We start from the raw sequence: 51,372 nt of genomic DNA, 5'->3' as shown, positions 1-51,372 counted from the left end.
TGCGCAAGCTGCTCGTCACCATGAACGCCATGCTGCGCAATCACACTATGTGGTCAGCAACTGACATGCCTTAATCAAGACAGTTGCTGACCCCATGGTGGACACGGGCTCGACTGTGGCTTACTTCAGGGTGCGTTCGAAGAGCTGGTAGATGCGGCGGTATTGGTCGTACCAGCTTTCGGGTTGCACAAACGCGTGGCGTTCGAGCGGGTAACTGGCCAGTTCCCAGTGGTCTTTCTTGAGCTCGATCAGGCGCTGGGCGATGCGCACGGAATCCTGGTAGAACACATTGTCGTCCACCATGCCGTGCGAAATCAGCAGGTGGCCGCGCAGGTTTTCGGCGTATTCGATCGGCGAGGATTTTTTGTAGGCTTCGGGGTCGAGTTCGGGCGTGTTCAGGATGTTGGCCGTGTATTCGTGGTTGTAGGTGGTCCAGTCGGTCACGGGACGCAACGCTGCGCCGGCTTTGAACAGGCCGGGTTCGCGCATCAGCGCCATGAAGGTCATGAAGCCGCCGTAGCTGCCGCCGTAGATGCCGACTTTATCCAGGTCGCCCTGGTGGTTGGCGGCCAGCCATTTGGCGCCGTCCACATAGTCGTCCAGTTCGGGATGGCCCATCTGGCGGTAGATGGCGGTGCGCCAGTCGCGGCCATAGCCTTGCGAGGCGCGGTAGTCCATATCGAGCACGATGTAGCCGCGTTCCACCAGCATATTGTGGAACATCTGCTCGCGGAAGTAGTTCGGGTAGCGTTTGCTGACGTTCTGCAGATACCCCGCGCCATGCACGAACATCACGACCGGATACTTCTTGCCCGCTTCCAGCTTGGCCGGACGATACAGCTTGGCCCAGATCGGCGCCGCGCCGTGGGTGGACGGTACGGCCACGAATTGCGGCTGTATCCATTCGCGCGCCCTGAAGGCTTCGGTGCGGGTGTCGGTCAGCTTGGTGACGGCGCCGCCGCTGGTTTGCACGGTGGCCAGCTGCGCCGGCATATAGCTCGACGAGTAATGCACCAGCAGCTTGTGCTGGTCCGGCGACAGGGCGAAGCGTTCCACACCGCCGCCCATATGGGTGACTTCGCGCACTTCGCCGCCTTTGGCCGGCGCGGCGCACACTTCATAATCGCCCGGCGTTTTGCGGTTGCACATCATATAGGCCAGGCTGCCGTCGGCATTCCACTGCACGCGCGTGGCTTCCCAGTTGCCGCTGGTGAGGGCGCGCTGCTTGCCGTCCGCGCCCAGGGTGTAGAGGTGGGAGTAGCCGCTTTCTTCGGACAGGAACCACAGCGTGCTGTTGTCGGGCAGCCAGCCGAATTCGCTGTAGCTGCTGTTGACCCATGCCATATCGCTGACGCGGTGCAGCGGCTTGGCGCTGGCGTTAGCCAGGTCGATGCCGGCGATCCAGCGGTCCTTGTTGTCCACGGCACGCAGCATGACGGCGACCTGGCTGCCATTGCCGCTCCAGGCCATGCTGTCGCCTTCGTCGTCCAGGCGCACGGCGCGCTGGCCTTTTTGCGCGGGCAGCTTTTGCGTTTCGCGCAGCGCGGCCAGCGGGTCGGTGTCGATGCCGGGCAGCTTGTCGAGCGTGACATCGCTGACCTTGCGCGTGCTCAGCTCCACCAGTTTCAAGGTTTGCGCCTGCGGCATATTGCGCCCGACGCGGGTGCGCTGGTCGTCGAATTCTTCGTAGCCCGATTCGGTCACATAGCGCGGCATCTTGCCGATGCGGCCATTCTCGCTGCCCTTGGGCGACACGGCCAGCACCAGCCAGCGGCCGTCCGGCGACAGCGCGCTGGCGTCGATCTTGATCTTCTCGCCCAGGTAGATGGGGGCGGGCGCGCGCGTGGCGTCGGCCTGGCGTTCGGCTTCGCCGCGTTCGCGCAGGGCGTCGCGCTCGTCCTTTTGGCGCTTGAGGGTGGAGATCAGGCGCAGTTGCATGGCGCGCAGATAATCCTCGTCCGGCGCGACAGCCGGGTTTTTCTCGGCGCGCGGCAGGGCCAGCGGCGAGACCAGGCGCTCGGCGCGGTTCCAGCTGAACCAGTCGTGGCCGACGCGGAATTGCACGCTGCGGCCATCGGCCGCGTATTGCGGCGCGGCGGCGGCCGTGGTATTGCGGCTGATCTGGGTCAGCACGCCGGTTTTCATGTCGCGCTCGAACAGGTCGCCGTGGCGCAGCAGGATGGCGCGGCTGCGGTCGCGGTTGTAGATCACCGTGCCGATATCCTGGTTGGCCAGTTCGGCGTCGCCGATCAGGCGCGGCTTGGCGCCGGCCTGGTAGGTGTCGCGCAGCGGCGAACCGGGGCGCTTTTGCTTATAGAAGATCTGCTTGCCGTCCCAGCTCCACCATGCCGCTTCCACGGGCGGGCCGATCCAGTCCGGATGGCTCATGGCCTGGTCGAGGGTGATGGGGGTGTAGGCATGGACCGGCGCCGCGAGGGCGGCGGCCAGCAAGGGGAGGGCCAGTATGCGCATTGCTGAGTGTCTCGAATAAGGGTAGGGTGGTCCGCCAAAATGCGAGCAGGCATTCTAGCGTAAGTTGCAGCATGAAAACTGCTGATGCTTGGTTGTCTATGCTTGTGAACCTGCCGTCAGCAAGCTTGGCGATTCTTGCGTATGATTGCCAAATCAATAAATTTCCATTTCGCAACAATGACCGTTCTGACTGATGACCAGCGCCATCCCGGCGCTGGCGTGCTGCTGACCTTGTGCTGCGCGCTGACCTTTACGGCCCAGCTTGGCACCTCGCTCTTTCTGCCGTCCTTGCCGGTGCTGGCCGACGAGCATGGTTTGAGCGCGGGCAGTTCCGGCCTGATCGTGGTGATGCTGGCGCTCGGAGCGGCGCTGCCGCTGCCCTTTTTCGGCGCGGCGGCCGACCGCTATGGCCGCAAGCGCCTGCTGATCGGCTCGCTGCTGCTGTTCATCGCCGCCAGCCTGCTGCTGACGGTGGCGGCGCAGGGCGAGCTGTTTTTGCTGATGCGCTTTTTGCAGGGCGTGGGCGCGGGCGGCGCCGCCGTCACCAGCCGCATCCTGATCCGCGACGTGTCGGACAGCCGGGTGCTGGCCAAGAATCTGTCGTACCTCTCCTTCGCCTTCATCTTTTCGCTGGGCAGCGGACAGTTCGTGGGCGGCCTGATCCAGCAGCATTTCAGCTGGCGCGTGACGGCGTATCTGCTGTGTCTGGTCGGCGTCGCTTTGCTGGTCCTGGCGCTGAGCCTGCGCTTTCCTCCCGAACCGCCGCGCTCCACCGGCTCGGCCTTTGGCGATTATCCTGCGCTGCTGAGCAATAGTCGCTTTCTGCGGCCCTTGCTGGTGGGCGCGCTCGGCTATGGCGCGCTGCTGCTGATGCAGCAGTCGGCGCCGTATCTGTTCCAGAAGCAGCTTGGATTGAGTCCGGCGCAGTACGGCAATCTGGGCGTGGCAATCAGCTTGGCGTATCTGGCGGGCGCGCTGCTGGTCAACCGCATCAGCGTGCGTGCCGGCGCGCGGCGGCTCATGCTGATGGGACTGGCGGTGATGTTGGGCGCTTCCTGCTTGTTGCTGTTCTTGAGCCGCGACAGTCTGCTGCATCCGGGCTTGCTGTTGGTACTGGGCTTGTTTGTGCTGGCCTATTGCGCGGTGTCGTTCGGCCAGGCGCTGATCTTCCCCAACAGCATGGCGAGCGCCCTGGCTTCGGCCAGCCGTGGCAGTGGACAGGCGACCGCCTTGTGCGCCTTCCTGCAGCAGATCGTTGGCGCCGGCATTGCCTTCCTGCCAGCCCTGCTGAGCCACCACATCAGCCTGGTTGCCGGCGCGGTGCTGCTGCTGTCCATTGGCGGGGTGCTGCTGGTGGGACCGGCGCGTCAGCAAAGTTGACAGCGGCGCACCGCCGGCCCGGCGGCGCATAGTGGCATCCAGCGCGGCACGATAAATGCTCGATGGCGGTATCCCCGTTTCGGCGGGGATCACTCATCCCTCGCATTTTTCGTAAAGGACTTGCCATGCGCTACGCTAAGCTATGGCGCCATTGCGCCCGCTGCCTGCCGGCCTTGTTCGTGCTGTTGCTGACCTTCAGCATCGCGCCGCCCGGCCAGGCTTTCTGTCCCAAGAATGGCCTGCTGTGTTTTGTGACGGCCACTTCCTCGGGCAGCCTGACCCACCAGGACATCACCCAGCGCGGCATCGAGACGCTGGACAAGACCTACTTCGGCGTGCCGAAGCTGACCAAGTCCATGCAGAAGGCGTTGGACGAAATCATCGAAGCCAATGCCAAGGTCGATGACGACCAGGTCACCTCGGCCAAGCACTTCGACGGCGAAAACGCCGTAGGCGCCCAGTTGCGCCTTGCCACGCTCAAGCAAAACGTGATCGACGCGCTCAACGCGACGCCGATGAACACGGCCGGCGCGCGCCAGAACCTGGGCAGCGCCCTGCACACCATCCAGGACTTCTACTCGCATAGCAATTGGGTCGAACTGGGCAACACCGGTGCCAATCCCGGCGTGGGCCGCCCCGGTCCCCTGGCCTTTGCCGGGCCGGGCGTAACCGCCTGTTCGGGCTTCACCAATACCGGCCTGACCTGCGCCAACTCTTCCAACCTCGCCACCTCGCTGCTCACCAGCGGCTATTACGGCGGCGAGGACCGCGTCAAGCCGGGCGCCTTCAAATGCAGCCATGGCGGGCCGCTGGATAAAAGCTCGCCGTCCAGCGACATCCTCGGCTACTTCCGCGAAGGCATCAACAAGGACACGCGCTACTGCGACATCTCGCCGCACAGCACCTTCCACAATGCCGCCGCCACGGCCGCCATCGCCGGCACGCAGCAATTCGTGGAGGACATCAAGGCCGTCATCACCTTCACCCAGCTCAAGGCCTTGCTTGGCGCCGGTCCCACGCTGGCCTTCGCCATCGATACCACGGGCAGCATGGGCGGCATCATCGCCGGCGTGCGCGCCTCGGCCACGGCCATCGTCAACTCGCGCCTGGATACGGATGAAGAGCCGCTGCAGTATGTGCTGGCCCCTTTCAACGATCCGTTTACGGGACCGAATGTCTCCACCAGCGACGCCACCTCGTTCAAGAACTCGATCGCAGGTTTGTTCGCCAGCGGCGGCGGCGATTGCCCGGAGCTGGCCTTCTCGGGCATCTATAACGGCCTGTCCCTGTCCAACCCCAGCGGCAGCCTGTTCATGTATACCGATGCTTCGGCCAAAGATCCGGCACTGGCGGGCGCGGTGATCGGTCTGGCCAAGGCCAAGGAAATCAAGCTCTACGCCATCCTGTTCGGCAGCTGTTCGCCCCTGGAACCGGGCTATCTGCAGGCCGCCACGGAAACCGGCGGCCAGGCCTTCTTCCTGTCCGGCGGCGAAGCGGAAAGCGTGACGCAGCTGGCCGACCTGGTGGGCCGCAACAATGCCGTGCAGTTGCTGTCGGTTGTCGATGCCTTTGCCACGCCGCGCGCCTACGATCTACCGGTGGACAGCAGCATGACCCAGTTGACGGTATCTGTCAGCGCCACCAATTTCGTCACGCCCGGCGTGACCTTGACGCGGCCCGACGGCACGGTGGTCACGCCCGCCATGGCCGATACCTATATGACCCTGACCGGCGGCGTCATCATCTCCGTCAAGGCGCCGGCGCGCGGGCTGTGGAAGCTGAGCGTTCAGGATTCCACCGGACCGACCTATGTGAATGTCAGCGGCACCAGCGACTTGAGTTTCACCTCCTTCCGCCTGGCGCGCTTTGCCGGACAGCCGCCGCACCAGGGCTTGTTCGCGATCGACGGCGAACCCTTGCCGGGACAGTCGCTGTATGCGCTGGCGGCGCTGACGCCGGGCGCCAGCACCGCCCAGTTCAAGCTTCGGCGCAAGGACTTTTCCGCCATCTCCGACCTGCCGCTGAACCAGGATGAAACCGATAGCGGCAAGTACTTCGGCCCGATGACCGTTCCGGCCGAATCCTTCCTGGCCTATGTGACAGGCACCGATAGCGGCGGCAATGCCTACCAGCGTGTGGTGAGCCTGATGCTGTCGCCGCAGACCGTGTCGATCACCGCGCCTGCGCCGCAGGATTTGCGCGCCGGCGTCAGCACCAGCTTCATTTACCAGGTACGCAATGCCGGTCCTTCCGACACCTTCACGCTGGCGGCAGCCGACGACCTGCACTTCATCACCTCGGTCAGCCCAGGCGCGGTGACGCTGGGCACGGGCGAGTCGGCCAATGTGGTGGTGCAGCTTACGCCTCCCGCCGGCACCAGCGCGGGCAGCGCCGATACCGTCACCGCCACCGTACAAAGCGCCAGCAATGCGCTGCTGCGCAACAGCGCCTCGCTCACCAGCTTTGTGACTGGCGCGCTGGAGACGCCGGGACGGCCGGACTTCGTCGCCACCATCGTCGGACAGGAAGCAGTGGTGCCGGGCGTGACCAGCATCGATGTGCGGCTGACCAATAGCGGCGTCGGCACGGCCCGTTCCATGAGCCTGAACTCGCTGCAACTGCGCACGCTGGCGGGCACCGGCACCGCCACCATCAATACCGCGCTTTCGCCCAGTCTGCCCTTTGTAACGCCGAATATCGATGTCGGCAGTTTTATCACCGTGCGCCTGACAATCAATACGCCGGCCGGCCTGCAGCGCTTCAGCATCACCGAGAACGGCACTGTGTCCGACACCGAGGGCCGCAGCTACAGCTTCTCGCAGGCGCAAGCTGTGATTCCCTGAATAGGAGAACATCATGAAAGCGAAACGATTCTGCGCCATGCTGGGACTGGCGGCGGCCCTGCTGTCGCCCGGCCTTGCTGCGGCGCTTCCCTTTACCTTCACCTTCGGCACCTTGCCGTCCAGCGGGATGGTGAGCGGCCAGCCGGGGCAACTGGTGGGTTGGGGCTATAGCCTGAGCAATACGGACAGCGTCAACTGGTTCGTGCCGACTTTGCTGAGCGCTTCGTCCAGTTCCCTTGGAACGCTGGATGCCAGCTACTTCGACTTCCCCATCCTGGCGCCGGGCATCAGCGCGTCCCAGGCTTTTGATGATGTGCTGGTGCGTGGGCTGTACGGCCTGCATCTGTTCAATACCGCACTGCCGGGGCAGAGCGAGAGCGGCAACTTCGCGCTGTCCGGCGAATGGTGGAGTGGCGATCCGCTGGCGGGCGGCGTCTTCCTGCAAACCAGCGATCAGCTGCTCAGCCCATTCACGGTGCAGATCGTGCCGGGCGCTGTGCCTGTGCCAGGCAGTCTGGCCCTGCTGGCGCCGGGGCTGATGCTGTTATGGCGGGGATGGTCTAAGCGCCGCGGCAAGAAAGGCTTCCAGGTCGGCGCCAGCCTGGCTTGACGGCGCGATGGGCTGGATCTCATGATAGTAACCGGGACCAGTCCGGCCCAGCAGATGAAACTTCCGGCCATAATGCGCCGTGGGGTGGGCTTGCGCAACGCTCAAGGCACTACCCATCCCGCGCTGTTCCAGATGCACGATGAACAGCGTCGTGTATTCGACGCCGTCCTGATGCCAGAAGTAGTCCACGTCGGGCGTGATCAGCACATCGTGGGCGCGCCGCGCCGCAGGTAGACGCAGCCAGGACTCGATACCCACGTTCGCTGGCTCGCCAGGCTGCGGCAACAGATCCGCATCCGCCGGGAAGAGGGGGGCGCCATACGCCAGCGCCAACCGGTAACGGCGCCGCTGCGGCGATTGTGGCGGCAGTTCCGCAATAGCGCGCAGGATGGCCGCTTGCGCGGCAGCGGGCGGCTGTGCCAGCGCCACCTCGTCGGCATGGACGGGCAGCATGCAAGCCAAAAACAGCGTGATAAGAACGGAAAACCGCATGGCGTTCTGCCAAAGTTGGAAAACAGGTTTATGCTAGCGCACTTGAGAAGATTAACGGAGGGGTTGTGGCAGCATCGGATTTGGACAAAGAACGCGCGCAGCAGTTGCACGCGGAGGCAATGCAACTCGATAGCGAGGGCAAGTGCCAGGAGGCGCTTGATAAATACGCCGAAGCCATCGCCCTGCATCCGGAAAAGTCCGAAAGCCACTACAACTCGGGCCTGATCCTCAAATATGCGGGCGACTGGGAGAAGTCCTTCGCTTTCAATAAGACCGCCCATGACCTAGCGCCCGGCGACGAGGCCGCGCGCTGGAACCTGGGCATTGCCGCCACCGCCCTGCGCGACTGGCGCACCGCGCGCCGCATGTGGAGCGGCGTTGGCCTGCAGCTCGACATCGAGCTGGACGAGCCGATTGAATTGAATATGGGCCTGACTCCCGTGCGCCTGAATCCCGATGAAGGCGCGGAGGTGGTGTGGGCGCGCCGCATCGATCCGGTCCGCGCGCGCATCGAAAGCATTCCGTTGCCGGAATCGGGCTATTGCCATGGCGATATCGTCCTGCACGACGGCGCCGCAGTCGGCTACCGCATGAACGGGGACAAGAAATGCCCGGTCTTCAATGTGCTGGAGCTGTTCGAGCAATCCGCCTTCAGCACTTTCAGTCTGACGATAGACGCCACCAGCCAGGAAAGCGCGGCGGAGCTGTTGCAGCTGCTGTCCGGCGAGGATATGCATGCCGAGGACTGGAGTGAAAATATACGCACCTTGTGCAAGGCGTGCAGCGAGGGCGAGCCGCATGAGGAACATGACCACGACGCGGAAGACGACGGCACATGGAAGCCGCAGCGCAGCTTCGGCGTGGCCGCGCTGTCGCTGGAAGCCGTGCAGCAGGCTAGTGCCGCCTGGACCGGCGGCACGATCAGCGAAATCGAGTGCACCTTGTCCGCCGAAGGCGACGAGGATGACGAGTAAGCCCTAGCCATGTGCGTCAACTACATCACCATCCCCCGCCAAGTCTGCTTCGACTGGTTCCGCACGCCGATCGAAGCAGGGGAGGACTGGCGCGAGGAAATCTATCAGGATTACCAGGCGCCCTTCATCATCCATAACGAGCGCGGCGAGCGCCAAGGCTTGCTGGGCAACTACGGTTTCGTCCCCAAGCGTCATATGCCGCCTGGCCGCAGCATGACCACCATGAACGCCCGCAGCGAAACCGTGGGCGAGCTGTGGACCTACAAGCGCGCCTGGGCCGAATCGAAACTCTGCCTGGTGCCGGCCATGGCCATCTTCGAGCCGAACTGGGAGCAGCAGAAGCACGAACGCTGGGCTATCGGTATGGCCGACAAGTCGCCCTATGCGGTAGCCGGCATCTGGCGCTCATGGGACGAGGCGGACGGCGGCAAAAGCCACGCCTTCACCCAGCTCACCGTCAACGCCGATGAGCATGGCATGATGCGCCGCTTCCACCGTCCAGACGATGAGAAGCGCTCGGTCGTCATCATCCGTCCCGAGGATTACGATGATTGGCTGGGCTGCAAGAATCCAGAAATGGCGCGCGCCTTCCTGCAGCTTTATCCGGCCGAACTGCTGCACGCCTACGCCGCGGCCCGGCAAACCATCGTGAAGATGGACGCGCCAGCGGCGCCGCCGGCGCAAGGCTCGCTGTTCTAAGGCGCTTAACTGGCCCCGACCGCGTAGCTCAGGCAGACCAGGTTGGCGCCCGCCGGCCGGCTGTCGAGCAGCGTCAGGGCATGCCGCTCGCGCACGCCGCTGAACAGCGCCTTGCCTGCGCCGAGAATGACGGGGCGGACGACGAGTCGCAGCTCATCGACCAAATCCCGGTTCATCAAGCTCGCCACCAGGCAGGCGCCGCCGACGGCATGCATGTCCTTGCCCGGCAATTGTTTCAGCATGTGGATGTCGGCGATATCGCGCACGATGCGTGTATTGCTCCACGCCGCCCGCTCCAGAGTTTTCGACAAGACGATATGCGGCGTGCGCGCGGCGAAACGCGCATACTCGGCTTCCCCCGCTCCCGCCGCATTGTCCTCGTTGGCCAGAATCGCGCTCCAGTACTGCTCATAGCCGGGATACATGCCGCCACCGAGAATGCAGGTATCGATTTGCGGCATCAGCCCGAAGCTGTCGTCCCAGGTATCGATCCAATCCAGCTCCCCATCCACTCCCTCAATGAAACCATCGAGCGAGACCTGTAGTGCCGCGATGATCTTCCTCATGATCCTTCTCCGGTTGTTGACGACTCTTTGAATAGACGGATCAGCCAGGAGCGGATCGACACCAGCCCCGGATTTTTTTGGAGCGCTAAACGGCTTGAACCGAACAGTATATGGCCGGCATTGTGTATTATGGAAAACACAATAGAAGCGCGTCATCGTCATCGGCTTGGGCGCGCGGTTCCGCAACCGTATGCCCAGAGAAAATCATGAAAGAAAACCAGAAACAAGCGGCGTCCCCGGTTGGCCTGACGCTGGCCGGCGAAATCAATCAATTGCTGGAAAACGCCTTCCGCGCCTGCGGCCTGCCGACCAGCCATGCGCGCGCGGCCCGGGCTAGCCGGCCCGAATGGGGCGAGCTGCAATGCAATGGCGCTTTGCCGCTCGCCAAAAGCTTGGGCCGTCCGCCGCGCGAGATCGCGGCGGCGGTGGCGGAACAGCTGCGCGCCGGCGGCGGCTTCGATGTAGTCGAAGTGGCCGGCGCCGGCTTCGTCAATCTGAAGCTGTCGGCCGCGCTGCTGGCGCGCCACGCCCAGGCCCAGCTGGACGACCCGGCCTGCGGCATCGTGCAGGAGACGCGGCAGCGCATCATGCTCGACTACGGCGGACCGAATGTGGCCAAGCCGCTGCATGTGGGCCACCTGCGCTCGCTGGTGATCGGCGAGAGCCTGCGCCGCATCCTGCGCGCCCAGGGCCACGATACCGTCTCCGACGTGCACCTGGGCGACTGGGGACTGCAGATGGGCATGCTGATCGCCCAGATCCGCCGCGATTTCCCATCGCTGTCCTGCTTCGCGCCGCAGCCGGAATTGGCTGCCGCCAGCCTGGATGAGGCCAGCCTGGGCTTCGGCATGCAGGACTTGCAGCGCCTGTATCCGTTGGCGGCGGCGGCCTGCAAGGACGATCCGGCGCGGATGGCCGAGGCGCGTGAGTTGACGGCGGCCCTGCAGGCCGGCCACTCCGGCTATATCGCGCTGTGGCGGGCCATTCGCGCCATTTCCCTGCAGGTGCAGCAGCAGGACTTTGCCGCGCTCGACGTGCATTTTGACCTGCTGCTGGGCGAAAGCGATGTGCAAGCCCTGATCCCGCCCATGCTGAGCGAGCTGCGCGAGCGTGGCATCGGCATTGAAAGCGAGGGCGCGCTGGTGGTGCAAGTGGCCGAGGAGAACGACGCCCACCCGATGCCGCCGCTGCTGCTGGCCAAGTCGGATGGCGCCGCCCTGTATGCCACGACGGACCTGGCGACGATCCTGAGCCGCGTGCGCGACAGCGACGTGGCGCCGGCGCGCATCATCTACGTGGTCGACCAGCGCCAGGCCCTGCACTTCGAGCAAGTGTTCCGCGCCGCACGGCGGGCCGGTTACGCGCCAGGCGTGGAGCTGGTGCATGCCGGCTTCGGCACCGTGAATGGCGTCGACGGCAAGCCATACAAGACGCGCCAGGGCGGCGTGGCGCAATTGGCCGATCTGCTAAACGGCGCCATCGACAAGGCGCGCGAGCGGCTCGGCGCGTTGGCCGCCGACGCGGCGGAGCAGGGCGCTGGCGTGGACCAGGCGGTGCAGGCGGAGACGCTGGCGCGTCTGGTCGGCATCGCCGCCGTCAAGTTCGCCGACCTGTCGAGCTACCGCATCTCCGGCTACATTTTCGATCCGGAGCGCATGGTGTCCTTCGAAGGCAAGACCGGGCCGTATGTGCAATATGCCTGCGTGCGCATCGGCTCCATCCTGGCGCGCGCCGCCGCGCAGCAGTTGCAGCCGGGACCGATCGAGGTCGCGGCCGAAGCCGAACGCGCGCTGGTGTTCGAATGCGCGCGCTTCCCCGAAGTAGTGGCGTCGGCGGCGACGAATCTGGCGCCGAACGAGATTGCCGACTATGTGTTCAATCTGGCCCAGACCTTCAGCCGCTTTTACCTCGATTGCCCGGTATTGGCCGCCGAAAGCGCGGAGCGGTGCGCCTCGCGGCTGGCGATCAGCACACTGGCGCGGCGAGTGCTGGAACGCGGTTTATACCTGTTAGGCATTGCAGTTCCTGAGAAGATGTAGTTGTTTGACAAAATTTTTGATGGCGATGGGATCAGTGTGCCATCAAAAGCTAATAATAATTATTTTTTTGATACATTTGAATAGATTTTATCCAAATTATGCTATTTACAATAAGGATTCAAGCAACAGTCACCTAGCGGCAGCGCCGCCACGCCTAGGTAAAACGGCGGTGCTGTCTTCTTAAAAGAGCAAAATTGATAGGAGACATTTACCTATGGCCAAGTCCATACCCTCCGATGCTTCATGTAGTTCAGTAGCGGAAACGGAACACACCTACGCCTACCAACGCCAGCTCAGCCCATGCGAAGCGCAAGTCTGCCATTGGCTGCTGGCTGGCAAAAGCCTGCCGGAAGTGGCCATCATTTTAGGAAAGGGAACTGCCACCGTTAAAGAGCAGACCTTGTCTATCTACCGCAAGCTGGGCGTGGCCTCGCGTCCGCAATTGTTCGCAAAATATATATCCGATATGGAGAAAAGCCTCCTGCCAGTCAACTATCGTGTGCCCAAGGCCGAGCAGCGCGTAGGCGGCTAATTCCAAACCGTGGGCAAGTCCAGCCTATCATTTCGGCAGTTTAGTAGCATATTCGTGATGTTTTTACGCGATATTAATGCTGCTATTCTGCTCAAATGAGCAAAATTTGCACAATCCAGATTTTCATCGAGGACCGCTGGCGTGACGCGGCGGCGGTCGACCTCACCGGCGATCAGGCGCGAGGAATCGCTGCGGCTACGTATCTGGCCTATTCGCCGGGCTACGCCCTCGAATATTACGAACGAAACGATGCGGCCGCGTTGTCGGCATACATGCCGGTGAGCATTGTTGGCCAGCCTCTCGATACTTGGCCTCCGTTTCTCGCCGATCTATTACCCCAAGGTTATGGTCGAATGGCCCAAGATTTTGCTTACCCGCGCTCACGACGGATTGTTCTATCTCGATCACACGCTGAAGGACGAAGACGCTGCCGAGCACTTCCTCGTTAGTTTGGGCGGGGGGCCGACCCGCGCCTGGCGGAAATTTTGCGCCTGGAAGAACCCTATATGAACCTTGCCCGACATCTGGGCTTAAGTGTCTATAAGCCGTTGCATCTTGCCGGCCGGGCGCTGTTCATTCCACGTTTTGACCGGGAAGTTAAGGATGGCCAGGTGATTCGCTACGGCCAGGAGAGCGCTGCTTCATTCTGTGGGCTGACGGGATTCGGCAGCGCACCTACGCATAACGAGATGTGCCGCAGGCTTGCGCAGGTAGCCACCGATCCTGTCGCCGAGTTGGCTGAGTATGTACGGCGCGACATGGCCAATGTCGCGTTGGGGAATAAGGACAACCATGGCCGCAACACGGCTGTCCAGCGGCGCCCGGATGGCACCATAGGCCTGACACCCTTGTTCGACTTTGCGCCCATGTGGCTGCACCCGGATGGAATTGCGCGCAAGATGCGCTGGGACCGGGACGATGGCGGCTCCCCTGACTGGAGTAGCGCGATTACTCAAGCGGCGAAAGCGGGACAGGTCGACCGCGATCTTCTCGTTGCGCGCATCCGGCCTATGGCTGCGCCGCTGGCCGACGTCTATACGGCAGCTATTGGTATGGGCATCGATGAACAGCAATACCTGAAGCCGATTGCGCACGCGCTTGACCGGGTCAGGGCGCAAGTGGAGAGGCTCTAATGGACAAGCGTTTCAAGCCTTTGACGCCAGCGGAAGAACTCCAAGCGCGGCGTAGCCTGTCGGAAGAACTGGAAGCCAGTCCCGGGCTCGCCATTCACGTCGTCGTCAAAAAAATCCGCAGCACTCTACGCTTAACGATTGCGGAATACGCGCGCCTGTGCGGCGTGTCGGCGCGTGCGTTGGCCGATATCGAACGCGGCGACGCCAGCCCGACGTTGGTCACGGTGGAAAAGCTGTTAAAGCCGATGGGACTGCGGGTGGGAGTGGTAGCCGCCAGAAAAACAGGAGCATGAGCGCTTGGGTGGTCGTTCGCAATGCGACTGGTAAGCGCTAGTTCATCTATCGAAGTACGGGGCGAAGGCCTCTTGTAGTTCTGCTGGCAGTGATTTGAAGGCGATACATAAGTAGCGTTTGCGAGAGGGCATGATTTTTTGAGCTTTTAGCTCTTCGGCCAAATCGGCCTTAAATCAGGCACAGTTTTTCCAAGCGCAGGAGCGTCAAATAGTCAGCGCCACGGATTTGCCACCGACCGACCTGCAAACAAAAACAGCGGGTTGCATAACCCGCTGTTTTGTAAGGAATTCTGTGGTCGGGGTGAGAGGATTCGAACCTCCGGCCTCTACGTCCCGAACGTAGCGCTCTACCGGGCTAAGCTACACCCCGACGGTGTGGACTTATTAAAGCAGAACTTTAGGTATTTATCAACTATATCAAATAGGAAGTTTGCGGCAGATCAAAACTTGCATCCCCCAACAGCTTTGCCTATTATCCTCGCCACAGAATAAGGGGAGTGCCATGACCATCACCATCTACCACAACAACGCCTGCAGCAACTCGCGCGGCGCCCTGGCCTTGATCCGCGCAGCGGGTGTCGAGCCGGAAATCATCGAATACCTGAAAACCCCGCCCACCCGTGCCGTCCTGGTCGACCTGATCGACCGTGCCGGCCTGACGGCGCGTGGCGCCATGCGCGACAAGGGCGAAATCTACGAACAGCTCGGCCTGGCCGACACCGCCCTGTCGGACGAGCAGTTGGTGGACGCCATGATGGCGCATCCGGAATTGATCAACCGTCCCTTCGTGGTGACGGAGAAGGGCGTGCGCCTGTGCCGTCCGCCCGAGATCGTGAAAGAGATCCTGTAAAAACAAACGGCGCCTGAGGCGCCGTTTTGCTGAGAGCTGAGCTGCTTAGTGCTTGCGGTCGACCGCGAAGCGCGCCAGTTGCAGCAGCGATTGTTTGTACTGGCTGTCCGGCAGGTCGGCGATGGCGTCGATGGCGCGCTGGGCGGCCACCTCGGCTTCGCGGCGCGTGTAATCGAGCGCGCCGCTGCTGGTGACTGCGGCCAGGATGGTGTCGAAGTGCTGCTCGTCGCCGTTCTCGATGCAGGAGCGCACCAGTTCGCGCTGTTCCGACGTGCCGTTTTCCATCAGATAGATCAGCGGCAGGGTCGGTTTGCCTTCGCGCAGGTCGTCGCCCACGTTCTTGCCGATTTCGGCGGCGTCGCCGGCATAGTCCAGCACATCGTCGATCAGCTGGAAGGCGGTGCCCAGCGAGCGGCCGTATTCGCCGGCGGCGGCGATTTGCGCGTCGTTCGCGCCGGCGACCAGGGCGCCCAGTTCGGCCGCCGCTTCGAACAGCTTGGCGGTCTTGGAGCGGATCACCTGCAGATAGCGTTCGCGGCTCACGTCCGGATCGTGCATATTCAGCAGCTGCAGCACTTCGCCCTCGGCGATCACATTGGTGGCGTCCGACAGGATCTGCATCACGCGCATATTATTCAGCGACACCATCATCTGGAAGGAGCGCGAGTACAGGAAGTCGCCCACCAGCACCGAGGCGGCATTGCCGAACAGCGCGTTGGCGGTCTGGCGGCCGCGCCGCATCGAGGACTCGTCCACCACGTCGTCGTGCAGCAGGGTCGCGGTGTGGATGAATTCCACGACCGCCGCCAGCTCGTGGTGCGCCACGCCCTGGTAGGCGTAGGCGTTGGCCACCAGCAGCACCAGGACCGGGCGGATGCGTTTGCCGCCGGCGCTGATGATGTACTCTGCGATCTGGTTGACCAGCGCGACTTCGGAGTGGAGGCGTTGGCGGATCACCGCGTTGACCGCGTCCATATCGGTGGCGATGGTGCTGGTGATGTTGTTCTGGGTGGAGGTTTGGGTAGCGGCGGACAAGGCGAACCTGCGTTGGACGAATATTAGGTGCCGCGATTATACGCCATGCGTTGCCGACATACCACGAGCGGCAGGCTTTGTGAATAGTTTTTGACGGAAAATCCGAAGCCATGTATAATCGTTGGTTCTCCCTTTTCCGCCCAGCTCTGCCGGGTGTTGAGACAGGGCGATTTTCTTAACATTTGATGAGGTTTCAAATCATGTACGCGGTCATAAAAACCGGTGGCAAACAGTACAAAGTTGTCGCTGGCGAAAAACTCAAAGTAGAACAGATACCTGCTGACATTGGTTCCGAACTCACCATCGATCAAGTTCTCGCCGTTGGCGCGGGCGACACCATCAAGTTTGGTGCCCCACTGGTTGAAGGTGCAAAGGTTCTGGTGAAAGTGGTTTCCCAAGGTCGTCACGACAAGGTGAAAATCTTCAAGATGCGTCGTCGTAAGCACTACCAAAAGCATCAAGGTCACCGTCAGAACTACACCGAAATCCAAATCGTTTCGATCAACGGCTAATAGCTGTTTGCCCGAATTTACAGCTATCTAAGGAGTAATTAAATGGCACACAAAAAAGGCGGCGGCACTACCCGCAACGGCCGCGACTCAGAATCAAAACGCCTGGGCGTTAAGGTTTACGGCGGCCAAAAGATCAATGCTGGCGGCATCATCATTCGTCAACGCGGCACCCCAGTGCGCGCTGGCGAAGGCGTAGGCACCGGTAAGGACCACACCCTGTTCGCTCTGGTGGACGGCGTTGTGAAGTTCGTGATCAAAGGCGCTGGCAACCACAAGTTTGTCACCGTCGTAGCAGCTGCTTAAGCGCAGGCTACCACGCACAGTAAGGCGCAAGCCTTCAATCGAAAGGCTCTGCCAGCGGTAGGGCCTTTTTAGTTTTATGGCGGCACATTATGAAGTTTATCGACGAAGCAAGAATTGAAGTCATCGCCGGCAACGGCGGCAATGGCTGCGCCTCTTTTTGCCGTGAAAAATTTAGACCCTTCGGCGGCCCGGACGGCGGCGACGGCGGCAAGGGCGGCACCATCTGGGCCGTAGCCGACCGCAACGTCAACACGCTGGTCGACTACCGCTTTTCGAAGATGCACCGCGCCAAGGATGGCGAATCCGGCCGCGGTTCCGACTGCTATGGCAAGGGTGCCGACGACGTCGTGCTGCGCATGCCGGTCGGCACGCTGATCATCGACGAAGTGTCGGGCGAAATCATCGCCGACATGACCGAGCACGGTCAGACCGAAATGCTGGCCAAGGGCGGCGAGGGCGGCTGGGGCAATATTCACTTCAAGACGTCGACTAACCGTGCGCCGCGTCAAAAGACCGAAGGCAAGGAAGGCGAACGCCGCGAACTGCGCCTGGAGCTGAAGATCCTGGCCGACGTGGGTCTGCTGGGCATGCCGAACGCGGGCAAGTCCACCTTCATCACGGCCGTGTCGAATGCGCGTCCGAAGATTGCCGATTACCCGTTCACCACCCTGCACCCGAACCTGGGCGTGGTCCGCGTGTCGCACGAGAAGAGCTTCGTGATCGCCGACATTCCAGGCCTGATCGAAGGCGCGGCTGAAGGCGCGGGCCTGGGTCACCAGTTCTTGCGCCACCTGTCGCGCACCGGCCTGCTGCTGCATATCGTCGACCTGGCGCCGTTCGAGGCGACGGTCGATCCGGTCAAGGAAGCCAAGGCCCTGGTCAAGGAATTGCAGAAGTACGATCCGGCGCTGGGCGAGAAGCCGCGCTGGCTGGTGCTCAACAAGCTGGACGTGATTCCTGCCGAAGAACGCGCCAAGAAGGTCAAGGACTTCGTCAAGAAGATGGGCTTCAAGGGGCCGGTCTTCGAGATTTCGGCCCTGAGCCACGAAGGCACGCAAGACCTGGTCAACGCGATCTACAAATACCTGGAAGAGAAGCGCCACAGCGAGCAGCGTTCCGAAGAAACGCAGATGACCGAGGAAGCGCGCGGTATCTCGTCCATCGATCCGGATGATCCACGTTTCAAGGTTCTGGACTGATTCTTCGAGCCACCCTCTTCATTTAATTCTTCAGCAACGGCATAATCGATCTCATCGCTTATGCCGTTTGTTTTTCCGGCTGCAGCACATCGCAAGTTTTATCGTCCCCTTTAACGAGAAACGCCGCACATGACATCCCTGATTCAAGAAGCCACCCGCATCATCGTGAAAGTGGGTTCCTCCCTGGTGACCAACGATGGCCGTGGCCTGGACCATGCCGCCATCGCGCGCTGGGCCGCGCAGATTGCCGCGCTGCGCGCCCTGGGCAAGGAAGTGGTGCTGGTCAGCTCGGGCGCGATTGCCGAAGGCATGCTGCGCCTGGGCTTCGAGCAGCGTCCGACCGATATCCACGAATTGCAGGCCTGCGCCGCCGTCGGCCAAATGGGCCTGGCCCAGATTTACGAAACCAGTTTCCGCGCTCACCAGATCGGCACGGCCCAGGTGCTGCTGACGCACGCCGACCTGGCCGACCGCGAACGCTATCTGAACGCGCGCTCCACGCTGACCACCTTGCTGCGCCTGGGCGTGGTCCCCATCATCAACGAGAACGACACCGTCGTCACCGACGAGATCAAGTTCGGCGACAACGATACCCTGGGCGCCCTGGTCGCCAACCTGATCGAAGCCGATGCGCTGATCATCCTGACCGACCAGCGTGGCCTGTTCAGCGCCGACCCGCGCAAAGATCCCGCCGCCACCCTGATCACCAATGGCCGAGCCGGCGATCCCGCGCTGGAAGCGATGGCCGGCGGCGCCGGTTCCAGTCTGGGCCGCGGCGGCATGCTGACCAAGATCCTGGCCGCCAAGCGCGCCGCCAAATCCGGCGCGCACACTGTGATCGCCTTCGGCCGCGAAGCCGAGGTGCTGACCCGTCTCGCCTGCGGCGAGGAGATCGGCACCGAGCTGGCGGCGCAGACCGGCCAGCTCACGGCGCGCAAGCAGTGGATGGCCGATCACCTGCATACCGCCGGCCAGGTGGTGCTGGATGCCGGCGCGGTGCAGAAGCTGAGCAAGGAAGGCAAGTCGCTGCTGCCGATCGGCGTCAGCGACGTGCGCGGCGAATTCGGACGCGGCGCCGTCATCACCTGCGTCGGCGAAGACGGCCAGCCGGTGGCGCGTGGCCTGTCCAACTACACCAGCGCCGAAGCGCGCCGCATCATGCGCAAACCATCCTCCGAGATCGAAGCCATCCTCGGCTTCGTCGAAGGCCAGGAACTGATCCACCGCGACAATCTGGTGCTGCTCTAAGCCGATCCTGCGCCGGCCAGCGGCAGCGCCACGGCGAGCATCAGCGAAGCCAGGGCCAAGCCCCAGGCCAGACGGCGCATGCTGGCGGCCTGGCGCTGGGCGCAGCGCACCGGCGCAGCCAGGTGAGTGTGCTTATCCATGCCTTGGCCTCAATGGGGCAGATGGCCGGGCGCGCTCAATATCAGCGCGTTGGGAAAATGCTGACGCAGGGCGGCATCGATGCCGCCGTCGTCGCCGCGCGTCAAATACAGGCTGGCGCGCATCTGCCCCTCGCCCCAACTTTCGATGCGCATGGACGCCAGACGGCAGCCGCAGATATGGAAGGCCACGCGGCGCAAGGCCGTGATGGATTCGGCGCCGACGATGACAGAAATCAGGCGCGTGCCTTGTGCGGCGGCAGGCTTGCCGGGACGGCGCGCGGCCGGCAGGATGCGTGACAGGGTGCCCATTCATTTTCTCCCTTGGATGGTGAAGAGACAGGAATGAGCTTATCAAGAGCCGCGTAAACGCCGCCTAAAAAGTGCGGGGCGGCGTCTATACGCGGTGTAAAAATCAGGCGTTGGCCGGCGTTGGCGTCTTGCCCTTGAATTCGCACAGATCGGCGATGATGCAGTTCCAGCACTGCGGCTTGCGCGCGACGCAGGTGTAGCGGCCGTGCAGGATCAGCCAATGGTGGGCGTCGAGCAGGAATTCCTTGGGCACGAACTTCATAAGTTTCTCTTCCACGATATCGACGTTCTTGCCGGGCGCGATGCCGGTGCGGTTCGACACGCGGAAGATATGCGTATCGACCGCCATCGCCAGCTCGCCGAAGGCCGTGTTGAGCACCACATTGGCCGTCTTGCGGCCCACGCCGGGCAGCTCCTCCAGTTCCTCGCGCGTGCGCGGCACTTCGCCGCCGTGCTTGTCGAGCAGGATCTGGCAGGTCGCCATCACGTTCTTGGCCTTGGTCTTGTACAGGCCGATGGTCTGGATATAGCTCATCAGCTCATCCACGCCCAGCGCCAGGATTTTGGCCGGCGTGTTCGCCACCGGATACAGGCGGCGCGTGGCCTTGTTCACGCCGACATCAGTGGCCTGCGCCGACAGCAGCACGGAAATCAGCAGCTCAAACGGCGTCGTATATTCCAGTTCGGTCTTGGGGGAGGGATTCGCCTCGCGCAGGCGGCGGAAAATTTCGTAGCGTTTGGCTGCGTTCATTCTTTGTTCTTGTCCTCATTGTCCGCTTGGGTGGCCTTCTCGGCCTTGGCTGCTTCGGCTTTCAGGCGTGCGCGTTCCATGGCGGCGGCGATGATGGCGCGCTTGCGTTCTTTCTCGGCCTGTTCGGCGTCGTTCTCCGGACTCAGACGGTCCACCGCCGCCAGCTTGGCCACGGCTTTGGCGGCCAGGCGCGCATCGTTTTCCTCGCGCTCGCGGCGCAGGCGCGCCGCGCGGAAGTCGTGGCGTTCGCGCGCCGACTCGGCATCGGCCTGGCTCCAGGCGGCCCAGCCGCTGGTTTCCGTCACCGGATACATGACGATGCAGTCGACCGGGCAGGGCGCCACGCACAGATCGCAGCCGGTGCACAGATCGGGCACGATGGTATGCATCTGCTTGGCCGCGCCGACGATGGCGTCCACCGGGCAGGCTTGGATGCACAGCGTGCAGCCGATGCACAGCGACTCGTCGATAAAGGCCACGGCGCGCGGCCGTTCCAGGCCGTTGACGGGATTGATGGGAATGACGGCGCGGCCGGTGATGGACGACAGGCGCTGCACGCCTTCGGCGCCGCCCGGCGGGCATTGATTGATCTCAGCGCTGCCTGCGGCAATGGCTTCGGCGTACGGACGGCAGCCCTGGTAGCCGCATTTGGTGCATTGGGTCTGCGGCAGGGCGTCTTCGATGCGGTCGGCCAGCGATTTGGGTTCGGTCACGATGCAAGGGAATACGGTAAAGCGCCATTATCCGCCATCTGGCGCGCGGCGGCAGCAAAACCCCATGCCGCGTTCAGGGAATCGCCCCTCTGGAAATAGTTGCAAATATACAACTTGGTACTAAACTGCTATTCGTGGGAGCATAGGCTGATACATCCACTATTCGAATGGCGAATCCGGAGTGGCAATGCCCGAACGAGTCAGGCCGCTTGCATTGATGCTATGGCTGCTGCTGCCCAGCGCCTCCGCGCTCGCGGCGCCAGCGGACAACGTGCGCTTTGCCGCCGAAGACTGGCCGCCGTTCATCACGCCGACGCTGCCGGGCCATGGCTTGTCCGGCACCCTGGTCAGCGCCGTCTACGAAAAACTCGGACAAAGCGCGCAGGTCGAATACTTCCCCTGGAAGCGCACCATGGAATTCGGCCTGCACCATCCGCGCTACGCCGGCTTCATGGCCGTGTGGCGCACGCCCGAGCGCGAAAAGCTGTGCCACTTCTCCGCCCCCATCGGCAATACGCAGACTGTGCTGGTCTTCCTGAAAGACGCGGCGCTGCAGGCCGGCAGCCTGGCCGAGCTGACCGGCATGCGCATCGGCACCGTGGCCGGCTATTCGAACGGCGAGCAGTTCGACGGCATGGCGCGGCAAGGTCTGCTGCGCGCGGAAGAGGGCGTGAACGACGAGATCAATCTGCGCAAGCTGCTGTCCAAACGCTTCCCCGCCATCGTGGTGGAGAAGCATGTGCTGCGTCATCTGCTCTACAACAGCGGCCGCTTCAGCAAGGCCGAACGCGAACGCATTACCTTCTCGGAGCAAGCCTTCAAGGAACGCGCGGTGCACATCTGCTTCAAGCGCACGGCCGAAGGGCTGGCGCAGCAGAAAGCCTATAACGACGCCGCGCGCGAGATCGACCTCGCCAAATTCGAGCGCGAATACTGGCGCCGCATCGGCATGGACGGCGCGGCCCCGTCCGAGAATTAATCGTTGAATTCGCATTCACGCATATGAACATGCGAAAGCATTCGTTCTGAAAATTTCCCGAGGCGTTTAGTCTTTTGCAAGCCAGTCGGCCGCCGTGGTGGCGCCGCCGCTTCTGAAAGGACTTGCCCATGTCTGTGCCGCAGCACCGTTTCGGTCTTCCCCGCCGCACCATCCTCGCCCTCTTGCTGATGCAGCCCATGCTGGCGATGGCGCAAGCGGAGGAGGCGCAAACCGTGCTGGTGACGGGCGCGCGCGCCAGCGGCCGCACCGCCGACAATAGCGCAGCGCCGGTCGACATCATCAGCGCCCAGCAACTGCAGGCCAGCGGCAAACTGAATCTGCTGGAAGCGCTGGATACGGCACTGCCCTCATTCAATCTGCCGGCCCGCGTGCAACCCGATCTGGGCAGCATCGTGCGCGCCGGACAGCTGCGCAATCTCGATCCCTCGCATACGCTGATCCTGGTGAACGGCAAGCGCCGTCACAGCACCGCCATCGTCAATGAAGACGGCTTTCCCGGTTCGGTGGCGCCCGATCTGGCCCTGATTCCCACCGGCGCGATTGCGCGCGTGGAAGTGCTGCGCGACGGCGCGTCCGCCATCTATGGATCGGATGCGATCGCGGGCGTCATCAATATCATCCTCAAGAGCGACGATAGCGGCAGCATCTCCGGCCAGACGGGCCGCAGCTACCAGGGCGACGGCAGCAACAGCTATGCGCGCATCGATGGCGGCAGCCGCTTGAATGGGCAAGGCTTCCTGCATGCGAGCGCCGAGTTCAATCACCAGAGTCCAGCCGTGCGCAACTTCGCGCTGAATCCCGGCTACCTGTCTTACCCCGCCGTGCGCAATAGCGATGGGCAGTTGGTGAAGCTGGGGCCGAACAACTCCCTGCCTGCGGGCGCTTCGCCCAATCCGGCGGAGGCCAGACGCAATGGCAATCCATGGCGCAATCTGGGGCTGCCCGAAAGCAGCACCGCCACCTTCGGTCTGAATGCGGGCTACGACTTGAATGACAGCGTGCAGCTGTATGGCTTCGGCACCTATGCGCGGCGCGACGCCGGCTCGGCGCAGAACTTCCGCCTGCCGAATACGATCTTCAACAATAACAAGGGGCTGCTGGCCGTTTATCCCGATGGCTTTACGCCGTTCGAAACCACGCGCGAGCGGGACTTTGCCTTGACCGGCGGCGTGAAAGGGCAGGGCGCGGGCTGGAGCTGGGACTTGAGCGCCAGTTACGGCAAGGACGATATCGATGTGGGCGTCGAGCACTCGGCCAACTACTCGTTGACTTATCCGGGTGCGCAAACCGATTTCTACATCGGCAATCAACGCTATAGCCGCTCGGTGCTGAATGCCGATGCGCGCCGGCCGCTGGCGCTGCCCGGACTGGCGCAGCCGGCGGAACTCAGCGTCGGCCTCGAATATTCGCGCGAACAGCAGCGGCGCTCCGCGGGCGAACCGGCCTCCTATCTGGGCGGCGGCTCCTCGGCGCTGTCGGGCTATCGGCCGGTGGACGCCAGCGACACCGCGCGCCGCAGCCATGCGGCGTATGCGGGGCTGAGCGTGCAGCCGTTGCCCGCGCTGCTGATCGACGCCGCCGCGCGCGCCGAACGCTACTCCGATTTCGGCAACAAGCTCTCCGGCCGCCTCTCCACGCGCTATGAGCTGGCCCCGGCCTGGGCGCTGCGCGCCACCGTCAGCAATGGCTTCCACGCTCCGAGCCTGGTGACGCAGTCCTACTCGAACACTTCCGACCATGCGGGCGTGCCCTATCTGCTGGCCCAGCCGACGTCGGCGGCGGCCCGCGCGCTCGGCGCGCAGGCGCTCAAGCCGGAGCAGGCGCGCAGCATCACGGCCGGTCTGGTCTTCAGTCCCGCCAGCAGTCTGAGGCTGGCGCTGGACCTCTACCAGATCGACGTCGACAACCGCCTCGGCGTCTCCTCCGAAATCGGCATCGACCGCAGCTCCGGCATCGCGCTGGACGGCAGCGGCCAGGCGTTGAGCGCGCAGCAAGCGGCCGCCATCGAAAGCCTGCTGCGCGGCGCCGGCCTCACGCCCGGCAATGGCCTGGTCGCCCACTACTTCGCCAATGTCGGCGACACCCGCACCCGCGGTCTCGATTTCACGGCCGAAGACAGTCTCAAGGTCACCGGCGGCAGGCTGCGCTGGAGCGCCGCGCTGAATCTGAACAAGACCACGCTGACCGGCATCGCCCCCGTGCCCGCCGTCCTGCAAGGCCTGCCCAATATCGACACCCTGAACAAATCGGCCCAATACGAGCTGCTGTACCGCGCCCCGCGCGACAAGGAAATTCTCACGTTGGCCTACGACCAAGGCCCATGGAAAGTGCAGTTCAAGGAAACCCGCTACGGCCGCTTGAAACGCCTGAACAGCAACACCGGCGGCGACTACTACATCCCCGCCGCCTTCGTCACCGACGCCAGCGTCGGCTACGACATCACGCGCCAGCTTAGTCTGACCGTCGGCGCCAACAACCTGTTCAATCGCAAACCGAGCCAGCTCCCGCTGGATGCCCGCAGCTCCGCCAACCTCGCCCAATACAGCGGCGCGGTCGACAACAGCGGCCCCTTAGGCGTCGTCGGCGGCACCTGGTACGCCCGCGCCACGCTGCGCTTCTAAGCTAATGTTTGCGCCAAATCAAACAATGTCCACCCTGGTGTCAGGCACCGCAGTCGGACATTCCTTGAGCAATATCAAACAATGTCCGACCTTGGTGCCTGACACCAGGGTGGGACATTTATTGAGGAAGATCAAATGGAGAGAGGAGGGGGCATGAAGGAGGATCAGGAATGGGCGGACGTGCTGTCGCCGCAGCGGCGCAATTGGCTGCGGCGCGGTGGGCTGGCGGTGGCGGCGGGGACGATTGCGCCTTTGTCGCTGGCGCAGACGGCGCCGGCCAAGAAGCCGGAGCCGGGCAAGAGTCCTTGGGGCTATGAGACTTTCAAGGCGCCGACGCCGCGTCCGCCGAACGTGCGGCCGGGGGAGCAGGCGCTGCCCGCCAAGCCGCGCGCTTATACGGATATCGAGAGCTACCACGCCCATATTTATTTTGATGAGGATAGCTATCAGAAGGCGGCCTTGATCCGTAAGTGGGCGGCGGAGCGCTTTTCGGTGGAGCTGGGGGATTGGAATCTGGAGCCGCGCGGCCCGCACGTGACACCATCGTTCTATTTCGGCTTCACCAACGATCTGCTGCCGGTGATCGTGCCTTGGCTGCAGTTGAACAGCCTGGGCTTGACCATCCTGATCCACCCGAATACGGACGATCCGCGCGCCGACCATTTGTATTACGCGCTCTGGGTCAACCGCTCGCAGCCGGTGAACGGTTACAGCATCCAGAAGCCGGGGCCGGACGAGCCGCGCGTGGAGCAGATTTATCCGAATACGCGGCCAACGGTGAAAATCGAGCGCGCATGAAAAACGCCCCGGCCGCCAAAGCGGTGCGGGGCGTTTTGCTGCAAAAGCGTGTAAGCGCTTAGCCGTGCTTCCGGATGAACTCGCCGATCTTGGGGCAGATCACTTCGCGCCAGCGGCGGCCGGAGAAGATGCCGTAGTGGCCGGCGCCCGGCGCCACGAAGTCTTGCTGCATCTCGGCCGGGATGCCGCTGCACAGCTCGTGCGCGGCCTGGGTCTGGCCGGCGCCGGAGATGTCGTCGAGCTCGCCTTCGACGGTGAACAGGGCCACCGTGGTGATGTCCTGCGGACGCACCAACTGGCCGCCGACCTTCCACGTGCCTTGCGGCAGGCTGAAGTCCTGGAACACGGTCTTGATGGTGTCCAGATAGTATTCGGCCGGCATGTCGAGCACGGCATTGTACTCGTCGTAGAACTTGCGGTGGCTGTCGGCCGGCTCGTCGTCGCCCGTTACCAGGTGCATGTAGAACTCGCGGTGGCTTTGCGCGTGGCGGCCTGGATTCATGGCGATGAAGCCGGCGTGCTGCAGGAAGCCGGGATAGACTTTGCGGCCAAAACCGGGGTAGTTCGGCGGCACCGGATAGATCACGGTGTTTTCGAACCAGGAGAATTTCTTCTCGGTCGCCAGATTGTTGACCTGGGTCGGCGATTTGCGCGGATCGATCGGGCCGCCCATCATGGTCATGGTCTTGGGCAGCTTCGGATCTTTGGCCGAGGCCATCAGCGAAATGGCGGCCAGCACCGGCACCGTCGGCTGGCAGACCGAGATCACGTGGACATCCGGCCCCAGCAGGCGGATGAATTCCTGCACGTAGAAAATGTAGTCGTCCAGGTGGAAGGGGCCTTCCGAGACCGGCACCATGCGCGCATCGGTCCAGTCGGTGATGTAGACGTCGTGTTCCGGCAGCAGGCCGCGTACGGTGTCGCGCAGCAGGGTGGAGTGGTGGCCGGACAGCGGGGCCACCAGCAGCACGGTGGGCTGCTTCAGGGCGCGCATGTCCTTGTCGCTCAAATCCTTGCGAAAGTGGATCAGGCGGCAAAACGGCTTTTGCAGTGCAACATCCTCGATGATGCGCGCATCCTTGGTCTTGCCCTTGACCGGCGTGTAATCGAGGCCGAAAGCGGGCTTCTCATAGTCCTTGCCCAGGCGGTACATCAGCTCGTAGCCGGCCGCGATGCGCTGCGAAAACGGCGTGTGGGCAAGGGGCGACACCGGGTTGCTAAAAAGTTTGGACGACGCTTCCGCCCACTGCATCAGCGGGTTCAGGAAGGAGCGTTGCATTTCGTGGAGTTGGTAAAGCATAGGTAATCCCGGGTCGTGTGCGGTGCAGCAAAAAAAGCGCCGCGGACAAACATGAATCAATTATAGGCCATTTATTCATGCAGTACAGCATTTCACCGTAACCGTCAGAAAGTAGGCGATCCGGCCTGCCTCCAGTGTCCCTTTAGGCACAATAATAGTGCCGCGCCCATAAAAAAAGCAGCGTTCCCGCTGCTTTTTTGTAGGAGTTTTCTTAGACTGTTGTCAGTCGAACACTGGCGTTTCCACGCCCAGCACCTTGTGCAGCTTCGGCGAGGTGGTGGTGTATTGCATATGGATCTTCTTGTCCGGGAAGATGTAAGGCGCCGCGCCGAAGGCCGCCAGGGCCGCCTCGTGGAAGCCGGACAGGATCAGCTTCTTCTTGCCTGGGTAGGTGTTGATGTCGCCCACGGCGAAGATGCCCGGCACATTGGTTTCGAACTTCTCGGTGTTCATCACTTTGAGCTGTTTGCGCTCGATGTCCAGACCCCATTCGGCGATCGGACCCAGCTTCGGCGACAGGCCGTAGAACACCAGCAGCATATCGAGCGGCACGCGGCGGGTCACGCCATCGGCGCCGGTGACCTTGATTTCGGTCAGCAGGCCGTCTTTGCTCTCATGGCCGGTGACCTGGCCGATGATCAGCTGCATTTCGTAGTCTTCGCACAGCGCTTTCATCTTGGCCACGGAAGCGGGCGCGGCGCGGAAGTCTTCGCGGCGGTGCAGCAGCACCACCGATTCGGCCTTGCCGACGAAGTTCAGGGCCCAGTCCAGGGCGGAGTCGCCGCCGCCGCAGATCACCAGGTTCTTGCCTTCGAACAGGGCCGGTTCCTTGACGCGATAGAACAGCTGTTTGTTCTCGAATTCTTCGATGCCGTCCACTTTCAGGGTGCGCGCCTGGAAGGAACCCACGCCGGCGGCGATGAAGATGGTCTTGGTGATGAACTTGGTGCCGATATTGGTTTCGACATTGAAGCGGCCGTCTTCGCGGCGTTCCACCACGGTCACTTCCTGGCCCAGGTGGAAGGTCGGGTCGAACGGGGCGATCTGTTTGAGCAGATTGTCGGTCAGTTCCTGGCCGGTGCAGGAAGGAACGGCGGGAATGTCGTAGATAGGCTTGTCCGGATACAGCTCCACACACTGGCCGCCAACCGCCGCCAGGGAATCGATCACATGGGCCTTGATTTCCAGCAGGCCGAGTTCGAATACCTGGAACAGGCCGACTGGGCCTGCACCGATGATGACGGCGTCAGCTTCAATGACGCTTCCTGGGGTGGTGGCAGTTACGCTATTCATACGCTTTCATTCCTGTTATTTCAAAATTAGCAGGCCGATATGCTACTACGCCGCGCCGGACGGCGCTGCGGACTCCCGATACCGGCTGCAAATCCCGCCTTAGCGCACCAGCAGGTGGGCTTTTTCCTGGACGTCCTTGAACTGCTCGGCTTCAGGCAGGGCTGGCTTGGTCTTCGTGATCGAAGGCCAGTTGCGCGAGAGATCGCTATTGATTTTGATGAATTGCTGCTGATCGGACGGCACGTCTTCTTCAGCGAAAATGGCGTTGACCGGGCATTCGGCCACGCACACGGCGCAATCGATGCACTCGTCGGGGTCAATGGCTAGGAAATTCGGGCCTTCGCGGAAACAATCGACCGGGCACACATCGACGCAGTCCGTGTAGCGGCAGGCGATGCAAGATTCGGTGACAACGTGAGTCATAACAGTCCTATCAATGTTGATGCGCTGAAGCGGCTAGCTATGAATTCGGCAGATTACTTCAGCAAAGCACTGTATTTTAAGGTAATTCGCTCTTTCTCACAATTCAGGCTTAGACACAATACAAATAAGCAAATTCGCGGCCCAAATGATACAAATCCCTTGTCAATACAGGGGCTTATGTGGTTCGCACACTATATTGGCGGCACCACTGCGCCAGCGCCGCGCGTTCCCCGTCCAAAACCCCTTCCAATTCAAAGTATTCGGCGTGATTCATGGTGCCGCAGCAGGCGCGCCGGTCTTGCCGCGCGCCCGGCTCATCCTCCACCAGGGCGATCACGGTCTGCTCTTCGGCCGGCGCCGCACCCACGCCTTCAGCCACCGCCGCGATCACCTCGCGCAGGGCGAAGCGGTTGCGGATGAATTCGCTGTACGCGGGCGGCACCCCATCTTCCCCTGCCAGGCGCAGCAGCTGGCCGGCCACGTCGGCATAGGTGGCCGCCCGCTCGGGCGCGGCCACCAGGGCGCGCAGCAGCAGGCCGCGCAGATAGGCCGCCACGCGGTGCAGCACGGCGGCATCGTCTTCCGCACCGGGATGGCGCTCGAAGCTGAAGATGTCGGCAAGAATATCGTAAATCGCCCCGGTAAAGACCTGGGAGATAGCATGGACTTCGGTGCCGGCCTCGGACAGCTTGAGGTCGTTGTCGGCGTTGCGCAAGCCATTGGGCCGGCCCAGGGCCAGACCGAACTGCTCGGCCATATCGGCCAGGAAGGTCTTGTCGTGCAGGTCGGCGCGGGTCTGGGCGATCACCGCCTCCACCTGGTCGAGCTGGGACAGGGCCAGGAAGATGGCGGTCAGGTCGCCGAAGCTTTCGTGCAGGCCGCCGGTCTGCGGTGGATTGCTGTTGAGCAGCCAGCGCGGTTTCAGGCCGTCGAGTACGGCGTGGCCGGTTTCGTGCGCCACGATGTCGAAGGAGCGGCAGGTGAACACGCGCTCGCTGGCGCCGCTGGGTACGAAGTCGCCGAACTTGAGCGCCTTTTCCTGCCGGCTGTAATAGGCGTTCATCACGTTCGGCAGGCCGTGGGCGTGCACCGTGAGCGCCTCGGTATCGTGTTCGCTGTTCCAGGCCCAGGGCAGGGGCGAGGCGGCGCCATCATGCGCCAGCGCGCGCTGGTACATGGTCAGGGTCTGGCGCACCACGGCGAAGGTGTGCACGGCGTCGAACTGCTCGGTATTGGGCGAGAGGATGAAGTCGCCGAAAGCATTGGGGCTGACCGGGGCGATCTCGGCGCCGCTGGCGATGCGCGCGTCGCGCGGACCGCTCAGCACCACGCCGGGCAGGAAGGTTTTGCGCGTGCCCATCTCGCTCACCGAGGGGTCCTGTTTCCAGATCAGTACGCGCGAACCGGTGGGCAGCGGCGGCGCCGGCGGCGCGGCCGGGTCGAGGCGGGGCCGGCCGGGCTGCACGGTCAGCTGCACCGTCTTGCGGTGCTGGCGGTAGGATGCCGTGGGCGTCGGCACATAGCCGACGGGCAGGGCGGCGCATTCGGTGACGACGGCTTGCAGCGGCACGGTGACTTGGCGGTCCATGATGTTCTCCCGGTGAGCGACGGCGGCGCCGTCCTGGAAAACCATGGTTCTCCCGCGCCGCCGCCTGGCGTTTGATCCCGCACAAAGTACAATCGGAGAAAACAGTAAAACAACAGGGGAGACCGAGTGGCACCGACCAGCATCCAAATCATAGGCGCGGCCTTGTTCGCCATCGCCGTCCTGCATACCTTTTCCACCAAGCTGTTCGAACGCCTGGCCCATGCCCATCCGGCCCACGCCGGCATCTGGCATCTGCTGGGCGAGGTGGAAGTCGTGTTCGGCTTTTGGGCGCTGGTGCTGGTGCTGTGCATTTTCGCGCTCGATGGTTCGCCCGCCGCCACCGCTTACCTGGACAGCCGCAACTACACCGAGCCGCTGTTCGTCTTCACCATCATGGTGATTGCCGCCACGCGCCCGGTGCTGGTGGCGACCCGGGCCGGCGTGCGCCTGCTGGCCAGCGTGGTGCGCCTGCCGGGCAGCATGGGCTTTTACTTCACCGTGCTGGCCGTGGTGCCCTTGCTCGGCTCCTTCATCACGGAACCGGCCGCCATGACCCTGGGCGCCATGATCCTGTCGCACAGCATTTTCGCGCGCGGCCTGTCGGAGCGGCTGAAATACGCGACGCTGGGCGTGCTGTTCGTGAATGTCTCGATCGGCGGCACGCTGACCCCGTTCGCCGCGCCGCCGGTGCTGATGGTGGCCGGCAAATGGCAGTGGGATATGGCTTTCATGCTCAGCCACATCGGCTGGAAGGCGGCGCTGGCCGTGACCGTCAATGCCATGGCCGCGACCTTGCTGTTCGCCGGCGAGTTGTCGGCGCACCGCCCGGCCAGCGAGGCCGAGGAGGCGCACGTGCCCTGGCCTTTGACCTTGGTCCATCTGGCTTTCCTGGCTGGGGTGGTGGTGTTTTCCCACCATCCGGCCGTCTTCCTTGGCCTCTTCCTGTTCTTCCTCGGCGTGGCCCACGCCTATGCGCGCTACCAGGAACGCTTGATCCTGCGCGAAGGCTTGATGGTGGCTTTCTTCCTGGCCGGCCTGGTGGTGCTGGGCGGCCAGCAGCAATGGTGGCTGGAGCGCGTGCTGATGAGCATGAGCAGTTCGGCCGTCTACTACGGCGCCACCGCGCTGACGGCCGTCACCGACAACGCGGCACTGACGTATCTGGGTTCGCTGGTGGAAGGGCTGAGCGACGATTTCAAATATGCGCTGGTGACGGGCGCCGTCACCGGCGGCGGCCTGACGGTGATCGCCAACGCGCCGAATCCGGCCGGCATGGCCATCCTCAAAGGGCATTTCGAGCTGGGCACAGTGAATGCCGCCTACCTGTTTTTGGCGGCCCTGGGGCCGACCATCGTCGCCATCCTGGCTTTCCGCCTGCTCTAGGCTGTGGCATCATTGCGCCTTTTGCTCAGGACGAGGAAGGCGCATGGCCGATATCAACATCACCCAGGAACACAGCCTGGACCCAGCCCAGGCAAGGGCGGCCGCGGAAAAAGTGGCGCAAAAAATGGCCCAGGAATTCGACCTGGCCTGCACGTGGCAAGGCGATGTGCTGCGTTTCGAGCGCAGCGGCGTGGAAGGTTCGCTGACCCTGGCGCCGGAACAGGCGCAGATGAAAATCAAGCTGGGCTTCCTGCTCAGCGCCTTCTCTTCCAGCATCGAAAGCAAGGTGGCCGAGAATATGCGCAAGGTGTTTGCCGGCGCGGCTTGAACCGGCTTCCGGCTTAAAAAACAGCGGGGCGCTCTGAGGCGCCCCGTTTTTTTTGCCTGCGCTTGCTGTATCAAGCGGCTTTCAGTTCTTCGATCAGGTCGACGTACTGCTGCTTGGCTTCTTCCTGCGACGTGCCTTTCAGATTGGCCCAGGCGTCGAATTTGGCGCGGTTGACGAAGTCGGTCATGCCGGGGCGCTCGCCGCTGGCATCGCCCGCCGACGCCTGTTTGAACAGGGCGTAGATTTTCAGCAGGGTCATATTGTCCGGGCGCTCAGGCAGGTTTTTCGAATCCAGCACGGCCTGATCGAATTGCTCTTGCAAACTCATGTCTAATCTCCTCTTGGCGATGGGTAAGGGCCATATCATACAAAGAAGCCCCGCCGCGCAGTGCCGGAAAACTAGAGGGAAGGCTCAAATCGGGCGCCCATGAAAAAACGGCGGTTCAGGACAGGCCGAAGGGACTGCCCTGAACCGCCGTTTCGGCGGGACCGAGAATTACTTCTTCTTGGTTGGGTTCACTGCCGCTTTCAGGGTAGCGCCAGCCGAGAATTTTGGGGTTTTGGACGCGGCGATTTTGATCGCTTCGCCGGTTGCAGGATTGCGGCCTTTGCGTGCAGCGCGTTTGGCGACGGAGAAGGTGCCGAAGCCGGTGATGCCGACCGTATCGCCTTTTTTCAGACGCTCGGTAACGATGGCAATCAGAGTGTTCACTGCGTCATTGGCGGCGGCACCGGACATCTCGGTACGCTTCGCAAATTCTGCAATCAGTTCGCCTTTTTTCATTACTACCTCCTTGGTTAATAGAGCGCGCAGATTAGCACAATAATTGCCAAATGTAATGCTTTCTGTTTGAAGAAACCCTTACAGTGCATGGCTTGCGACAAAACTGCCCAAAAAACAGGCGTAAAACCTGGCTGTCCGCGATGCGCGCCGCCGCTGCACCGCATTGGCGCGGCGGGTGCGCGGTTGATGTGCGCAGCCCTGTCGCTGCCGCGCAAACAGGGCACGAATTAGCGCAGCCCGGTGCTAATATAAGGAATCGGATTCTGAACGGGCGGGGATGGAATCATGAGTTTTTCCGACGATGTCCTGATGGCTTATGCCGACGGGGAACTGGACCAGGCGACCCGCCATGCCATTGAAGAGGCCATGCAGCGCGATGCCGGTCTGGCTGAGCGCGTGGCCCGATTCAAGCTGACACACGCGGGCAGCAGCGAGGCGGCGCAGGGACGGCGGCGCCAGCCGCAGCACCAGGCCATTGTGGTGCAGCTGGCGGCCGTGCGTGCCAGAAAGGAAGCCAGTCAGCAGGCGGCGCGCCGCGCGCGCCATCTGTGGCGCTGGTCCTGGCCGGTGTGGACGGCGCTGCTCGTCACGCTGGTGCTGGGCATGCTGGCGGGACGCTATGGACTGATGTGGTTGCAAACGGATGCCGTCAGCGAAAGCGTGGTCAGCCGCGAGGGCGGCTTGATGGCCCAGGGCAAGCTGGCCACGGCGCTGGAGCGCCAGCTGATGTCGAACGCGGTGGCGGCCGGCGGTGTCCGCATCGGTCTGACCTTCGTGTCGGTGGACGGACTGTTTTGCCGTAGCTTTATCGCCGATGGCAATGTGCAGGATTTGGCGGGATTGGCTTGCAAGAACGGCGGCGAGTGGCGCCTGCCTTTGCTGGTGCAGTATATGCGGCCGGCCTCGCCGGGCGCTTCGCGCCAGGCGGCGGCGGAGATGCCGCAAGTGGTGCAGGATGCGATCGACCAGCGCAGCGGCGCCCAGCCGCTCGATGAGCGCGGCGAGCGCGAAGCCATGCGCAAGGGATGGAAACGCTGAACTTGCTATATTGAGCTTGCTTGGAGGGGGAGGAAAGGCCGGCTGAACGCCGGCCTTCCGCTTCTTATTTCTTCTCGTCGTCGCCGGACCCGGCCACGGCCTTGCCGACCGAGACCACGCCCTTGCCGGCCGCCACGCCCACATCGACGGCGGTGGAGGCCACCGTCACGCCGGCGCCGACCACGGCGCCGGTGACGGCCACGACGGCGCAGCCGCCGAGCGTCGCCGCCAGCAGGCTGGCGCCCAGCACTGCCGGCACTGCCGCCAACAGGGCGCGCGGCATCTTATACGCCCAGCAGTTCGACGTCGAAGATCAGGGTGGCGTTGGGCGGGATCACGCCGCCGGCGCCACGCGCGCCATAGCCCAGCTCAGCCGGGATGGTCAGCTGGCGCAGGCCGCCGATCTTCATGCCTTGCACGCCTTCGTCCCAGCCGCGGATCACCATGCCGGCGCCCAGGGCGAATTCAAACGGATCGTTGCGGTCTTTGCTCGAATCGAATTTCGGGCCTTTGCTGCCGTCGTCGTTGCGCAGCCAGCCGGTGTAATGCACGGTGACGTTCTGGCCCGCCTTGGCTTCGGCGCCGTCGCCGGTGGTGATGTCTTCGTATTGCAGGCCGGATGGGGTGGTGATGATGGACATGGATGCTCCTTGGTTAATCAATAGGGGATTTAGCCCCCGATTGTAGTGCATGGTTTCAGCCCGCGCCATGGCGCTGCGGTATTCATGGCACGAATAAAACTGGCAGCTAGACTTAAGGCGCGCTTTAAATCACCCTTAAATATTGTCGGCAATAACTATATAAACCCCGGTTTCCCTTTAAAATAAGGTTTTGCTTCTCTCAGGCGAGATTTTTCATGTTACGCAGTATCCGTCGTGCCGTTCTGTTCCTCTGCCTGTTCGCCGCCATTCCAGCGGTCCAGGCCAATGTCGTGGTCATCCTCAATTCCCGTGACGCCACCGTGCAACTGCTGGATCAGAATACGAAGAAGAGCCTGTCCACCTTTGCCGTTGGCAAAGAGCCGCACCACCTGATGGCCACGCCGGACAACAAGTCCCTGATCGTCGCCAGCGCCGTCGGCAATGAGCTGATCTTCCTCGATCCGAAAACCGGCCAGATCCAGCGCCACGTCAAAGACATCACCGATCCTTACCAGATCGGCTTTTCGCCGGACCAGAAATGGTTCATCGCCACCGCGCTGCGCCTCGACCATGTGGACGTCTACCGTTACGACGGCAAGAACTTCACGCTGGCCAAGCGCCTGCCCATGCCCAAGCTGCCCAGCCATATCGCTTTCAGCGCCGACAGCAAGACCGCTTTCATCACGCGCCAGGGCAGCGACCAGGTCAGCGCCATCGACTTGACGACGCAGGCCATCAAGTGGACGCTGCCGGTGGGCAAGCTGCCGGCCGGCATCACCGTGACGCCGGACGATAAATACCTGCTGGTCGGCATCATGGGTTCCGATTATGTGGAAGTGATCGACTGGCGCGCCCAGAAGACCGTCAAGCGCATCAAGGCCGGCGCCGGCACGCACAACTTCCGCGCCCATGGCGACAACCGCATGATCTATGTGTCGAACCGCGTCTCGAACACCATCAACATCATCGACCAGAAAACGCTGGAAAACGTCGGCACCATCAATGTGCCGGGCGGTCCGGACTGCATGGAAATCACGGAAGATGGCAAGACCATGTGGGTGACGCTGCGCTGGATCAAGAAAGTGGCGGTAATCGACCTGCCGACGCGCAAGGTCACCAATCTGATTCCGGTCGGCCGCTCGCCGCACGGCGTGTTCTTCGCCAATTCCTCGGCGCGCATGTAAGGCAGGAGGGCCGATGCCAGCCCCGCGCAACACCCCACCGCACGCAGGAAAACGGGCAAGGGCCGCCGCCGCAGCGGCGCTGGCCCTTGCCGCGCTTGCCACGGCGCAGTCTACGCCCGCCGCGCCGGCGTGCCGCGGCACGGTCTACCTGACGTTTGACACGGGCAGCCAGTCCCAGGCCGAGCTGATCGCCGCCACCTTGCACCGGCACCAGATCAAGGCCACCTTCTTCCTGGCCAATGAAAAGACCGTGCGCGGCGACTATTCGCTCGATCCCGCCTGGGCCGGGTACTGGAAGGCCCGCGTCGCGGAAGGCCATGCTTTCGGCTCGCATACCTTCGATCACGTCTACTGGCAAAAAGATGCGGCCAACGGTTTGATCCAGGTCAAACCGCAATTCGGCGCCCAGGCCGGGCATAGCCAGCAGTGGACGGCCCAGCAGTATTGCGCGGAAATCCGCCGCGTCGACCAGCGTTTCCGCGAGCTGACCGGGCGCGGCCTCGATCCCTTGTGGCGCGCGCCCGGCGGCCGCACCTCGCCGCGCACGCTGGCGGCGGCCAAGGCCTGCGGCTACGCCCACGTGGGCTGGGCCAAGGCCGGCTTCTCCGGCGACGAGCTGCCCAGCGAAACGGCGCCGAATGCGCTATTGTTGAAAAAATCGCTGGATGGCTTGCGCGGCGGCGATATCTTTATGGCCCATATGGGCATCTGGTCGCGCAAGGACCCGTGGGCGCCGGCCAATCTGGAGCCGCTGATCCTGGGCCTGAAGCAGAAGGGCATGTGCTTCGCCACCTTGCGCGAGCACCCTGATTATTTGGAAATGATGAAGCAGCAATGATGCATTTACTCACCGACTGGTTTGGCATGGCCCAGGGCTGGCTGTTCGAAAGCCTGATCCAGCCCCTGATTTATTACACCGGCCTCGGCGAATTTACCGAAGAGGCTTTCGAAGGCACCGAGTGGCTGCTGACCGGCCTGTGCGAGCTGGTGATCCTGTTTACCCTGCTGCGCCCGCTCGAAGCCCTGATTCCCGTGCATAAGTTCGACGACAGGCGCGCGCGTTGGAATGACTTCATCTATACGGTGATCCACCGCATCGGCCTGTTCCCGGTGCTGATCTTCTTCACGCTCGATCCGCTGATGGATGGTCTGGCCGGCATGCTGCGCATGGAAAATGTGCGCCCCTTCAATCTGGAAGAGCTGTTGCCGGGCATGAATCCCATGGTGGGCTTCTTCCTCTACCTGGTGGTGCTGGACTTCTTCGATTACTGGTTCCACCGCGCCCAGCACCATTTCGGCTGGTGGTGGGGCTTGCACAGCCTGCACCACAGCCAGCGCAATATGAATCTGTGGAGCGACGACCGCAACCACCTGCTCGACGACCTGCTGCGCGATGTGATGATGGGTGCGCTGGCCCTGGCCATCGGCGTGCCGCCCGGCCAGTACGTGCTGCTGGTCTCGCTCTCGCGCATGCTGCAAAGCCTGCAGCACGCCAATGTGCGCATCCATTTCGGCCTCATCGGCGAGCGCCTGCTGGTGTCGCCGCGCTTCCACCGCATGCACCATGCGATCGGCATCGGCCACGAATCGAAAGGGCAGGGCACTTTGGGCGGCTGCAATTTCGGCGTGCTGCTGCCGGTCTGGGATATTCTGTTCCGCACCGCCAATTACACGCCGCGCTTTGAAACCACCGGCGTGCGCGACCAGCTGCCGCGCAGCAATGCCGACGGCAGCGTGCGGCCCGGCCGCGACTATGGCCGCGGCTTCTGGCGCCAGCAATGGCTGGGCTTGAAGCGCATGGTGGAATTCTCCCGCAAAAGGAAACCTGTCTGATGCGCGACGTTGTCAACGCCTATGGCCGCGCGCTGCTGTCGCAGTTGCACGGCCGCATGCTGCTGCTCAGCATCGTGCCCTTCATCCTCTCCGTGCTGGTGTGGGCGGGGCTGCTCTACCTCGGCATGCAGCCGCTGCTGGACTGGCTGCACGCCACCTTCACCGAATACGACGGCTTCCGCGCCAGCGGTTCCTGGCTCAGCAGCTGGGGGCTGGCCGCGCTGAAAACCGTGGTGGTGCCCTTTGTCGCGCTGCTGCTCCTGCTGCCGCTGATGATCCTGACCGCCCTGATCTTCATGGGCGTGGCGGCCATGCCCTTCATCGTGCGCCATGTCGGCGGCCGCCACTTCCCCACGCTGGAGAAGAAGCAGGGCGGCACCCTGCTGGGCAGCGTGGCCATGGCCTTGCGCTGCTTCGTGCTGTTTGCCGCCATCTGGTTCTGCACCTTGCCGCTGTACTTCGTGCCGCCGCTGGCGCTGGCCAGCCAGGTGCTGTTGTGGGGCTGGCTGACCAGCCGCGTCATGGCCTACGACGCGCTGGCCGATTACGCCAGCGAGGACGAACGCAAGCAGCTGATGCACGAGCGCCGCTGGCAATTGCTGGCGATCGGCGTGGTGTCCGGCGCGGCGGGCGCCCTGCCAGGCCTGATCTGGCTTGGCGGCGCGGCCATCGCCGTGGTCTTCTTCCCCTTCCTGGCGGCGGCCTCGATCTGGCTGTACGTGCTGATATTTATCTTCACCGGCCTGTGGTTTGAGTATTATTGTCTGGAGGCGCTGGCGCGCCAGCGCGCTGCCGCCGTGGAGAAGGACATCACGCACACGGCTTAAGGAATAGGGCAGGGCTATGGCTATTGGACTGATTATCATAGGCGACGAAATCCTTTCGGGAAAACGCGTCGACCAGCACTTCCCCAAAGTGGTGCAGCTCTTGGCTGCGCGCGGCTTGCAGCTGGGTTGGGCTGAATATCTGGGCGACGATCCGGCGCGCATCACGGCCACCTTGAAACGCAGCTTCGCCAGCGGCGACATCGTGTTTTCCTGCGGCGGCATCGGCGCCACGCCGGACGACCATACGCGCCAGGCCGCGGCTGCTGCGCTGGACAAACCGCTGCGGCTGCACCCGCAAGGCAAGGAATTGATCCAGCAGCGCATTACGCAGGTGGCGCAGGAAGCGGGCCAGGTGGCCGACCTGAATTCGGCGGAAAACCTGCACCGCCTGAAGATGGCCGAATTCGCCGAAGGCGCGGCCCTGATTCCCAATCCCTACAACAATATTCCCGGCTTCGCGCTCGGCATGCATTACTTCGTGCCGGGCTTCCCGGTGATGGCCTGGCCCATGATCGAGTGGGTGCTCGACACCCATTACGCCGACCTGTTCAACCGCGAGCCGCGCGCCGAACACGCCGTGCTGGTATATGAAGCGGCGGAATCGGCGTTGACGCCGCTGATGGTGGCGATCGAAGCGTCCTTCCCGCGCGTGAAGGTGTTCAGCCTGCCCAGCGTGGGCGATGCGCGCACGCGCCGCCATATCGAATTGGGCGTGAAGGGCGAGCCGGGACAGGCGGCGCAAGCGTTCCGCCAGATGTGCGCCGAACTCGATAGACTGGAGGCAGAATACCGTCCGCTGTAAAGCGCGGAACCTTGGAAATGACAGCCGTATTTCAGCAGTGTTTCAGGGCTGTGACAGCGGCGATGGCGATGCTTGCACGGAAGGCTGAGCGTCGTTGTTTTTTTGCGAAAATCGGCAGCGGCGAAGAAAATATCTGCCCGACGGCCCGTGCACTGCACGCCGTTGTGGTGCAATGGTAATCAAGCGCTGCCGGAAAGAGGTCTCGCGAAAGCAGTGCTGGTTTGCTGATTTACCCGATTCACCGGTTTAAACAATATGTTAAGCAATCGTCGTTTTCGCCGGCCCCCTGTCGTTGTACGCGCGGTGCGCAAATTGCGCGCCGGAGCGGCGGCGATGGGTTACGGTGGCGCCAGGCGCCGATTGCGCTCTGTACCTATGCCTTCCCATCCAGAACACGAACAACGCAACGACGACGCGCAGTTTGCGCCAACCAAGCCGGCCACGCCGCCGCCATCGGAACCGAAGAAAGGGCATCGCACCCGCAATGCCTTCATTCTGTTGATGCTGGTGCTGCTCTCGCTGGGCGTCTGGTGGCTGCTGCAGGAAGTGCGCACCTCGGCGATGCAGGCGCGCTTCTTCTCCAATCTGGTGGGCAAGCTCAGTTACCGCGTTGAAGCGGGACCGAGCCAGGCGATCCGCTTCCCGCACGACAGCCCCTACGACGAGCGCCTGGGCTATGCCAATCTGCCCGACTATCTGGGCAAGCTCAAAAGCAAGGACTATGTGGTGACGGCGCAGGCGCGCTTCTCGCCCAAGATGATCGAGCTGGCCGATATGGGCCTGTTCGCCACCTACCGCGAAAAGACCAAGGCCGGCCTGTCGATCTACGATTGCCGCGCCGAACCGCTGTTCAGCGCCAGTTATCCCGAGCGCGTCTACGGCAGCTTCGACAAGACGCCGCAAGCCCTGGTGGCCAGCCTGCTCTTCATCGAAAACCGCGAGCTGCTGGACGACACCTATCCGAAGCGCAATCCGGCCGTGGAATGGGACCGCCTGAGCAAGGCCGTGCTGGAAAAATCGCTGGCCAGCGTGGGCGCCGGCTCGCACCGCGCCGCCGGCGGCAGCACCCTGGCGACGCAGATCGAGAAATACCGCCACTCGCCGGAAGGCCGCACCGCCTCCATGAAGGACAAGCTGCAGCAGATGGTTTCGGCCGCCCTGCGCGCCTACCAGCAGGGCGAGGACACCACCGCCGTGCGGCGCCAGATCGTGGTCGATTACCTCAACACCGTGCCGCTGTCGGCCAAGCCTGGCTATGGCGAAGTGAATGGCATCGGCGACGGCATGTGGGTCTGGTATGGCCGCGACTTCGAGGAAGTGAGCCGCCTGCTGGGCGGCAAGATGGACCAGCCGGGCAGCGCCCTGGCCTTCAAGCAAGCCTTGTCGCTGCTGATCGCGCAGCGCCGCCCCAGCTATTACCTGGGCGACGGCGACGCCGACCTGGAAACCCTGGCCAACAGCCACTTGCGCGTGCTGGCCCAGGCCGGCGTGATCTCGCCGGCCCTGCGCGACGCCGCGCTCAAGGAAGAACTGCACCCGGCCCACGGTTCCGGCGTGGCGGCGGCGCCGCCCATGGCCTTCGTCACACGCAAGGCCTCGAACGCGGTGCGCACCCACCTGGCCGGCCTGCTGGGCGATAACCGCCTCTACAACCTGGACCGCCTCGACTTGAGTGTCAACACCACGCTCGACGCGCAATCGCAGCGCGCCGTCACCGCCGTGCTGCGCGAGCTGCGCGATCCGGACGCGGCGCAGGCCGCCGGCCTGACCGGCAAGGGCATGCTGGGCAACGGCGATCCGGCCAATGTGGTGTACAGCTTCACCTTGCTGGAAAAAGGCGAGAAGACCAACTACCTGCGCGTGCAGACCGACAACTTCGACCAGCCGCTCGATATCAACGAAGGCGCCAAGCTCGATCTGGGTTCCACCGCCAAGCTGCGCACCCTGGTCACGTATATGGACATCGTCGACCAGTTGCACAAGAAATATGGCGGCATGGATGTGGCCGAACTGAAGAAAGTGGCGCTCGAACCGCGCGACCGGCTCAGCGCCTGGGGCGTGGAATACCTGATCGCCACGCCGATGGACAAGCGCGACCTGCCCGCCATGCTGCAGGCGGCCATGGAGCGCAAGTATTCCGGCAATCCGGGCGAGGGCTTCTTCACCGGCGGCGGCCTGCATTACTTCGGCAACTTCTCGAAGGAAGACGACAGCCGCATCCTGACCGTGCGCGAAGCGCTGCGCCGTTCCACCAATCTGGTCTTCGTGCGCCTGATGCGCGACGTGGTGAAGTACTACTCCTTCCAGACGCCGGGATCGTCCGCCACCCTGCTGGCCGATGCCGACGATCCGCGCCGCGCCCAGTACCTGGCGCGCTTCGCCGACAAGGAAGGCAAGGAATTCCTGTACCGCTTCTACGCCAAGTACAAGGGCAAGCCGCTCGATGAGCTGGACAAGATCCTGGTCGGCAGCATTCGCGCCACGCCGGTGCGGCTGGCGAACATCCACCGCACCCTGTATCCGCAGGCGACGCTGGCGCAGTTCGGCAGCTTCGTCAACGATAATCTGCAAAGCCAGAACGAGGTGCCCGACGACCGCCTGGAACGCATGTACGACCAGTACGCGATGGACAAATGGTCGCTGGCCGACCGCGGCTACCTGGCCAATGTGCATCCGCTCGAACTGTGGCTGGTGGCCTATCTGCGCACGCATGACGGCGCCACGCTGACGCAGGTGGTGGCCGCCAGCGAGAAGGAGCGCCAGGAAGTCTACCAATGGCTGTTCAAGACCCACCGCAAGCATGCGCAGGACAAGCGCATCGCCGGCCTGCTGGAAATGGAAAGCTTCATGGAAATCCACCGCCAGTGGAAGAAGATGGGCTACCCCTTCGATTCGCTGGTGCCATCCTATGCCACCACCCTGGGCGCCTCGGCCGACCGTCCCGCCGCGCTGGCCGAGATGATGGGCATCATCATCAACGGTGGCGTGCGCAAGCCGACCCAGCGCGTCGCCTCCATGCACTTCGCCGCCGGCACGCCGTATGAAACCAAGGTCGAGCGCAATAAGGACAGCGGCTCCGAACAGGTGCTCTCGCCCGAAGTGGCGCGCGCCGTGGCCGACGCCGTGCGCGAAGTCGTCTCCGACGGCACCGCCAAGCGCGCCCGCGCCGCCTTCATCGGCGCCGACGGCAAGAATATCCCGGTTGGCGGCAAGACCGGCACCGGCGACCAGCGCTTCGACGTGTACGCCGCCGGCGGACGCCTGATCGAATCGCGCTACGTCAACCGCTCCGCCACCTTCGTCTTCAATATCGGCGAGCGCTTCTTCGGCAGTATGACCGCCTATGTGCACGGCCCCGACTCCAAGAACTACGACTTCACCAGCGCCCTGCCGGTGCAGTTGCTGGTCGCCCTGGCGCCGAGCCTGATGCCCCTGATCGAGCCCGAGAAAGCCGCCAAAAGCGGCGTCGTCGCCGCCGGCTTGCGCAGCGGAGGCGCTGGCGCGCAAGCCCTGCCCGCCAGCGCCACCAACGCCCCCGTCCCGCTGCGCGCCTGCGCCGGCGGCTAACCCCCACCATTTGATCTAGCGCAAACAATGTCCCACCCTGGTGTCAGGCACCGGGTTCGGACATTCTTTGAGAAAAATCAAGGAATGTCCAACCCTGGTGTCAGGCACCAAGGTCGGACATTCTTTGATCTGGCGCAGGAAATGTCCGGCTCCAGTGCCTGACACCAGGGTGGACATTTTTTGATTTGGCGCAAACGGGCTTGCGTGGCGGGGGATTTGTTGGCATCTTAGCCAGCTATGAAACCTGTCCGCCATACTATGTCCCGTATTTTGAAGTTCACGCGCTTTTCGGTGCGTGATTTGATCGTTACCGCCGCGCCGACCATTTTGCTGATTGTTGCTGTCTGTGCGGTGGCTTATCTGCTGGTCGATCCGGCGCCGCCGCGCAAGGTGAGCCTGTCCATCGGCCAGGAGAACAGTGCTTATGAGAACATCGGCAAGCGCTACGCGGCGGCGATGCGCAAGCATGGCATCGCCGTGACCTTGCAGCCTTCGCTGGGCTCGCAGGAAAATCTGCTGCGCCTGAACCGCGGCGAAACGGATATCGCTTTCGTGCAAAGCGGTTCCACCGACCAGGCGGAGGCGGAACGCAAGGGCCTGATCTCGCTGGGCAGCCTGTTTACCGAGCCGCTCTGGCTTTTCCTGCGCGAGGACAAGGACGTCAGCCAGCTGACCCAGCTGCGCGGCATGAAGATCAATCTCGGTCCCGAGGGCAGCGGCGTGCCGCGCCTGTTCCGCCAGGTGCTGGACGTGAATGGGGTCGAGCCGGCCGAGCTGCAGATCGGCATGCTGGAAAACACGCCGGCCACGGTGGAGCTGCTGGAGGGCCGCATCGATGGCCTGGTCTTCAGTTCCGCGCCCGATGCGCCGCTGGTGCAGATGCTGCTGCAAACGCCGGGCATCCGCCTGTTTGACTTCGCCCAGGCCGAAGCGTATACGCGGCGCCTGCCCTTCCTCAGCCATGTGGTGCTGCCGCGCGGCATCGTCGACCTGGGCCGCGACCTGCCCTCCAAGGATTACCAGTTGATCGCGCCGACCGCCACCCTGGTGGCGCGCGAGGATCTGCATCCGGCCCTGATCGATCTGTTCGTGCAGGCGGCCAGTAATATCCATGGCGGCGCGGGCTGGTTCCAGCAGCAGGGCCAGTTCCCTTCGGCGCGCTATACGGAGATTCCGGTGGCGCCCGAGGCGGCCAAGTTCTATAAGGATGGTGCGCCTTTCCTGCAGCGTTATATGAATTTCTGGCTGGCCAATTTCCTCGACCGCATGTGGGTGCTGGTGGTGGCGTTCGGCGCCTTGCTGCTGCCGCTGTCGCGCGTGCTGCCGCCGCTGTATGTGTGGCGCATCCGTTCCCGCGTCTACCGCTGGTACGGCCAGTTGCGCACGGTGGAGCAGGCGCTGGACGAGGCGCCGGCCGATGCCCGCCGCGCCGTCTACGCCGAGCAGCTGGAGCGCCTGAACGAGATCGAGGAGTGGGTGAACCAGATTTCCATCCCGCTGTCCTTCGCCGAGGATGTGTATGGCTTGCGCAGCCACATCAATTTCGTGCGCCAGCGCATCCTGAACCGCATGGAGGCGAGCGCGGAAAGCGCATGAGCTTATGCGCATTGCGCATGATGTTTGGCGCGACTGTTGTTTCCGGAGACAGATTGCTAGAAAAACAGCTCAATCATTTGACTTTGGATTGACTTCGTTTCAATATGAAATCAGGGCTTTTTATGGAAAAGCCAAATTTAGTTTCGTCATAAGCTTAATCGATTTCATCATCACGAGGTACGCAATGCAGAGTCCATCCGTTCCGAAAAAACAGTTGCTGGCGCTGGCCATCGGCGCCCTGTTCACCGCCGCCCTGGCCCAGGCCCAGAGCGCGCCCGTGGCCGACGACCCGCAGTCCACCGTGGTCGTCACCGGCACCCGGGTTGCCAAGCGCACCGTGCTCGACACCACCGCCCCGGTCGACATCATCTCGGCCGAAGCCTTGAAGATTGGCGGCGTGACGGAAATCAGCCAGGCCCTGTCCGTGGCCCTGCCTTCGCTGAACTTCCCGCGCCCCGGCATGACCGACGGCACCGACACCATCCGTCCCGCCGCCCTGCGCGGCCTGGCGCCGGACCAGACCCTGGTGCTGGTCAACTCCAAACGCCGCCACGCGTCTTCGCTGGTGAACTTGAACGGCACCATCGGCCGCGGCGCGGCCTCGGTCGACCTGAACACCATCCCCAGCGCCATCGTGAAGAACATCGAGGTGCTGCGCGACGGTGCTTCGGCCCAGTATGGTTCGGATGCGATTGCCGGCGTGATCAATCTGCGCCTGCGCACCGACCGCGATGGCGGCGAAGCCGTGATCGGCTACGGCAAGCGCATCACCGAATACAGCTTCTCTCCGGTGCCGCGTCCGGCCGACGCCACCTGGGGCGCCGGGCCGTCCGAGCGCAAGCGGCGCGATGGCGCCAACGCCAACTTCAGCGTGTGGAAAGGCTTGCCTTGGGGCGAGAGCGGCCACGTCACCATCGCCGCCGAATACAAGGACCAGAAACACACCGAGCGCAGCGGCTACGACACGCGCCAGCAATACCCGCGCGTCAACGGCGCTTACGATCCGCGCGAGCAGACCATCGAGCGCTTCAACGCCTGGTATGGCGAACCGGAACTGAAGCAATCGACCGTCTTCGTCAACGCCGGCAACACCCTGGCGGGCGGCGTGAAGGTGTATGGCTGGAGCAGCTACCAGAAGCGCGAAGGCAAGGGCAGCGGCTTCTTCCGCCGCGCGCTGCAGGACAACAATACCCTGGCCATTTATCCGGACGGCTTCCTGCCCTTCATCGCGCCGGAAGTGGACGACTTCAGCGCCACCGGCGGCGTGAGCTGGACCGTGGGCGATTGGGAGCTGGACAGCTCCATCGGCTACGGCAAGAACAAGATGGATTACACCATCGAGAACACGCTGAACCGCTCGCTGGGCGCCAGCAGCAAGACCGTCTTCAATGCCGGCGGTTTCTCGTATGACCAGCTGACCTACAACCTGTCCGGCGTGCGCCAGCTGGCAGTGGGCCTGGCTTCGCCGCTCAACGTGGCCCTCGGTTTCGAAGCGCGCCGCGAAGGCTATAAGCTGGAAGCGGGCGAGCCGGATTCCTGGCGCAACGGCGGCGTGCTGCTGCCGAACGGCTTGCCGACCGCCTCGGGTTCGCAAGTCTTCCCGGGCTTCATGCCGTCGGACGCGTCCAACAGCCACCGCAATGCCTACAGCCTGTTCGCCGACCTGGAAGCGAATCTGACGCCCGACCTGCTGGCTTCGGCCGCCGTGCGTGGCGAGCATTACTCGGACTTCGGCAACAACTGGTCGGGCAAGCTGGCCAGCCGCTACAGCGTGACGCCGGCCTTCGCGCTGCGCGGCTCGGTACAGAACGGCTTCCGCGCGCCGTCGCCGCAGCAGCAGAATTTCAGCTCGATTTCGACCATCTTCATCAGCGGCACGCCGTATGAAGTGGGCACGCTGAAGCCGACCTCGGGCGCGGCGCAGGCGCTCGGCGCGAAACCGCTGGAAGCGGAAAAATCGGTGAACTTCTCGCTCGGCGCCGTGGCCAAGCTGGGCAAGGGCAGCCTGACGGTGGACGCTTTCCACATCAAGATCCGCGACCGCATCGTGCTGTCCGAAAACCTGACGGCCGACAATGTACGTCTGTACCTGAACCAGCAGGGCTTTACCGGCATCAGCGGCGGGCGCTTCTTCATCAATGGCGTGAACACCACGACCAAGGGTGTGGACGTGGTGCTGAATTATCCCTATGTCTCGCCGCAGCTGGGCAAGTTCGATTTCACCGTGGCCGGCAACTACACCGACACCAAGGTGACCAAGCTGCCGGCCACGGCCCAGCTCTCGGCGCTGTCGCCGGCGCCGGTGCTGTTCGGCCGCGTGAATGTGCTGGTGTATGAGCAGGGGTCACCCAAGACCAAGTTCACGGCCAGCAGCAACTGGTCGCTGGGCGACTGGGGCGCCACCGTGCGCGCCACCCGCTACGGCAAGGTGCTGACGCCGGACGCCAACCCGGCGCGCGACCATGTCTCGTCGGCCAAGACCCTGGTCGACGTGGAGGGACGCTATGCGATCAGCAAGCGCCTCAGCGTGGCGCTGGGCGCGGACAATCTGTTCGACCAGTACGCCAATCCCTATCCGGCCGCGCTGAACGCCAGCGGCAACGTGCCGTCGTCGAACTATTCGCCGTTCGGCCGTTCCGGCCGCTTCGTGTATGCGCGTCTGAACTACACGCTGTAAGGGCGGGGAGCCGAAAAAAAACCGGGCTGCTGCCCGGTTTTTTTATGCGCCCAGCCAGGGTAGGCCGGCGTGGCACCAGCCGCCGACCGTCTTGCGGTGGCCGGCGCCATCCTTGTCGCCTTCGAAGCCTTGCAGGATGTCGAAGCAGTGCTGGTAGCCGTGCTCGGTCGCCAGCTTGGCGGCGTGGCGCGAGCGCACGCCCGAGCGGCACAGGAAGAGCAGGACTTCGTCCTTGCCGGCCACGGCGTTCAGCTGGGCCATGAAATCGGGATTGGGCACGCCGCCTGGATAGGTGCTCCACTGCACCGCGCCATGCTGGGTGTCGGCAATGGCGACGCGGCCCACCCAGTCGCGCTCGGCATTGGTGCGCACATCGATCAGGCGCACGCGGGTGTCGGCCTGCAGCAGCTCATACGCTTCCTGCGGCGTGACCGCGCCAGCATAGGGCAGGGCGGCGTCGCGGCTGCGCGCGCGTTGCAAAATATTTGCCTCAGGACTCATAGCGATTTCCCATATTGATCTTCGTTTATTATAGTGCGGCTAGCCGAGGACTGGTTTTTGCACCATGCTGACGCTTTTTGCTTCATCTCAGATTTTTCGCACCAATATAGTGCAAATTTCTATCATTGCACCATAATGGTGCTGCACTAAGACGGCGCGACTACATTGGATTTCCGTCGTTACATATTTTAGAAACAGTTGCCGGCAGAATCAACGGAGCACGCGGTAATTAGCTTATGCCGCATCCTTTTGATAAGCTGGCACAAAAGCTGCTTAATAGACCGTGAGCTTGAGCCGCACGCCAGTGCCGGCTCCCTTTTTCACTTAGGAGATACGCATGGCAATGACCGCCGCAGAAGTCTTGAAGATGGTTGCAGAGAACGACGTGAAATTCGTCGATTTCCGTTTCGCCGACACCCGTGGCAAGGAACAGCACGTGACCGTGCCGGTGTCCCACTTCGACATCGACAAATTCGAATCGGGCCACGCCTTCGACGGTTCCTCGATCGCGGGCTGGAAAGGCATCGAAGCGTCGGACATGATCCTGCTGCCGGACCCGAGCACCGCGAACATCGACCCCTTCATGGAAGAAACCACGCTGTTCATGCAGTGCGACGTGATCGAACCGTCGGACGGCAAGGGTTACGACCGCGATCCGCGTTCCATCGCCAAGCGCGCTGAAGCCTACCTGAAATCGTCCGGCCTGGGCGACACCGCCTACTTCGGCCCGGAACCGGAATTCTTCATCTTCGATTCCGTCAAATGGCGCATCGACATGTCCGGCGCCATGGTCAAGATCGACTCCGACGAAGCGTCCTGGTCGACCGACAAGGACATCGAAGGCGGCAACAGCGGCCACCGTCCAACCGTGAAAGGCGGCTACTTCCCCGTGCCGCCAGTCGACTCCTTCCAAGACATGCGTTCGGAAATGTGCCTGATCCTGGAATCGATGGGCATCCCGGTCGAAGTGCACCACCACGAAGTGGCCGGCGCCGGCCAGAATGAGATCGGCACCAAGTTCTCGACCCTGGTTGAGCGCGCCGACTGGACCCAGAACATGAAGTACGTGATCTGGAACGTGGCCCACAGCTACGGCAAGACCGCCACCTTCATGCCGAAGCCTGTGGTCGGCGACAACGGCTCGGGCATGCACGTGCACCAGTCGATCTGGAAAGACGGCAAGAACCTGTTCGCCGGCGACGGCTATGCCGGCCTGTCCGATTTCGCCCTGTACTACATCGGCGGCATCATCAAGCACGCCAAGGCGCTGAACGCCATCACCAACCCAGGCACCAACTCCTACAAGCGTCTGGTGCCAGGCTACGAAGCGCCGGTGAAACTGGCTTACTCGGCCCGCAACCGTTCCGCCTCGATCCGTATTCCGCACGTGGCGAATCCGAAAGGCCGCCGCATCGAGACCCGCTTCCCCGACCCGCTGGCCAACCCATACCTGTGCTTCGCCGCACTGATGATGGCCGGTCTGGACGGCGTGCAGAACAAGATCCACCCGGGCGAAGCAGCGTCGAAAGACCTGTACCACCTGCCGCCGGAAGAAGACGCGCTGATCCCGACCGTCTGCGCTTCGCTGGAAGAAGCCCTGGACCACCTGAACAAGGACCGCGAGTTCCTGACCCGCGGCGGCGTGTTCACCGACTCCATGATCGACGCCTACATCGAGCTGAAAATGACCGAAGTCACCCGCATGCGTCAAACCACGCACCCGGTTGAGTTCGACATGTACTACTCGCTGTAATCGACGCTGTACCGGCCAGTGGGCCGGTGCGCAGCAGACGCGAGGCAAGCCCGGCTTTCCTCGCGTTTTTTTTCGGATGTTGTATAGTCGCGGCATGAGGACAAGCATTTCCCACTTGCCGGCACTGCTGTTGCTGGCCGCCTGCGGCGCCGCCAGCGCCCAGCAGATTTACCTGTGCGTGGACGCCAGCGGTCACAAGGAGTTGACCGATACGCGCAAGGGCAGCAATTGCAAAGCCCTGGATTTGCCGGGCGCGGCGATTCCGGCCCCGGCGCGGCGCGAAGGCGGCGCCCATGGCCGCCCGCCGGGCACGCCCGCGCCGGCCGCCGTGGCGCCTGCGGCCTTCCCGCGCGTCGACAGCGCCGAGCAGCGCGCGCGCGACGCCGACCGCCGCCAGATCCTGGGCGAGGAGCTGCGCAGCGAGCAGGCCAAGCTGGCCGAGCTGCGCAAGGACTATAACAACGGCGAACCGGAACGGCGCGGCGACGAACGCAATTACGCCAAGTACCAGGAGCGGGTGGCGCAGATGAAGGACAGCATCGCCCGTTCGGAACAGAATGTGGAAGCGCTCAAGCGCGAGATCGCCAATATCCGATGAAATCCCTTCTTCCTCTTGCCAGCGCCGCCGCCGAGCGGCCGCCCGCGCTGGCCGGGCTGGATTTGCTGGCCACGGCCGTGCTCATCCTCGATGCCGAAGGGCAGATCGCCTACGCCAACGCGGCGGCGGAAAACCTGCTGGAAAGTTCGCTCAAGGCGCTCTCGCGCCAGAAGCTCAACGCGCTCTTTCTCAATCCGGCTGAACTGGACGCGTTGTGCGCCCAGGCGCGCCAGCATAAATTCTCCGACCTGCGCCAGGAACTGACCTTGGAGCGTGGCGGGCGCGAAGCCCTGCACCTGCACGCCATCGCCAGCGCGCTCGACGAGCCGCCGGCCAGCGTGCTGCTGGAGCTGCGCGAAATGGTGCAGCAGATTAAGCTCGACCGCGAAGAGCGCATGCTGGACCAGAGCCAGGTCAACAAGGAGCTGATCCGCAACCTGGCGCACGAGATCAAGAATCCACTGGGCGGCATCCGCGGCGCGGCGCAATTGCTGGAGATGGAATTGCCGCCGCTGCATCTGCAGCAGTTGCGTGAATACACCCAGGTCATCATCAAAGAAGCGGACCGCCTGCAAACCCTGGTCGACCGTCTGCTGGCGCCGCACCGCCGCCCGCATATCGTGGGCGATGTGAATATCCATGAAGTGCTGGAGCGCGTGCGCAGCCTGATCCTGGCTGAGTTCCCGGCCGGCCTGGCCATCCTGCGCGATTACGACGCCTCGATTCCCGAGTTCCGCGGCGATAAGGAACAGCTGATCCAGACCGTGCTGAACATCGCGCACAACGCGGCCCAGGCGCTCGGCGAGCGCATCGTCGCCGGCGATGCCCAGCTCATTTTCAAGACGCGCGTGGCGCGCCAGGTCACCCTGGCCAAGGTCCGCTATAACCTGGCATTAGATTTGCATATCATCGACAATGGACCGGGCATCGCCGCCCAGATCCGCGACCGCATCTTCTACCCGCTGGTGTCCGGACGGGAAGGGGGCAGCGGCCTGGGGCTGACGCTGGCGCAGACATTTGTGCAGCAGCACCAGGGCGTGATCGAGTGCGAAAGCCGGCCTGGATGCACAGACTTCCGCATCCTGCTGCCCCTGCCTTGAGGCCGGGGTCTTGAAACTTTGAGTGCGGGACACATACATACACATGAAGCCGATCTGGATAGTTGACGACGACGAATCGATCCGCTGGGTACTGGAAAAAGCGCTGGCTCGCGAGAGCCTCGCCACCCGCAGTTTTGCCAACGCGCGCGAGGCCATCGCCGCGCTGGAAAGCGAGACGCCGCAAGTGCTGGTGTCCGATATCCGCATGCCGGGCGACTCCGGCCTCGACCTGCTGCAGCGGGTCAAGGCGCGTTATCCCGGCCTGCCCGTCATCATCATCACCGCCTTTTCCGACCTGGATTCGGCCGTGGCCGCCTTCCAGGGCGGGGCCTTTGAATACCTGGCCAAACCCTTCGATATCGACAAGGCCGTCGAGCTGATCCGCCGCGCCCTCGACGAGAGCCTGCGCGAAGCGAGCGTGGAAGCGGGGCCGGCCGACACGCCCGAAATCCTGGGCCAGGCGCCGGCCATGCAGGAAGTCTTCCGCGCCATCGGCCGCCTGTCGCAGTCGAATGTGACGGTGCTGATCACGGGCGAATCGGGCACGGGCAAGGAGCTGGTGGCGCGCGCGCTGCACAAACACAGTCCGCGCGCGGCCCAGCCCTTTATCGCGCTCAACACGGCGGCCATCCCGAAGGATCTGC

At 63.1% G+C, this 51,372-nt stretch carries 49 protein-coding genes and 1 tRNA gene (1 of these 50 running past the window's edge); 32 read left to right on the top strand and 18 right to left on the bottom strand.

Going from position 1 to position 51,372, the window contains the following annotated elements:
• Positions 1–120 precede the first annotated feature (120 nt).
• Positions 121–2,472: a S9 family peptidase gene (locus FHS03_RS20895; protein WP_183442859.1), complete on the bottom strand. Its 2,352-nt coding sequence runs from the start codon at positions 2,470–2,472 to the stop codon at positions 121–123.
• A gap of 177 nt (positions 2,473–2,649) precedes the next feature.
• Between FHS03_RS20895 and FHS03_RS20890 the strand changes: the two genes are divergently transcribed.
• The 3 genes from FHS03_RS20890 to FHS03_RS20880 all read left to right on the top strand — a co-directional run bounded on the left by FHS03_RS20890 (position 2,650) and on the right by FHS03_RS20880 (position 7,305).
• Positions 2,650–3,852: an MFS transporter gene (locus FHS03_RS20890; protein ID WP_183442858.1), complete on the top strand. Its 1,203-nt coding sequence runs from the start codon at positions 2,650–2,652 to the stop codon at positions 3,850–3,852.
• A gap of 125 nt (positions 3,853–3,977) precedes the next feature.
• Positions 3,978–6,695 carry a hypothetical protein gene (locus tag FHS03_RS20885; protein ID WP_183442857.1) on the top strand — a complete coding sequence of 906 codons (2,718 nt, stop codon included), beginning with the start codon at positions 3,978–3,980 and terminating at the stop codon, positions 6,693–6,695.
• Between the two features lie 13 nt (positions 6,696–6,708).
• Positions 6,709–7,305 (top strand): hypothetical protein, encoded by a 597-nt coding sequence (locus FHS03_RS20880; protein ID WP_183442856.1) that lies wholly within the window; start codon positions 6,709–6,711, stop codon positions 7,303–7,305.
• Here FHS03_RS20880 and FHS03_RS20875 read toward each other — a convergent pair.
• Complete coding sequence (locus FHS03_RS20875) at positions 7,240–7,758, bottom strand: hypothetical protein (protein WP_183442855.1); 519 nt, start codon at positions 7,756–7,758, stop codon at positions 7,240–7,242. The genes FHS03_RS20880 and FHS03_RS20875 overlap by 66 nt on opposite strands.
• 158 nt (positions 7,759–7,916) lie before the next feature.
• On the opposite strand from FHS03_RS20875, the gene FHS03_RS20870 reads away from it, so the two are divergent.
• Both FHS03_RS20870 and FHS03_RS20865 read left to right on the top strand, forming a co-directional pair.
• Positions 7,917–8,771, top strand: a complete 855-nt coding sequence (locus FHS03_RS20870; protein WP_183442854.1) for a tetratricopeptide repeat protein — start codon at positions 7,917–7,919, stop codon at positions 8,769–8,771.
• A gap of 9 nt (positions 8,772–8,780) precedes the next feature.
• Positions 8,781–9,470 carry an SOS response-associated peptidase gene (locus tag FHS03_RS20865; RefSeq protein ID WP_183442853.1) on the top strand — a complete coding sequence of 230 codons (690 nt, stop codon included), beginning with the start codon at positions 8,781–8,783 and terminating at the stop codon, positions 9,468–9,470.
• A 5-nt stretch (positions 9,471–9,475) separates the two neighbouring features.
• Here FHS03_RS20865 and FHS03_RS20860 read toward each other — a convergent pair whose 3' ends face one another.
• Positions 9,476–10,036, bottom strand: coding sequence for a dihydrofolate reductase family protein (locus FHS03_RS20860; RefSeq protein ID WP_183442852.1), 561 nt, complete (start codon positions 10,034–10,036; stop codon positions 9,476–9,478).
• A 206-nt stretch (positions 10,037–10,242) separates the two neighbouring features.
• Between FHS03_RS20860 and argS the strand changes: the two genes are divergently transcribed.
• The 4 genes from argS (at position 10,243) to FHS03_RS20840 (ending at position 14,033) form a co-directional block, all read left to right on the top strand.
• The gene (argS, locus tag FHS03_RS20855; RefSeq protein WP_183442851.1) at positions 10,243–12,075 is read left to right on the top strand and encodes an arginine--tRNA ligase; all 1,833 of its coding nucleotides are present in this window, start codon (positions 10,243–10,245) and stop codon (positions 12,073–12,075) included.
• 214 nt (positions 12,076–12,289) lie between these two features.
• The gene (locus tag FHS03_RS20850; protein WP_183442850.1) at positions 12,290–12,607 is read left to right on the top strand and encodes a helix-turn-helix transcriptional regulator; all 318 of its coding nucleotides are present in this window, start codon (positions 12,290–12,292) and stop codon (positions 12,605–12,607) included.
• 485 nt (positions 12,608–13,092) lie between these two features.
• Entirely contained in the window at positions 13,093–13,740 is a 648-nt protein-coding gene (locus tag FHS03_RS28245; protein WP_260110541.1) for a HipA domain-containing protein, read from the top strand.
• Positions 13,740–14,033 carry a helix-turn-helix domain-containing protein gene (locus FHS03_RS20840; RefSeq protein WP_183442849.1) on the top strand — a complete coding sequence of 98 codons (294 nt, stop codon included), beginning with the start codon at positions 13,740–13,742 and terminating at the stop codon, positions 14,031–14,033. The genes FHS03_RS28245 and FHS03_RS20840 overlap by 1 nt, the downstream gene beginning before the upstream one ends.
• Positions 14,034–14,326: 293 nt before the next feature.
• On the opposite strand, the gene FHS03_RS20835 is transcribed toward FHS03_RS20840, so the two are convergent.
• Positions 14,327–14,403, bottom strand: a tRNA-Pro gene (locus FHS03_RS20835).
• A gap of 132 nt (positions 14,404–14,535) precedes the next feature.
• Here FHS03_RS20835 and arsC point away from each other — a divergent pair.
• Complete coding sequence (gene arsC, locus FHS03_RS20830) at positions 14,536–14,883, top strand: arsenate reductase (glutaredoxin) (RefSeq protein WP_183442848.1); 348 nt, start codon at positions 14,536–14,538, stop codon at positions 14,881–14,883.
• A gap of 45 nt (positions 14,884–14,928) precedes the next feature.
• On the opposite strand, the gene ispB is transcribed toward arsC, so the two are convergent.
• Entirely contained in the window at positions 14,929–15,918 is a 990-nt protein-coding gene (ispB, locus tag FHS03_RS20825; protein WP_183442847.1) for an octaprenyl diphosphate synthase, read from the bottom strand.
• Positions 15,919–16,118: 200 nt separating this feature from the next.
• Between ispB and rplU the strand changes: the two genes are divergently transcribed.
• From rplU to proB, 4 genes are all read left to right on the top strand, one after another.
• Positions 16,119–16,430 (top strand): 50S ribosomal protein L21, encoded by a 312-nt coding sequence (gene rplU / locus FHS03_RS20820; RefSeq protein ID WP_050412498.1) that lies wholly within the window; start codon positions 16,119–16,121, stop codon positions 16,428–16,430.
• Between the two features lie 42 nt (positions 16,431–16,472).
• Positions 16,473–16,733 (top strand): 50S ribosomal protein L27, encoded by a 261-nt coding sequence (gene rpmA, locus FHS03_RS20815; protein WP_176347524.1) that lies wholly within the window; start codon positions 16,473–16,475, stop codon positions 16,731–16,733.
• Between the two features lie 89 nt (positions 16,734–16,822).
• Positions 16,823–17,932: a GTPase ObgE gene (obgE, locus tag FHS03_RS20810; RefSeq protein ID WP_183442846.1), complete on the top strand. Its 1,110-nt coding sequence runs from the start codon at positions 16,823–16,825 to the stop codon at positions 17,930–17,932.
• 129 nt (positions 17,933–18,061) lie between these two features.
• Positions 18,062–19,180, top strand: a complete 1,119-nt coding sequence (proB, locus tag FHS03_RS20805) for a glutamate 5-kinase (protein WP_183442845.1) — start codon at positions 18,062–18,064, stop codon at positions 19,178–19,180.
• On the opposite strand, the gene FHS03_RS20800 is transcribed toward proB, so the two are convergent.
• The 4 genes from FHS03_RS20800 to rsxB all read right to left on the bottom strand — a co-directional run bounded on the left by FHS03_RS20800 (position 19,177) and on the right by rsxB (position 21,093).
• Positions 19,177–19,320 (bottom strand): hypothetical protein, encoded by a 144-nt coding sequence (locus FHS03_RS20800; RefSeq protein ID WP_183442844.1) that lies wholly within the window; start codon positions 19,318–19,320, stop codon positions 19,177–19,179. The genes proB and FHS03_RS20800 overlap by 4 nt on opposite strands.
• Before the next feature lie 9 nt (positions 19,321–19,329).
• Positions 19,330–19,629 carry a hypothetical protein gene (locus FHS03_RS20795; protein WP_183442843.1) on the bottom strand — a complete coding sequence of 100 codons (300 nt, stop codon included), beginning with the start codon at positions 19,627–19,629 and terminating at the stop codon, positions 19,330–19,332.
• Positions 19,630–19,732: 103 nt separating this feature from the next.
• Positions 19,733–20,380, bottom strand: a complete 648-nt coding sequence (gene nth, locus FHS03_RS20790; protein ID WP_183442842.1) for an endonuclease III — start codon at positions 20,378–20,380, stop codon at positions 19,733–19,735.
• Entirely contained in the window at positions 20,377–21,093 is a 717-nt protein-coding gene (gene rsxB, locus FHS03_RS20785; RefSeq protein WP_183442841.1) for an electron transport complex subunit RsxB, read from the bottom strand. The genes nth and rsxB overlap by 4 nt, the downstream gene beginning before the upstream one ends.
• A gap of 187 nt (positions 21,094–21,280) precedes the next feature.
• Between rsxB and FHS03_RS20780 the strand changes: the two genes are divergently transcribed.
• From FHS03_RS20780 to FHS03_RS20770, 3 genes are all read left to right on the top strand, one after another.
• Positions 21,281–22,072 (top strand): substrate-binding periplasmic protein, encoded by a 792-nt coding sequence (locus FHS03_RS20780; protein WP_229426321.1) that lies wholly within the window; start codon positions 21,281–21,283, stop codon positions 22,070–22,072.
• A gap of 128 nt (positions 22,073–22,200) precedes the next feature.
• Positions 22,201–24,714 (top strand): TonB-dependent receptor plug domain-containing protein, encoded by a 2,514-nt coding sequence (locus FHS03_RS20775; RefSeq protein ID WP_183442840.1) that lies wholly within the window; start codon positions 22,201–22,203, stop codon positions 24,712–24,714.
• 153 nt (positions 24,715–24,867) lie between these two features.
• The gene (locus FHS03_RS20770; protein WP_221208205.1) at positions 24,868–25,512 is read left to right on the top strand and encodes a DOPA 4,5-dioxygenase family protein; all 645 of its coding nucleotides are present in this window, start codon (positions 24,868–24,870) and stop codon (positions 25,510–25,512) included.
• 58 nt (positions 25,513–25,570) lie between these two features.
• Here FHS03_RS20770 and FHS03_RS20765 read toward each other — a convergent pair whose 3' ends face one another.
• The 4 genes from FHS03_RS20765 to FHS03_RS20750 form a co-directional block, all read right to left on the bottom strand.
• The gene (locus FHS03_RS20765; RefSeq protein WP_183442838.1) at positions 25,571–26,812 is read right to left on the bottom strand and encodes a polyhydroxyalkanoate depolymerase; all 1,242 of its coding nucleotides are present in this window, start codon (positions 26,810–26,812) and stop codon (positions 25,571–25,573) included.
• A gap of 222 nt (positions 26,813–27,034) precedes the next feature.
• Positions 27,035–28,105 carry an NAD(P)/FAD-dependent oxidoreductase gene (locus FHS03_RS20760; RefSeq protein ID WP_183442837.1) on the bottom strand — a complete coding sequence of 357 codons (1,071 nt, stop codon included), beginning with the start codon at positions 28,103–28,105 and terminating at the stop codon, positions 27,035–27,037.
• Between the two features lie 99 nt (positions 28,106–28,204).
• A complete protein-coding gene (gene fdxA / locus FHS03_RS20755; protein WP_050409193.1) occupies positions 28,205–28,528 on the bottom strand; it encodes a ferredoxin FdxA in 324 nt (107 codons plus the stop codon).
• A 175-nt stretch (positions 28,529–28,703) separates the two neighbouring features.
• Entirely contained in the window at positions 28,704–30,116 is a 1,413-nt protein-coding gene (locus FHS03_RS20750; protein ID WP_183442836.1) for a gluzincin family metallopeptidase, read from the bottom strand.
• Between the two features lie 126 nt (positions 30,117–30,242).
• On the opposite strand from FHS03_RS20750, the gene FHS03_RS20745 reads away from it, so the two are divergent.
• Both FHS03_RS20745 and FHS03_RS20740 read left to right on the top strand, forming a co-directional pair.
• Positions 30,243–31,499 (top strand): putative Na+/H+ antiporter, encoded by a 1,257-nt coding sequence (locus tag FHS03_RS20745; protein ID WP_183442835.1) that lies wholly within the window; start codon positions 30,243–30,245, stop codon positions 31,497–31,499.
• A gap of 43 nt (positions 31,500–31,542) precedes the next feature.
• Complete coding sequence (locus FHS03_RS20740; RefSeq protein WP_050409190.1) at positions 31,543–31,827, top strand: polyhydroxyalkanoic acid system family protein; 285 nt, start codon at positions 31,543–31,545, stop codon at positions 31,825–31,827.
• A 70-nt stretch (positions 31,828–31,897) separates the two neighbouring features.
• Here FHS03_RS20740 and FHS03_RS20735 read toward each other — a convergent pair whose 3' ends face one another.
• Together FHS03_RS20735 and FHS03_RS20730 are read right to left on the bottom strand one after the other, a co-directional pair.
• Positions 31,898–32,155, bottom strand: a complete 258-nt coding sequence (locus FHS03_RS20735) for an acyl-CoA-binding protein (RefSeq protein ID WP_183442834.1) — start codon at positions 32,153–32,155, stop codon at positions 31,898–31,900.
• A gap of 168 nt (positions 32,156–32,323) precedes the next feature.
• Complete coding sequence (locus FHS03_RS20730; RefSeq protein WP_050409188.1) at positions 32,324–32,611, bottom strand: HU family DNA-binding protein; 288 nt, start codon at positions 32,609–32,611, stop codon at positions 32,324–32,326.
• 285 nt (positions 32,612–32,896) lie between these two features.
• On the opposite strand from FHS03_RS20730, the gene FHS03_RS20725 reads away from it, so the two are divergent.
• Positions 32,897–33,649: an anti-sigma factor gene (locus FHS03_RS20725; protein ID WP_183442833.1), complete on the top strand. Its 753-nt coding sequence runs from the start codon at positions 32,897–32,899 to the stop codon at positions 33,647–33,649.
• A gap of 64 nt (positions 33,650–33,713) precedes the next feature.
• On the opposite strand, the gene FHS03_RS20720 is transcribed toward FHS03_RS20725, so the two are convergent.
• Positions 33,714–33,932 (bottom strand): hypothetical protein, encoded by a 219-nt coding sequence (locus FHS03_RS20720; protein WP_050409186.1) that lies wholly within the window; start codon positions 33,930–33,932, stop codon positions 33,714–33,716.
• 1 nt (position 33,933) lies between these two features.
• Positions 33,934–34,290 (bottom strand): FKBP-type peptidyl-prolyl cis-trans isomerase, encoded by a 357-nt coding sequence (locus FHS03_RS20715; RefSeq protein ID WP_050409185.1) that lies wholly within the window; start codon positions 34,288–34,290, stop codon positions 33,934–33,936.
• A 215-nt stretch (positions 34,291–34,505) separates the two neighbouring features.
• On the opposite strand from FHS03_RS20715, the gene FHS03_RS20710 reads away from it, so the two are divergent.
• The 8 genes from FHS03_RS20710 to FHS03_RS20675 all read left to right on the top strand — a co-directional run bounded on the left by FHS03_RS20710 (position 34,506) and on the right by FHS03_RS20675 (position 46,776).
• Complete coding sequence (locus FHS03_RS20710) at positions 34,506–35,474, top strand: YncE family protein (RefSeq protein WP_183442832.1); 969 nt, start codon at positions 34,506–34,508, stop codon at positions 35,472–35,474.
• Positions 35,475–35,487: 13 nt separating this feature from the next.
• Positions 35,488–36,312: a polysaccharide deacetylase family protein gene (locus tag FHS03_RS20705; RefSeq protein ID WP_183442831.1), complete on the top strand. Its 825-nt coding sequence runs from the start codon at positions 35,488–35,490 to the stop codon at positions 36,310–36,312.
• Entirely contained in the window at positions 36,309–37,307 is a 999-nt protein-coding gene (locus FHS03_RS20700) for a sterol desaturase family protein (protein WP_183442830.1), read from the top strand. The genes FHS03_RS20705 and FHS03_RS20700 overlap by 4 nt, the downstream gene beginning before the upstream one ends.
• A complete protein-coding gene (locus tag FHS03_RS20695; protein ID WP_183442829.1) occupies positions 37,307–38,134 on the top strand; it encodes an EI24 domain-containing protein in 828 nt (275 codons plus the stop codon). Before FHS03_RS20700 ends, FHS03_RS20695 begins: the two co-directional genes overlap by 1 nt.
• Before the next feature lie 16 nt (positions 38,135–38,150).
• A complete protein-coding gene (locus tag FHS03_RS20690) occupies positions 38,151–38,936 on the top strand; it encodes a competence/damage-inducible protein A (protein WP_183442828.1) in 786 nt (261 codons plus the stop codon).
• A gap of 375 nt (positions 38,937–39,311) precedes the next feature.
• Complete coding sequence (locus FHS03_RS20685; RefSeq protein ID WP_183442827.1) at positions 39,312–42,503, top strand: transglycosylase domain-containing protein; 3,192 nt, start codon at positions 39,312–39,314, stop codon at positions 42,501–42,503.
• A 258-nt stretch (positions 42,504–42,761) separates the two neighbouring features.
• On the top strand, positions 42,762–44,099 hold the full coding sequence (locus FHS03_RS20680; protein WP_183442826.1) for a TAXI family TRAP transporter solute-binding subunit: 1,338 nt from the start codon (positions 42,762–42,764) through the stop codon (positions 44,097–44,099).
• A gap of 184 nt (positions 44,100–44,283) precedes the next feature.
• Positions 44,284–46,776 (top strand): TonB-dependent receptor plug domain-containing protein, encoded by a 2,493-nt coding sequence (locus tag FHS03_RS20675; protein ID WP_183442825.1) that lies wholly within the window; start codon positions 44,284–44,286, stop codon positions 46,774–46,776.
• A gap of 42 nt (positions 46,777–46,818) precedes the next feature.
• On the opposite strand, the gene FHS03_RS20670 is transcribed toward FHS03_RS20675, so the two are convergent.
• Positions 46,819–47,277, bottom strand: coding sequence for a rhodanese-like domain-containing protein (locus FHS03_RS20670; protein WP_183442824.1), 459 nt, complete (start codon positions 47,275–47,277; stop codon positions 46,819–46,821).
• Positions 47,278–47,614: 337 nt separating this feature from the next.
• Here FHS03_RS20670 and glnA point away from each other — a divergent pair, with 337 nt between their 5' ends.
• The 4 genes from glnA to ntrC all read left to right on the top strand — a co-directional run.
• Positions 47,615–49,030, top strand: a complete 1,416-nt coding sequence (gene glnA / locus FHS03_RS20665; RefSeq protein WP_183442823.1) for a type I glutamate--ammonia ligase — start codon at positions 47,615–47,617, stop codon at positions 49,028–49,030.
• Between the two features lie 94 nt (positions 49,031–49,124).
• Positions 49,125–49,628 carry a DUF4124 domain-containing protein gene (locus FHS03_RS20660; protein ID WP_371871749.1) on the top strand — a complete coding sequence of 168 codons (504 nt, stop codon included), beginning with the start codon at positions 49,125–49,127 and terminating at the stop codon, positions 49,626–49,628.
• On the top strand, positions 49,625–50,728 hold the full coding sequence (glnL, locus tag FHS03_RS20655; RefSeq protein ID WP_183442821.1) for a nitrogen regulation protein NR(II): 1,104 nt from the start codon (positions 49,625–49,627) through the stop codon (positions 50,726–50,728). Before FHS03_RS20660 ends, glnL begins: the two co-directional genes overlap by 4 nt.
• Positions 50,729–50,771: 43 nt before the next feature.
• Positions 50,772–51,372, top strand: the 5' end (the start) of a protein-coding gene (gene ntrC, locus FHS03_RS20650; RefSeq protein ID WP_183442820.1) for a nitrogen regulation protein NR(I). Its footprint extends 908 nt past the window's final position; 601 of the gene's 1,509 nt are visible here — the first part of the coding sequence; it begins with the start codon at positions 50,772–50,774; its stop codon lies beyond the right edge, outside the window.

Source organism: Pseudoduganella violacea (assembly GCF_014191875.1).
Lineage (GTDB): Bacteria > Pseudomonadota > Gammaproteobacteria > Burkholderiales > Burkholderiaceae_D > Rugamonas > Rugamonas violacea_A.
The sequence above is the reverse complement of the archived record's forward strand: the minus strand, read 5'-3'. Positions and strand labels throughout refer to the sequence as shown.

Coding starts and splice junctions, on each gene's coding strand:
- FHS03_RS20895 (WP_183442859.1), bottom strand. CDS start 2,472: ATGCGCATACTGGCCCTCCCCTTGCTGGCCGCCGCCCTCGCGGCGCCG.
- FHS03_RS20890 (WP_183442858.1), top strand. CDS start 2,650: ATGACCGTTCTGACTGATGACCAGCGCCATCCCGGCGCTGGCGTGCTG.
- FHS03_RS20885 (WP_183442857.1), top strand. CDS start 3,978: ATGCGCTACGCTAAGCTATGGCGCCATTGCGCCCGCTGCCTGCCGGCC.
- FHS03_RS20880 (WP_183442856.1), top strand. CDS start 6,709: ATGAAAGCGAAACGATTCTGCGCCATGCTGGGACTGGCGGCGGCCCTG.
- FHS03_RS20875 (WP_183442855.1), bottom strand. CDS start 7,758: ATGCTGCCCGTCCATGCCGACGAGGTGGCGCTGGCACAGCCGCCCGCT.
- FHS03_RS20870 (WP_183442854.1), top strand. CDS start 7,917: ATGCAACTCGATAGCGAGGGCAAGTGCCAGGAGGCGCTTGATAAATAC.
- FHS03_RS20865 (WP_183442853.1), top strand. CDS start 8,781: ATGTGCGTCAACTACATCACCATCCCCCGCCAAGTCTGCTTCGACTGG.
- FHS03_RS20860 (WP_183442852.1), bottom strand. CDS start 10,036: ATGAGGAAGATCATCGCGGCACTACAGGTCTCGCTCGATGGTTTCATT.
- argS (WP_183442851.1), top strand. CDS start 10,243: ATGAAAGAAAACCAGAAACAAGCGGCGTCCCCGGTTGGCCTGACGCTG.
- FHS03_RS20850 (WP_183442850.1), top strand. CDS start 12,290: ATGGCCAAGTCCATACCCTCCGATGCTTCATGTAGTTCAGTAGCGGAA.
- FHS03_RS20840 (WP_183442849.1), top strand. CDS start 13,740: ATGGACAAGCGTTTCAAGCCTTTGACGCCAGCGGAAGAACTCCAAGCG.
- arsC (WP_183442848.1), top strand. CDS start 14,536: ATGACCATCACCATCTACCACAACAACGCCTGCAGCAACTCGCGCGGC.
- rplU (WP_050412498.1), top strand. CDS start 16,119: ATGTACGCGGTCATAAAAACCGGTGGCAAACAGTACAAAGTTGTCGCT.
- rpmA (WP_176347524.1), top strand. CDS start 16,473: ATGGCACACAAAAAAGGCGGCGGCACTACCCGCAACGGCCGCGACTCA.
- obgE (WP_183442846.1), top strand. CDS start 16,823: ATGAAGTTTATCGACGAAGCAAGAATTGAAGTCATCGCCGGCAACGGC.
- proB (WP_183442845.1), top strand. CDS start 18,062: ATGACATCCCTGATTCAAGAAGCCACCCGCATCATCGTGAAAGTGGGT.
- FHS03_RS20800 (WP_183442844.1), bottom strand. CDS start 19,320: ATGGATAAGCACACTCACCTGGCTGCGCCGGTGCGCTGCGCCCAGCGC.
- FHS03_RS20795 (WP_183442843.1), bottom strand. CDS start 19,629: ATGGGCACCCTGTCACGCATCCTGCCGGCCGCGCGCCGTCCCGGCAAG.
- nth (WP_183442842.1), bottom strand. CDS start 20,380: ATGAACGCAGCCAAACGCTACGAAATTTTCCGCCGCCTGCGCGAGGCG.
- FHS03_RS20780 (WP_229426321.1), top strand. CDS start 21,281: ATGCCCGAACGAGTCAGGCCGCTTGCATTGATGCTATGGCTGCTGCTG.
- FHS03_RS20775 (WP_183442840.1), top strand. CDS start 22,201: ATGTCTGTGCCGCAGCACCGTTTCGGTCTTCCCCGCCGCACCATCCTC.
- FHS03_RS20770 (WP_221208205.1), top strand. CDS start 24,868: ATGAAGGAGGATCAGGAATGGGCGGACGTGCTGTCGCCGCAGCGGCGC.
- FHS03_RS20765 (WP_183442838.1), bottom strand. CDS start 26,812: ATGCTTTACCAACTCCACGAAATGCAACGCTCCTTCCTGAACCCGCTG.
- FHS03_RS20760 (WP_183442837.1), bottom strand. CDS start 28,105: ATGAATAGCGTAACTGCCACCACCCCAGGAAGCGTCATTGAAGCTGAC.
- fdxA (WP_050409193.1), bottom strand. CDS start 28,528: ATGACTCACGTTGTCACCGAATCTTGCATCGCCTGCCGCTACACGGAC.
- FHS03_RS20750 (WP_183442836.1), bottom strand. CDS start 30,116: ATGGACCGCCAAGTCACCGTGCCGCTGCAAGCCGTCGTCACCGAATGC.
- FHS03_RS20740 (WP_050409190.1), top strand. CDS start 31,543: ATGGCCGATATCAACATCACCCAGGAACACAGCCTGGACCCAGCCCAG.
- FHS03_RS20735 (WP_183442834.1), bottom strand. CDS start 32,155: ATGAGTTTGCAAGAGCAATTCGATCAGGCCGTGCTGGATTCGAAAAAC.
- FHS03_RS20730 (WP_050409188.1), bottom strand. CDS start 32,611: ATGAAAAAAGGCGAACTGATTGCAGAATTTGCGAAGCGTACCGAGATG.
- FHS03_RS20725 (WP_183442833.1), top strand. CDS start 32,897: ATGAGTTTTTCCGACGATGTCCTGATGGCTTATGCCGACGGGGAACTG.
- FHS03_RS20720 (WP_050409186.1), bottom strand. CDS start 33,932: ATGCCGCGCGCCCTGTTGGCGGCAGTGCCGGCAGTGCTGGGCGCCAGC.
- FHS03_RS20715 (WP_050409185.1), bottom strand. CDS start 34,290: ATGTCCATCATCACCACCCCATCCGGCCTGCAATACGAAGACATCACC.
- FHS03_RS20710 (WP_183442832.1), top strand. CDS start 34,506: ATGTTACGCAGTATCCGTCGTGCCGTTCTGTTCCTCTGCCTGTTCGCC.
- FHS03_RS20705 (WP_183442831.1), top strand. CDS start 35,488: ATGCCAGCCCCGCGCAACACCCCACCGCACGCAGGAAAACGGGCAAGG.
- FHS03_RS20700 (WP_183442830.1), top strand. CDS start 36,309: ATGATGCATTTACTCACCGACTGGTTTGGCATGGCCCAGGGCTGGCTG.
- FHS03_RS20695 (WP_183442829.1), top strand. CDS start 37,307: ATGCGCGACGTTGTCAACGCCTATGGCCGCGCGCTGCTGTCGCAGTTG.
- FHS03_RS20690 (WP_183442828.1), top strand. CDS start 38,151: ATGGCTATTGGACTGATTATCATAGGCGACGAAATCCTTTCGGGAAAA.
- FHS03_RS20685 (WP_183442827.1), top strand. CDS start 39,312: ATGCCTTCCCATCCAGAACACGAACAACGCAACGACGACGCGCAGTTT.
- FHS03_RS20680 (WP_183442826.1), top strand. CDS start 42,762: ATGTCCCGTATTTTGAAGTTCACGCGCTTTTCGGTGCGTGATTTGATC.
- FHS03_RS20675 (WP_183442825.1), top strand. CDS start 44,284: ATGCAGAGTCCATCCGTTCCGAAAAAACAGTTGCTGGCGCTGGCCATC.
- FHS03_RS20670 (WP_183442824.1), bottom strand. CDS start 47,277: ATGAGTCCTGAGGCAAATATTTTGCAACGCGCGCGCAGCCGCGACGCC.
- glnA (WP_183442823.1), top strand. CDS start 47,615: ATGGCAATGACCGCCGCAGAAGTCTTGAAGATGGTTGCAGAGAACGAC.
- FHS03_RS20660 (WP_371871749.1), top strand. CDS start 49,125: ATGAGGACAAGCATTTCCCACTTGCCGGCACTGCTGTTGCTGGCCGCC.
- glnL (WP_183442821.1), top strand. CDS start 49,625: ATGAAATCCCTTCTTCCTCTTGCCAGCGCCGCCGCCGAGCGGCCGCCC.